General features: G+C 71.7%; 46 protein-coding genes, 1 pseudogene and 1 riboswitch (1 of these 48 running past the window's edge). Of the genes and pseudogenes, 27 read left to right on the top strand and 20 right to left on the bottom strand.

The window, feature by feature from the left end:
* Positions 1-925, bottom strand: partial view of a tellurite resistance/C4-dicarboxylate transporter family protein gene (locus TN53_RS28590; protein ID WP_095046786.1) — the 5' portion only. It extends 77 nt beyond the left edge of the window; the window shows 925 of its 1,002 coding nt (coding positions 1-925); its start codon is at positions 923-925; its stop codon lies off the left edge, out of view.
* Between the two features lie 511 nt (positions 926-1,436).
* Here TN53_RS28590 and TN53_RS28585 point away from each other — a divergent pair.
* On the top strand, positions 1,437-1,808 hold the full coding sequence (locus TN53_RS28585) for a hypothetical protein (protein WP_046261578.1): 372 nt from the start codon (positions 1,437-1,439) through the stop codon (positions 1,806-1,808).
* Between the two features lie 20 nt (positions 1,809-1,828).
* On the opposite strand, the gene TN53_RS28580 is transcribed toward TN53_RS28585, so the two are convergent.
* A complete protein-coding gene (locus TN53_RS28580) occupies positions 1,829-2,983 on the bottom strand; it encodes a C40 family peptidase (protein ID WP_046261577.1) in 1,155 nt (384 codons plus the stop codon).
* Between the two features lie 8 nt (positions 2,984-2,991).
* A riboswitch (cyclic di-AMP (ydaO/yuaA leader) is annotated at positions 2,992-3,159 on the bottom strand.
* 343 nt (positions 3,160-3,502) lie between these two features.
* Between TN53_RS28580 and pcrA the strand changes: the two genes are divergently transcribed.
* A complete protein-coding gene (pcrA, locus tag TN53_RS28575; RefSeq protein WP_046261576.1) occupies positions 3,503-6,004 on the top strand; it encodes a DNA helicase PcrA in 2,502 nt (833 codons plus the stop codon).
* A gap of 60 nt (positions 6,005-6,064) precedes the next feature.
* Here pcrA and TN53_RS28570 read toward each other — a convergent pair whose 3' ends face one another.
* The gene (locus TN53_RS28570) at positions 6,065-7,510 is read right to left on the bottom strand and encodes a M23 family metallopeptidase (protein WP_046261591.1); all 1,446 of its coding nucleotides are present in this window, start codon (positions 7,508-7,510) and stop codon (positions 6,065-6,067) included.
* 225 nt (positions 7,511-7,735) lie between these two features.
* Positions 7,736-8,602 (bottom strand): lipase family alpha/beta hydrolase, encoded by an 867-nt coding sequence (locus TN53_RS28565; RefSeq protein WP_046261575.1) that lies wholly within the window; start codon positions 8,600-8,602, stop codon positions 7,736-7,738.
* 581 nt (positions 8,603-9,183) lie between these two features.
* Between TN53_RS28565 and TN53_RS28555 the strand changes: the two genes are divergently transcribed.
* Positions 9,184-9,600, top strand: coding sequence for a cobalamin B12-binding domain-containing protein (locus tag TN53_RS28555; RefSeq protein ID WP_046261573.1), 417 nt, complete (start codon positions 9,184-9,186; stop codon positions 9,598-9,600).
* Positions 9,601-9,647: 47 nt separating this feature from the next.
* Here the strand turns inward: TN53_RS28555 and TN53_RS28550 are convergent, their stop codons facing one another.
* The 3 genes from TN53_RS28550 to TN53_RS28540 are packed head-to-tail and all read right to left on the bottom strand — an operon-like array spanning position 9,648 to position 13,083.
* On the bottom strand, positions 9,648-11,270 hold the full coding sequence (locus TN53_RS28550) for a DUF5691 domain-containing protein (RefSeq protein WP_046261572.1): 1,623 nt from the start codon (positions 11,268-11,270) through the stop codon (positions 9,648-9,650).
* Complete coding sequence (locus tag TN53_RS47480) at positions 11,267-11,692, bottom strand: hypothetical protein (RefSeq protein ID WP_046261571.1); 426 nt, start codon at positions 11,690-11,692, stop codon at positions 11,267-11,269. The genes TN53_RS28550 and TN53_RS47480 overlap by 4 nt, the downstream gene beginning before the upstream one ends.
* Positions 11,693-11,733: 41 nt before the next feature.
* A complete protein-coding gene (locus TN53_RS28540) occupies positions 11,734-13,083 on the bottom strand; it encodes an SWIM zinc finger family protein (protein ID WP_046261570.1) in 1,350 nt (449 codons plus the stop codon).
* A 146-nt stretch (positions 13,084-13,229) separates the two neighbouring features.
* Between TN53_RS28540 and TN53_RS28535 the strand changes: the two genes are divergently transcribed.
* The 7 genes from TN53_RS28535 to sucD all read left to right on the top strand — a co-directional run bounded on the left by TN53_RS28535 (position 13,230) and on the right by sucD (position 24,473).
* Positions 13,230-14,369 carry an ATP-binding protein gene (locus TN53_RS28535; protein ID WP_046261569.1) on the top strand — a complete coding sequence of 380 codons (1,140 nt, stop codon included), beginning with the start codon at positions 13,230-13,232 and terminating at the stop codon, positions 14,367-14,369.
* Positions 14,370-14,712: 343 nt separating this feature from the next.
* On the top strand, positions 14,713-17,208 hold the full coding sequence (locus TN53_RS28530) for a DUF5682 family protein (protein ID WP_046261590.1): 2,496 nt from the start codon (positions 14,713-14,715) through the stop codon (positions 17,206-17,208).
* Positions 17,205-18,371, top strand: a complete 1,167-nt coding sequence (locus TN53_RS28525) for a VWA domain-containing protein (protein ID WP_046261568.1) — start codon at positions 17,205-17,207, stop codon at positions 18,369-18,371. Before TN53_RS28530 ends, TN53_RS28525 begins: the two co-directional genes overlap by 4 nt.
* 259 nt (positions 18,372-18,630) lie before the next feature.
* The gene (locus TN53_RS28520; protein ID WP_046261567.1) at positions 18,631-19,563 is read left to right on the top strand and encodes a hypothetical protein; all 933 of its coding nucleotides are present in this window, start codon (positions 18,631-18,633) and stop codon (positions 19,561-19,563) included.
* Positions 19,564-19,922: 359 nt separating this feature from the next.
* Positions 19,923-21,923: a hypothetical protein gene (locus tag TN53_RS28515; protein ID WP_046261566.1), complete on the top strand. Its 2,001-nt coding sequence runs from the start codon at positions 19,923-19,925 to the stop codon at positions 21,921-21,923.
* A 468-nt stretch (positions 21,924-22,391) separates the two neighbouring features.
* Positions 22,392-23,570 (top strand): ADP-forming succinate--CoA ligase subunit beta, encoded by a 1,179-nt coding sequence (gene sucC / locus TN53_RS28510; protein ID WP_046261565.1) that lies wholly within the window; start codon positions 22,392-22,394, stop codon positions 23,568-23,570.
* Positions 23,571-23,588: 18 nt separating this feature from the next.
* A complete protein-coding gene (sucD, locus tag TN53_RS28505) occupies positions 23,589-24,473 on the top strand; it encodes a succinate--CoA ligase subunit alpha (protein ID WP_046261564.1) in 885 nt (294 codons plus the stop codon).
* A gap of 214 nt (positions 24,474-24,687) precedes the next feature.
* On the opposite strand, the gene TN53_RS28500 is transcribed toward sucD, so the two are convergent.
* The gene (locus TN53_RS28500; RefSeq protein WP_046261563.1) at positions 24,688-25,743 is read right to left on the bottom strand and encodes a helix-turn-helix domain-containing protein; all 1,056 of its coding nucleotides are present in this window, start codon (positions 25,741-25,743) and stop codon (positions 24,688-24,690) included.
* A gap of 105 nt (positions 25,744-25,848) precedes the next feature.
* Between TN53_RS28500 and TN53_RS48515 the strand changes: the two genes are divergently transcribed.
* The gene (locus TN53_RS48515) at positions 25,849-28,050 is read left to right on the top strand and encodes a DUF6350 family protein (RefSeq protein ID WP_420719133.1); all 2,202 of its coding nucleotides are present in this window, start codon (positions 25,849-25,851) and stop codon (positions 28,048-28,050) included.
* Between the two features lie 140 nt (positions 28,051-28,190).
* Here TN53_RS48515 and TN53_RS28490 read toward each other — a convergent pair whose 3' ends face one another.
* Positions 28,191-28,955, bottom strand: a complete 765-nt coding sequence (locus TN53_RS28490) for a hypothetical protein (RefSeq protein ID WP_046261561.1) — start codon at positions 28,953-28,955, stop codon at positions 28,191-28,193.
* Positions 28,956-29,238: 283 nt separating this feature from the next.
* Between TN53_RS28490 and purN the strand changes: the two genes are divergently transcribed.
* The 3 genes from purN (at position 29,239) to TN53_RS28475 (ending at position 32,290) form a co-directional block, all read left to right on the top strand.
* The gene (gene purN / locus TN53_RS28485) at positions 29,239-29,868 is read left to right on the top strand and encodes a phosphoribosylglycinamide formyltransferase (RefSeq protein ID WP_046261560.1); all 630 of its coding nucleotides are present in this window, start codon (positions 29,239-29,241) and stop codon (positions 29,866-29,868) included.
* The gene (gene purH, locus TN53_RS28480; RefSeq protein WP_046261559.1) at positions 29,865-31,430 is read left to right on the top strand and encodes a bifunctional phosphoribosylaminoimidazolecarboxamide formyltransferase/IMP cyclohydrolase; all 1,566 of its coding nucleotides are present in this window, start codon (positions 29,865-29,867) and stop codon (positions 31,428-31,430) included. The genes purN and purH overlap by 4 nt, the downstream gene beginning before the upstream one ends.
* Before the next feature lie 83 nt (positions 31,431-31,513).
* Positions 31,514-32,290, top strand: coding sequence for an AAA family ATPase (locus TN53_RS28475; protein ID WP_046261558.1), 777 nt, complete (start codon positions 31,514-31,516; stop codon positions 32,288-32,290).
* On the opposite strand, the gene TN53_RS28470 is transcribed toward TN53_RS28475, so the two are convergent.
* From TN53_RS28470 to TN53_RS28445, 6 genes and pseudogenes are all read right to left on the bottom strand, one after another.
* Positions 32,287-34,098: a serine/threonine-protein kinase gene (locus TN53_RS28470; RefSeq protein ID WP_046261557.1), complete on the bottom strand. Its 1,812-nt coding sequence runs from the start codon at positions 34,096-34,098 to the stop codon at positions 32,287-32,289. The two genes, TN53_RS28475 and TN53_RS28470, sit on opposite strands and share 4 nt — an antisense overlap.
* Positions 34,099-34,347: 249 nt before the next feature.
* Positions 34,348-34,968 (bottom strand): annotated as a pseudogene (locus TN53_RS28465) (FHA domain-containing protein); the annotation flags it as partial.
* Between the two features lie 132 nt (positions 34,969-35,100).
* Positions 35,101-35,592 carry a hypothetical protein gene (locus TN53_RS28460; RefSeq protein ID WP_046261556.1) on the bottom strand — a complete coding sequence of 164 codons (492 nt, stop codon included), beginning with the start codon at positions 35,590-35,592 and terminating at the stop codon, positions 35,101-35,103.
* Positions 35,593-35,682: 90 nt separating this feature from the next.
* On the bottom strand, positions 35,683-37,185 hold the full coding sequence (locus TN53_RS28455) for a protein kinase domain-containing protein (protein WP_046261555.1): 1,503 nt from the start codon (positions 37,183-37,185) through the stop codon (positions 35,683-35,685).
* Positions 37,182-37,928 carry an FHA domain-containing protein gene (locus TN53_RS28450; RefSeq protein ID WP_046261554.1) on the bottom strand — a complete coding sequence of 249 codons (747 nt, stop codon included), beginning with the start codon at positions 37,926-37,928 and terminating at the stop codon, positions 37,182-37,184. Before TN53_RS28450 ends, TN53_RS28455 begins: the two co-directional genes overlap by 4 nt.
* 134 nt (positions 37,929-38,062) lie before the next feature.
* Positions 38,063-38,719 carry a hypothetical protein gene (locus tag TN53_RS28445; RefSeq protein ID WP_046261553.1) on the bottom strand — a complete coding sequence of 219 codons (657 nt, stop codon included), beginning with the start codon at positions 38,717-38,719 and terminating at the stop codon, positions 38,063-38,065.
* A gap of 239 nt (positions 38,720-38,958) precedes the next feature.
* Here TN53_RS28445 and TN53_RS28440 point away from each other — a divergent pair, with 239 nt between their 5' ends.
* The 6 genes from TN53_RS28440 to TN53_RS28415 all read left to right on the top strand — a co-directional run bounded on the left by TN53_RS28440 (position 38,959) and on the right by TN53_RS28415 (position 44,898).
* Complete coding sequence (locus tag TN53_RS28440; protein ID WP_046261552.1) at positions 38,959-39,813, top strand: bifunctional methylenetetrahydrofolate dehydrogenase/methenyltetrahydrofolate cyclohydrolase; 855 nt, start codon at positions 38,959-38,961, stop codon at positions 39,811-39,813.
* Positions 39,803-40,297 carry a DUF3017 domain-containing protein gene (locus TN53_RS28435; protein ID WP_046261551.1) on the top strand — a complete coding sequence of 165 codons (495 nt, stop codon included), beginning with the start codon at positions 39,803-39,805 and terminating at the stop codon, positions 40,295-40,297. The genes TN53_RS28440 and TN53_RS28435 overlap by 11 nt, the downstream gene beginning before the upstream one ends.
* 214 nt (positions 40,298-40,511) lie before the next feature.
* Positions 40,512-40,985: a helix-turn-helix domain-containing protein gene (locus TN53_RS28430; protein WP_046261589.1), complete on the top strand. Its 474-nt coding sequence runs from the start codon at positions 40,512-40,514 to the stop codon at positions 40,983-40,985.
* 341 nt (positions 40,986-41,326) lie between these two features.
* Complete coding sequence (locus TN53_RS28425; protein WP_095046785.1) at positions 41,327-42,481, top strand: helix-turn-helix domain-containing protein; 1,155 nt, start codon at positions 41,327-41,329, stop codon at positions 42,479-42,481.
* Positions 42,482-42,817: 336 nt separating this feature from the next.
* Positions 42,818-43,807, top strand: a complete 990-nt coding sequence (locus tag TN53_RS28420; protein ID WP_046261549.1) for a malate dehydrogenase — start codon at positions 42,818-42,820, stop codon at positions 43,805-43,807.
* A gap of 143 nt (positions 43,808-43,950) precedes the next feature.
* On the top strand, positions 43,951-44,898 hold the full coding sequence (locus tag TN53_RS28415; RefSeq protein WP_046261548.1) for a hypothetical protein: 948 nt from the start codon (positions 43,951-43,953) through the stop codon (positions 44,896-44,898).
* A gap of 5 nt (positions 44,899-44,903) precedes the next feature.
* Here the strand turns inward: TN53_RS28415 and TN53_RS28410 are convergent, their stop codons facing one another.
* Complete coding sequence (locus TN53_RS28410) at positions 44,904-45,812, bottom strand: bifunctional helix-turn-helix transcriptional regulator/GNAT family N-acetyltransferase (RefSeq protein WP_046261547.1); 909 nt, start codon at positions 45,810-45,812, stop codon at positions 44,904-44,906.
* Between the two features lie 44 nt (positions 45,813-45,856).
* Entirely contained in the window at positions 45,857-46,606 is a 750-nt protein-coding gene (locus tag TN53_RS28405) for an LppX_LprAFG lipoprotein (RefSeq protein ID WP_046261546.1), read from the bottom strand.
* A 189-nt stretch (positions 46,607-46,795) separates the two neighbouring features.
* Here TN53_RS28405 and TN53_RS28400 point away from each other — a divergent pair, with 189 nt between their 5' ends.
* The 6 genes from TN53_RS28400 (at position 46,796) to TN53_RS28375 (ending at position 54,275) form a co-directional block, all read left to right on the top strand.
* Positions 46,796-48,304, top strand: coding sequence for an aldehyde dehydrogenase family protein (locus TN53_RS28400; RefSeq protein ID WP_046261545.1), 1,509 nt, complete (start codon positions 46,796-46,798; stop codon positions 48,302-48,304).
* 37 nt (positions 48,305-48,341) lie between these two features.
* Complete coding sequence (locus TN53_RS28395; RefSeq protein WP_046261544.1) at positions 48,342-49,865, top strand: GMC family oxidoreductase; 1,524 nt, start codon at positions 48,342-48,344, stop codon at positions 49,863-49,865.
* Positions 49,865-50,920, top strand: coding sequence for a quaternary amine ABC transporter ATP-binding protein (locus tag TN53_RS28390; RefSeq protein ID WP_046261543.1), 1,056 nt, complete (start codon positions 49,865-49,867; stop codon positions 50,918-50,920). The genes TN53_RS28395 and TN53_RS28390 overlap by 1 nt, the downstream gene beginning before the upstream one ends.
* On the top strand, positions 50,920-52,854 hold the full coding sequence (locus TN53_RS28385; RefSeq protein WP_046261542.1) for an ABC transporter permease: 1,935 nt from the start codon (positions 50,920-50,922) through the stop codon (positions 52,852-52,854). The genes TN53_RS28390 and TN53_RS28385 overlap by 1 nt, the downstream gene beginning before the upstream one ends.
* A 1-nt stretch (position 52,855) precedes the next feature.
* Positions 52,856-53,812 carry an ABC transporter substrate-binding protein gene (locus TN53_RS28380; protein WP_046261541.1) on the top strand — a complete coding sequence of 319 codons (957 nt, stop codon included), beginning with the start codon at positions 52,856-52,858 and terminating at the stop codon, positions 53,810-53,812.
* Positions 53,813-53,900: 88 nt separating this feature from the next.
* On the top strand, positions 53,901-54,275 hold the full coding sequence (locus TN53_RS28375) for a hypothetical protein (RefSeq protein ID WP_046261540.1): 375 nt from the start codon (positions 53,901-53,903) through the stop codon (positions 54,273-54,275).
* A 50-nt stretch (positions 54,276-54,325) separates the two neighbouring features.
* Here the strand turns inward: TN53_RS28375 and TN53_RS28370 are convergent, their stop codons facing one another.
* Genes TN53_RS28370 through TN53_RS28360 form a run of 3 tightly spaced genes read right to left on the bottom strand, consistent with a single transcriptional unit; the run spans position 54,326 to position 56,021 of the window.
* Complete coding sequence (locus TN53_RS28370) at positions 54,326-55,042, bottom strand: isocitrate lyase/PEP mutase family protein (protein ID WP_046261539.1); 717 nt, start codon at positions 55,040-55,042, stop codon at positions 54,326-54,328.
* Complete coding sequence (locus tag TN53_RS28365) at positions 55,039-55,515, bottom strand: carboxymuconolactone decarboxylase family protein (RefSeq protein WP_046261538.1); 477 nt, start codon at positions 55,513-55,515, stop codon at positions 55,039-55,041. Before TN53_RS28365 ends, TN53_RS28370 begins: the two co-directional genes overlap by 4 nt.
* Positions 55,512-56,021, bottom strand: a complete 510-nt coding sequence (locus TN53_RS28360) for a carboxymuconolactone decarboxylase family protein (protein WP_046261537.1) — start codon at positions 56,019-56,021, stop codon at positions 55,512-55,514. The genes TN53_RS28365 and TN53_RS28360 overlap by 4 nt, the downstream gene beginning before the upstream one ends.
* Before the next feature lie 47 nt (positions 56,022-56,068).
* On the opposite strand from TN53_RS28360, the gene TN53_RS28355 reads away from it, so the two are divergent.
* Positions 56,069-57,454, top strand: a complete 1,386-nt coding sequence (locus TN53_RS28355) for a PLP-dependent aminotransferase family protein (RefSeq protein WP_046261536.1) — start codon at positions 56,069-56,071, stop codon at positions 57,452-57,454.
* Positions 57,455-57,671: the final 217 nt, after the last annotated feature.

Genomic DNA, 57,671 nt, shown 5'->3' with positions numbered 1-57,671 from the left:
ATGCCGCCACCGCGATCCACAGCAGCACCTGACCGGGTGTCCTGAGCCAGGACACGTCGAGGGCGGCGGCGACGGACAGCGTCGCCGCCGATGTCATGCCCATCGGGAACACGGTCGCCCAGCGGCGCACGTCGTAGCGCGGCCGGGGCTTCAGCGCCTCCGCGACGAGCAGTACGACGTACCAGGCCAGGTCGAGGACGAGCAGCGCGACCGTCACGGCCCGCAGGACGCCGTTGTCGTCGTCGTTCCACAGGTACAGCGGCGCGTTGTCGGCCGCGACGAGCTTCGACCCGGCGAGCGCCGAGATGGCGAGCGCCCCGCCGGCCACCCAGTGGTCCCCGGCGCCGGCGGTCACCTGCCGCAGGTCGAAGCGGGCCAGGGCGATGCCGTAGAGCACGAGGCCGAGCCAGAACAGCACGAGCGCCGCGTGGGCGAGCCACGCCGTCGACTCGGCCGAGGCGAGCGTGGCGCCGAGCACCGCGAGACCCTGCGTGGCGACGCAGGCCAGGAACACCGCCCCGGGCATCCGACGCGTCCAGTGCGTCACGACCAGCGCGATCAGCGCCGGCCACAACAGCGCGGCGATCGCGAGCAGCGCCTCGGCGAGCTGCTGCCGGCCGAGGGCCGAGACACGGGTACCGAGCACGGCCGTAGCCGCTACGGCGGTGAGCGCGCCCGGCGTCTCGGCCTCCGCCACCCACCTCGCCCGGTCCCACAGCAGCCGTATGGCGAAGTCGGCGGCCAACGCGACCCACGCGACGCCGGCCAGGGCGAGGGCGATCCGCGACAGGGTCTCGTGCCCCGCCAGATGCAGACCGACGGACACGATGCCGGTCGCCATCACGGCGGCCCCGGCGGCGGGCGGCCGCTGAGCCCACCAGGCGCGGAGGGGGGAGTGAGGGGAGCGGGGGGAGGCGCCGGACATGGGGCGATGCTAAGGAGCGCGGCCCGGGTCGAGGGCGGGGCGCGCGAGCGGGCGCGGCCAAATGCGCGCGGCCGCAGGCACGGGTGGGTGCGCGGCTCGGTGGGTGGGTGCGCTGAGTGATGGGCAGATTTGTCCCACCCGGGATCATGTCGGAACCCGCCCACCTGGGCGTTTACCACGCGATGCCGGGACACATCTGCCAGCCGTCTGAGTAGTTCCGCTCATGACAGGCGACCGTCCGGGGCGCCAGACTCTCGGCATGTTTCTCAGACGATCAGTCGTCCTCGTCGGCGCCGCCCTCATGGCGGGCAGCCTTACCGCGTGCGGGAGTCAGAAAAGTGGGGCGGCCGATGGGGGCGGGGCCGCGCGGTCGGGCACTCCGACCTACTCCTATCCGCCTCCGCCCAAGTGCGCGCAGTCCACAGCTACGCCCACCGCCCTGCCTTCCTCCCCCTCGCCCTCCTCCTCGCCCTCCGCCTCGAACGCGGCCGGAGGGCAGCAGGACGGGCCCGTGGACGCTCCCCCCAACTACGCCGACAACCACGCGTACCGCATGCAGGCGTCCTTGAGTGCGGAGCAGCAGGCCAGTGGGCGGGCGTCGGCCGAGCTGATCCTCGCGGAGCTGGCGAAGGTGCGGGAAGAGGGCGGGTCGGGGGAGTTCGGTCGCTTCAGTGACGAGCGGGTCGAGGCGGCGTTGCGGCGGGTCGGGTGCGGTGAGAAGCACGGGGTCTCTGTCGGGAACGGGTACTACGCCGTCTACACGGGCGTCGTGTGCGTCTCCGGACGGGTGACGAAGGACGAGCTGACCGGCGAGGTGCACGGCGTCTACGCCGAGCCCCAGCCCGGCGAGGGGCCCTGCGTCGAGAACCGGGGAGGTCACTGACGCCAGGGCCCTGCCGCGCGTCAGGCCGGCCGCACCACGCTGTGGATCGCCGACTCACCGTCGTAGTAGATGGACTCCTCGCGCACGTACGCCCCCGGCTTCGGCGCGTGGATCATCTTGCCGTTGCCGATGTAGATGCCGACGTGGGTGACATCGTCGTAGAAGAAGACGAGGTCGCCGGGCCGGGCGTTGGCGAGGGTGACCGTGGTGCCGGCGTTCACCTGGTCGTAGGTGGTGCGGGGCAGGGAGATGCCGGCGGCGTTCCAGGCGGCCTGGGTGAGGCCGGAGCAGTCGTAGGAGTCGGGGCCGGTGGCGCCCCAGACGTACGGCTTGCCGACCTGTGAGCGGGCGAAGGCGAGGGTCTTCTCGGCCTTCGTGGCGTACGAGGAGTCCGAGGCCTCCGAGGACGACGACGAGCTGCTCGCCGACTCCTCGGCCGCGGCCGCTTCCTCTGCCGCCTTCTGCTCGGCCGCCTGCTGCTTCGCCAGCTCGGCGGCCTTGCGGGCGGCCTCCTCCTGCTTCTTCTTCTCGATCGCCGCGAGGCGCGCCTTCTCCTCGGCCGTCAGCTGCGACAGCAGCTCGCGCGCGTCGGACAGCTTGCGCTGGACGGTCGCCTTGGCGGTCTTCAGGTCGCTCTGCGACTCGGAGAGCGTCTCGAGGCTGTCGGTGGCCTCCTGGCGCTTCTTCATCGTCGCGGACTGCTCGGTGACGTAGTCGTCGACCGCGTCCTTCTGACGGGACGTCATACGGCCCATCAGCTGCGTCTGGTCGAAGTAGTCCTGCGGGGAGTCCGCGAGCAGGAAGGTCGCGGTGTCGGGCGCGGAGGCGCCGGTGCGGTACTGGGCCGCGGCGAAGGAACCCAGCTCCTCGCGGGCCTCGTTGAGCTTCTGGGTGCGCTGGGCGACGTCGTCGAGGAGGGTGTCGACCTGCTCGCGCTGCTTGGAGGTCTTCTCCTTGGCCGAGTTGTACTTCTCGGTCGCCGACTCCGCCTGGCGGTAGAGGTCGTCGACCTTCTTCTCGACTTCCTCGATGCTCGGCTTGTCATCGGTCGAGGGCGCGGCGGTGGCCGTCTGGGAGAGCAGGGCCACGGAGGTGAGGGCGGCCGTGGCGAGAGCGGGTGTGCGTATGCCGGCTACGCGCGTACCCGGGGGAGGCGACTTGCGGTGCGACGCCAAGGTCGGCGACTCCTTCCATGCTCCGCCTACCGAGTTAGCTGTCGGGTTCGGGCGGGTGGTTCGGAAGGGTTGCCCTACGGCCGTTCCCGGTACGGGAGTTGGCCGATTCACCCCAAGTTCGGTGGGTCCCCGGTTCCGGGTGCGCGGCGACGCTCCGGATTCGGCGGAGGCCGCGCGGCCCGGCGACGTTCGCCGGTGGGGGTCGTACGGCCTTCCGGCACGGTAGCCAACGGGTGTGGCCCCTGTGAAGGTTGATGTCCGATAGGCCCGATACATTTTCGTGACCTTAGGTCAGGGCGTTGCTCGTGGTGGGGGATGCGGAGTGATCTGACACGACTCGTGCGTATTTTGTGCGGAGTGACGACGTCCGCCCGATTCTCGTCGACCCGTGCGACGGCAAGGTATGCGTCTTCGCCTTGGTTGCGGAACGTTACCGCGTGATAACGGAGGGCGAGAAGGGGGCCCATGTTCTCGGGGCGGCGGCGGGGTGTCAGTGGGGAGCCCTAGACTCGGAGAGCGATGAGCAGCCTCTTTGACGACAGCTTCCTGGCGGACCTCCAGGCCCCTAAGGGCCGCGAGGAAGAGCCCCCGCCACCGCCCGAGGACGAGCACGTACCGGAACCCGTTCCGGACGACCTGTTCGGCGGCAGGTTCGACGTGCCGCCGGACCGGGACGCGTACTACCGCGACGGCGCCCCGCGCCCGGTCCTGGACGCGGCCGCGCTCATCGACGGGCTCAACGAGAACCAGCGCGCGGCCGTCGTCCACTCCGACACCCCGCTGCTCATCGTGGCCGGCGCCGGCTCCGGCAAGACGCGGGTGCTCACCCACCGCATCGCCTACCTGCTGGCCGAGCGGAACGTCCACCCGGGCCAGATCCTCGCGATCACCTTCACCAACAAGGCCGCGGGCGAGATGAAGGAGCGCGTCGAGCAGCTCGTCGGCCCGCGCGCGAACGCGATGTGGGTGATGACGTTCCACAGCGCGTGCGTGCGGATCCTGCGGAGGGAATCCAAGAAGCTCGGCTTCACGTCGTCGTTCTCGATCTACGACGCGGCCGACTCCAAGCGTCTGATGGCCCTGGTCTGCCGTGACCTCGACCTCGACCCCAAGCGCTTCCCGCCCAAGTCCTTCAGCGCCAAGATCAGCAACCTCAAGAACGAGCTGATCGACGAGGAGGACTTCGCCGCCCAGGCCACCGACGGCTTCGAGAAGACCCTCGCCCAGGCCTACGCGATGTACCAGTCGCGGTTGCGGGAAGCCAACGCGCTCGACTTCGACGACCTGATCATGACCACGGTCAATCTGCTGCGCGCCTTCCCGGACGTCGCCGAGCACTACCACCGCCGCTTCCGGCATGTCCTCGTCGACGAGTACCAGGACACCAACCACGCCCAGTACGCACTGGTCCGCGAGCTGGTGGGGACGAACGAGCACCCCGTCGACGTCCCCCCGGCCGAGTTCGACCTCCCGCCCGCCGAACTGTGTGTCGTGGGTGACGCCGACCAGTCGATCTACGCCTTCCGCGGCGCGACGATCCGCAACATCCTCCAGTTCGAGGAGGACTACCCGAACGCGACGACGATCCTGCTGGAGCAGAACTACCGCTCCACACAGACGATCCTGTCCGCCGCCAACGCGGTCATCGAGCGCAACGAGTCCCGCCGCCCCAAGAACCTGTGGACCAACGCGGGCGCGGGCGCGCGCATCACCGGCTATGTCGCCGACACCGAGCACGACGAGGCGCAGTTCGTCGCCGAGGAGATAGACCGACTGACGGACTCGGGCGACGCCAAGGCCGGCGACGTCGCCGTCTTCTACCGGACCAACGCCCAGTCCCGGGTCTTCGAAGAGATCTTCATCCGCGTCGGCCTGCCCTACAAGGTCGTCGGCGGCGTCCGCTTCTACGAGCGCAAGGAGGTCCGGGACGTCCTGGCCTACCTGCGTGTCCTCGCCAATCCCGAGGACTCGGTCCCCCTGCGTCGCATCCTCAACGTCCCCAAGCGCGGCATCGGTGAGCGCGCCGAGGCGATGATCGACGCCCTGTCCCAGCGCGAGAAGATCAGCTTCCCGCAGGCGCTGAAGCGGGTCGACGAAGCGTACGGCATGGCCGCGCGGTCGACGAACGCCGTGAAGCGGTTCAACGTGCTGATGGAGGAGCTCCGTACGATCGTCGAGTCCGGCGCGGGCCCGGCGACCGTCCTGGAGGCGGTGCTCGAACGCACCGGCTATCTGGCCGAGTTGCAGGCCTCCACCGACCCGCAGGACGAGACCCGGATCGAGAACCTGCAGGAACTCGCCGCCGTGGCCCTGGAGTTCGAGCAGGAGTCCGGGGAAGCTACGGAAGGTGAGGCGGCGGCTCCGGTCGGTCTCGCCGCGTTCCTCGAGCGGGTCGCGCTCGTCGCCGACTCCGACCAGATCCCCGACGAGGACGAGGACGGCTCCGGCGTCATCACCCTGATGACCCTGCACACCGCCAAGGGACTTGAGTTCCCGGTCGTCTTCCTGACCGGCATGGAGGACGGCGTCTTCCCGCACATGCGCTCCCTCGGCCAGACCAAGGAGCTGGAGGAGGAGCGGCGCCTGGCGTACGTCGGCATCACGCGCGCGCGTGAACGGCTGTATCTGACGCGGTCGGCGCTGCGCAGCGCGTGGGGGCAGCCGTCCTACAACCCGCCCTCGCGCTTCCTGTCGGAGATCCCGGAGCAGCACGTGGACTGGAAGCGGACGGGTGCCACCGCGCCGGTCTCCTCCGGCCCCGCGTCGGGAGTGGCCGCCTCCCTGTCCTCGTCCCGCTCCCGCTCCTCGGCGAGGGGCGCGTCCGGCTTCGCCACGAACCGCGCCTCCGACAAGCCGGTCGTCTCGCTGGCCGTCGGCGATCGCGTCACGCACGACCAGTTCGGGCTCGGCACGGTGACATCGGTGAAGGGCACGGGCGCGAACACCGAGGCGACGGTCGACTTCGGTGACACCAAGCCGAAGCGGCTGCTGCTGCGCTACGCGCCGGTGGAGAAGCTGTAAGAGCGGTTCCATGAGTGAGCCCCCGCTGTGAAGTGCGGGGGCTCTCAGGGAAGTTGTCGCTTACGTCGGGTCCAGCCCGTGGCTGCGCAGCCACGGAAGCGGGTCGATCGCCGAGCCGCCGGCCGGGCGTACCTCGAAGTGCAGGTGCGGTCCTGTGGAGTTGCCGGAGTTGCCGGAGTACGCGATCGGGTCGCCGGCCTTGACGGTCGTACCGGAGGCGACTCGGTAGCTGGAGAGGTGGCAGTACCACGTCTCCGTACCGTCCATCGCGGTCACGATCATCATGTTGCCGTAGGCGCTGTTCCACTGCGTCCGCACGGTGCCGTCGGTCGCGGCCATCACCGTCGTGCCGTAGGAGACCGGGAAGTCGATGCCGGTGTGCACGGACATCCAGTTGACGCCGGCCTGGCCGTAGTAGGCGCTGAGGCCGTGCCGCGCAACCGGGAGCGCGAACTTGGGGCGCAGCCGCTCCTTGCGGGCCGCCTCCTCCGCCGCCTTCTTCTTCTCGGCCACCTGCTGGGCCTTGAGGTCGATGCGCTCCTGCGTACGGCTGGCCCGGTCGGCGAAGTCGTCGGCGCCCGCGGAGAGGCTCGCGAGCTGGGTGTCCAGCTTGTTGTTCGCGGCGGACGGCTTGACGGACTTGGTCGTCGCGTCGGACGCGGTCGTCGAGGTGTTCTTGTCGTCGCTCAGGCCACCGACGGAGGCAGCGGCGATCCCGGTGACGCCCATGACGCATGCGGAGGGCACGGCGATCTTCATCAGCGCGGAGCGCTTGGGGGGCGTACGGCGGCGCGAACGGCCCGCGTTACGGGCGGCCATGCGGGAGCCCGGGGCCGGGGCGGGGTCTTCCTCATCGTCGAGAAGCGGGGCGACGTCGTCCTCGGAGAGGGCGGGCAGCTCGCCGGTGGCGCTCAACTCGGCGTCGTGCGCGGCCGGTTCTTCGTACGCGACCTGCTCGAACATCGCTGTCGACTGGTGGTCGACGGGCTCCTCGTGGGCCGGCGTGGTGCCGTCGGAGTTCCACTGCGTGGCGTCGTACGCGCCGGTGTCGAAGGCCTGCGTGCCCCATTCCCAGTGCTGGGTCTGGTCGGCGGTGCCCCCCGACTGGTCGGGCTGGAGCCAGGAGTTGGCGTCCCTCTCCCAGAGGGGGGACCCCCAGCCGCTCGCGTCGGGCGCGCCGGCCTGCGGGGGGATCACGGAGAGCTGCTGGTGTTCGCCGGTCCAGGCCGTCGTGTCGTACGCGCCGGTGTCGTAGGCGGCGTGGTGCTGGGCCGCGTACGCGTCGTAGTTCAGGGTCTGGTGACTGTCCGTGGCCCACTGATTGGCGTCGTACGACCCGGTGTTCTCACCGGGGAGACTGCCGAACAGGGGGTCTGCGTCGAAGTGCGCGGTGGTGTGGGCACCCGTGTCGTGACCGTAAGCGGCGTAGTCACCGTACTGAGCTTCCTGCGTGCCGTACGACGCGTAGTGCGCCGGGACATCGGAAGCGGGAGTCGGGGTGGTCATGGTCCCCGACGGGTACGGATCGTTCACCAACTTCTCTTTCGCCTCGACAACAGGGGCTGCCAGAGCAGTGCGGTGACTGTACCCGCCGGTATGCGGGCGCGACAATCTTCAACGGGTTTCGCGCCTTCAGGAAACGGGCATTCGGCCGTGTTTCGGGGGACTGCGGACGCGAGTTTGGCCTTGTGTTCGAAGATTGTTCGATGTTGGACGGCTGTCCTGTGGCTGTCACGCCACTGTGAGACCGCCGGTATCGGCTGCGGCCGTGGCTCCTGTCGGCGGGGCGTCGAGGGCCTGTCGTATCCCGGTCGCGACGGCCGGGTGCACAGGGAGGGCGAGGTGCCCGACCCCGCTCACCTGGACGTTCTGCGCCATCAGGTCGGGATGGTCGATGCAGGCGGTCTCCAGCGGGTCCATCAGATGGTCGAGGTCGCTCCAGAAGCTCACGAAGTGCGTACGGCAGCCGGGCGCGGGCCGGGTCAGCTCCTCGACGACGTCCGAGCCGGGGCGCATCTGCCGCACGATCGGGTGCGCGTCCGCCAGCGGCACCACCCGGGTCCCGGAATGCGGGGTACCGAGTGTGACCAGGGTGCGTACCCGCAGGTCACCGCCGAGGCACTGTACGTAATACCGCGCTATCAGCCCGCCCAGGCTGTGCCCGACGACATCGACCTGCCTGCTGCCCGTGCGCTCGCAGATCTCCGCTATGTGCCGGCCGAGCAGCTCGGCCGCGGTGCGGATGTCGCACGTCAGCGGGGAGTAGTTGAGCGACTCGACCTGACGGTGGCCGTGCTGGAGGAGGCTGCGGCGCAGCAGGACGAAGACCGAGCGGTTGTCGATGAAGCCGTGCAGCAGGACGACCGGCGGTTTGGCCTCCGTCGGCAGGTGGGCGGGGCCGTCCGGGGAAGGGAGCGGGACGGCCGGCGCCCGGCGCTCCTGCAGGACACCGGAGGGATAGAGCAGGAGGTGTCCGGCGAGGATCGCGATCTCCAGGGCGGTCGCCTTCAGGAGAGCCACGGACAGGCCCGCGAGTCTGCTCGGGAGCAGCCGCTGGCAGAGCGGAAGAAAGGGCGCCGCTGCCCTGGTGACCTTCATGGCCGACCTCCTGTCGGCACACGTGAAGACAGCTCCGTCCCCCGTGTGCCCTCGTGGGAGGCCGCGTCGGAGGCGACCGAGGAGGCACGAGGAGGGCGCGTGGGGTGAGCTCGGCGAGCGGCGCGAGTGGAGCGTGGTGCGCCGATGACCTGACGAGGCTCCCTGCCGGTGTGGCGACGAGGCTCCCCGCTGTCGTGCCTTACCTGCCCTACGTGCCCTTCGTGCCACCGTCGGCACGCCGCACCGCCACGGCGCGCGGCCCGCGGCGCGGTGGCGCGGCGACCTCGTTGCGGCTCCCGTTGCGCTTGCTCCCGCTGCGGTACGAGGGTCGCGTACCGCTGCGGCCCGTGTGCCGCAGAGACTCGGAACGGTGCGCGGCGAACGTGTCCCACCGTGTGATTTCCCCCTCGGTCCGCACCGCGAAACTGCCGGTTACGGGATGGTGGAGATAACGTTCGTTCACTTCCTCGCACAAGGTGGTGTGAGGACGTCCGTGCCGTATCGGCGCCGTCGCGGTGGCATACATGGCATGTTCGGTACTTGTCGGTACGGATGGATGTAGTCGCTTCATGGAGGCAGTGATGGGTGTGGCAGCCGGTCCGATCCGCGTCGTGGTGGCCAAGCCGGGGCTCGACGGCCACGATCGCGGGGCCAAGGTGATCGCGCGGGCGCTGCGCGACGCCGGTATGGAGGTCATCTACACCGGGCTCCACCAGACGCCCGAGCAGATCGTCGACACCGCGATCCAGGAGGACGCCGACGCGATCGGCCTCTCCATCCTCTCCGGCGCCCACAACACGCTGTTCGCCGCCGTCATCGACCTGCTCAAGGAGCGGGACGCGGCGGACATCCTCGTCTTCGGCGGAGGGATCATTCCCGAGGCGGACATCGCCCCGCTGAAGGAGAAGGGGGTCGCGGAGATCTTCACCCCCGGGGCGACCACACAGGCGATCGTGGACTGGGTCCGGGCCAACGTGCAGCAGCCGGCGGGGGCATAGGCCGCTCCGAGACGGCGGGCCGGCTCGGCCGACGCCGGCCGGCTCCGTCAGACCGCCCCCAACTCCTGCGCCATCGCCGCCCGCAACCGCAACGTCGTCACCAGCCGCTGGAACGCCTCCGCCCAGTACCCACCGGCCCCGGGGCTCGCGTCCTCCGACTCGTCCGGCACCGCCAGCAGCCCGTCGAGCCGCCCCGCCTCGGACGGATCGAGACACCGCTCCGCCAGCCCCATCACTCCACTGAAACTCCATGGGTAACTCCCCGCGTCCCGCGCGATGTTGAGCGCGTCCACCACAGCCCGCCCGAGCGGCCCCGCCCACGGCACCGCACACCCCCCGAGCAGCTGAAACGCCTCCGACAGTCCGTGCGCCGAGATGAACCCGGCCACCCAGTCGGCCCGCTCGGCGGAACCCAGCGTGCCGAGCAGCTTGGCGCGCTCGGCCAGGGACACCGCCCCGGGGCCTCCGGCCTCGGGCGCCCCCGGTGCTCCCAGCAGCGCACGCGCCCAGGCCGCGTCCCGCTGCCGTACGGCCGCCCGGCACCACGCCGCGTGCAGCTCGGACCGCCAGTCGTCCGTCACCGGCAGCGCCACGATCTCCTGCGGCGAACGCCCACCGAGCCGCGCCGCCCACGTCCCCAGCGGTGCCGCCTCCACCAACTGGCCGAACCACCAGGACCGTTCACCCCGTCCCGCCGGAGCCTTGAGCACCACACCGTCCCGCTCCATGCTCGCGTCGCACTCGAACGGTGCCTCGACGGCGATCGTCGGTGTCTCCCGCGTACGGTCCAGGGCCACGCACGCCGTCGCCCTGACCGCCATCCGCGCGGCGAGCGCGGAGTCCGGCAGGGCGGACAGCAACTCGGCGGCGGTCGCCCGGACGTTACGGCTCCGGTCGGCCAGTGCCTGCTCCAGGAAGGGCTCGTCGTCGGCGCCGAGACCCGTCCGCAGCGAGTCCAGGAACATGAGGCGGTCCTCGGCCCGCTCCGTCGCCCACGTCTTCGCCAGCAGCTCGCGCGCGGCGGCGGGCTCACGGGCGCGTATCGCGGCGAGCAGCGCGACCCGCTCCGCGAACAGGCCCTCCTGCCACAGCTGCCGGACCCGGTCCGTGTCCCGCGGGTGCGGCAGCGCCGGGTCCCCGCCCGGTGCCGCGCGCAGGGCGAACCGCCAGTCCGGGTTCAGCCGGGCCAGCCACACGGCACGCGGCCCCGCGAACGCCAGCGCCGCCGGCCGCAGGTCCGTACGTCCCCGGGCCGCGTCCAGCAGCGCCGGCAGCACCTCGGGGGGTGCCGCGAAGCCGCGGGCGTTCGCCGTCGCGAGCCACTGGGGCAGCAGTTCCATGAGGTCCGGGGCCGTGCCGCGACGGCCTCCGCCGCCCGTGCCCGGACGGTCGGCCAGCAGCATCGAGAGCCTGCGGGCCGCGGCGACGGGCAGGGCGGGACGGGGATCCGCGGGCGCCGCTACCGGCCGCGCCGCCGCCGTGGCGGGCCGCAGCCCGGCCCGCCGCCGTACGGTCTGCGCCGCCGCCGCGTCCAGCAGGGCCACGGGTGCCGCCCGGCCGGGCGCCGCGCCCGGTGGGGTGCGCCGATCGGTCCCGAGCAGGGCGGTGGTGACGAGTTCCTCCCAGACGTCCTGCGCGGGTGAATCCACAGGTGTGGACGTGCTGTTCATGCGGGTCCTTTCCGTGGAGTGCCGTGGCGTGTGGGGGAGGTGGGGCGGTGGGTGTGCCTGGTGGTGCGGGAGTGAGATCGGGAGGGGACGCCGGCGCTGGTGCGGGCCCTGGTGACGGTGCCGGTGCGGGCCCTGGTGACGGTGCCGGTGCGGGCCGTGCGATGGCCGCGGGTGACGTGGGTGTTGTCGTCCGAGTCCGTGTGTGCCGTGCGGCTGGCGCGCGTGGCGTGGACGTTGGTGTCCGTATGTCCTCCGAGGTCGGTGCGGATGGAATCGGCGTCGGTGTGCGCCGGGCCGGTGCCGGTGGTGCTGTGCTTGTGGTGTCGGTGATCGCGTACGTCTGTCGCGTCGCGTCGGCGCGGGTGCGCCACGCGGCTCGGTGCGGGCGCCTCGGGGGCCGCCGCACGCTCGGCCTGGGGCACATGGGCGCCTGTGCGGCAGCGCGCCCCATGCTCCGGCCGGCTCAGTACAGCGCCACCCCCTCGCCCGCCCCCTCGGGCCAGGCCGTCAGCGGGGTGAAGCCGCCGTGGCCGCACTCGCCGAAGACCTTGAGCGGGGCGCCGCCCGAGAGGGCGACCAGGCGCCACAGCCCTGGGCGGGAGCGGGCGGTGGGGGTGAGCGGCAGAGCCGTGTCTCCGTCGGCGTCCGCCAGTTGCCATGTGTCGCCGTCCGGGGTCGGGACGACCCGGTCCAGCGTCACCGGGACCGAGTCCAGCCACGGGTCGTCGCGCAGCGCCTCGCCGTAACGGGCTGCCGCCTGGGCCGTGGTCGTCCCCGGCGGGCGTATCGCCGCGGGCACCGGCGGTGCGAACTGTTCGCCCAGCGCCGCCCGCACCTGCCCGGCACCCGGGTACGCGGAGACCTCCGCCTCCAGGACCAGGCCCACCGGCAGGGCCAGTTCGGGGGCGCGGCCGGCGGCGCCGAAGGACAGGAGCAGGGCCATGCGCCCGGACTCGGCGCCGTGCAGCCAGATCCGGCGGGTCGTCAGCCGGGCGTCCGCCGTGTCGTACTGGGCGAGCACCAGCCAGCGGTCCCGCACCGCCGGCCCGTCCGCCGAGGCGGGGAGACCGACACGGGAACGGACCGTCGCCGCCAGACCCTCGGGCAGCCGCTCGCGGCGCAGCCAGCCCTGGTCCAGAAGGTGGAGGAGCGCGCACTCCTCCAGCAGCCGCACCGGCCAGCCCGGACCGGACGCCGGAATCGCCCCCAACTCCCGGACCCGGGAAGCGAGTCCGGGCGCCTGGGCGTCGACCATGCGGGCCGCGGTCTCCTCCCACATCCCGTACCCCGCCTGCTCCGCACCGGCCAGCCCGCCGCGCAGCAGATCCGCGAGACGCTGCTCCAGCTCCGTCGCCCCCGCGGTGACCAGCGTGGCCCGGCGCTCCGCCCTGCGCCTGGCCGCCTCCGGATCACCACCGCCGCCGGGGGACGCCGCCGCGTCCTTCTTCTCCTCAGCCCGCTTCCTTCTCCCCTCCAGCCACTGCTCCGCCCAGTCCGGCGCCTGCCCCCGAGGCACCGCGCCGTCCTCGCCCGCCCAGAGCAGCAGCAGCCCGAGGGCGTGTTTGCACGGGAACTTGCGGCTCGGACAACTGCACTTGTACGCCGGCCCGGACACGTCCGCGATGTCGACGACCGTCTGATACGGCTTGCTGCCACTGCCCTTGCACTGCCCCCACACCCTCCCCTCGTCGGAACTCCCCGCACCCGACCACGGCCCCGCCGCCCCGAGTTTGCTTCCCGCTTTGCGTGATGCGGCGTCAGGCGCCAGTGCCAGCACCTGGTCCGCGCTCCAGCGCACCCCCTGCTGAGTCATGTCATCGAAGGTAGATCCCACCACTGACAATCGGTCCGGCGAGCACGCTCGCCGGCACGTTCCCGCAGGTCAGATCGTGTTGTCAGTGGCGTGGTGCAACGTGGGTGTCAGATCCGAACCGGCCGAGCTGGAGGGGGCTCTCAGCCATGTCTGTGTCCGTGGACGCGATGTCCGTCGAAGCATCCGCATCACCTGAGAACGAGCCGACCGAGGAGTTGCGTCCGCACGCCGAGGACGCCTTCGCCGCCGAACTCGCCGCGCTGGCAGCCCAGGACGACCGCCCGCGCCCGGCCCGCTGGAAGCTGTCCCCGTGGGCGGTGGCGACGTACCTGCTCGGCGGCACGCTTCCCGACGGCATGGTGATCACACCGAAGTATGTGGGTCCGCGCCGCCTCGTCGAGGTCGCCGTCACCACACTCGCCACCGACCGCGCCCTGCTTCTGCTCGGCGTGCCCGGCACCGCGAAGACCTGGGTGTCCGAGCACCTGGCCGCGGCGGTCAGCGGCGACTCGACCCTGCTGGTGCAGGGCACGGCCGGCACACCGGAGGAGGCGATCCGGTACGGCTGGAACTACGCGCAGCTGCTCGCCAACGGCCCCAGCCGTGACGCGCTGGTGCCCAGCCCGGTGATGCGGGCCATGGCGGAGGGGATGACGGCGCGGGTGGAGGAGCTGACGCGCATCCCCGCCGACGTGCAGGACACGCTCATCACGATCCTCTCCGAGAAGACGCTGCCGATACCGGAGTTGGGACAGGAGGTGCAGGCCGTCCGCGGCTTCAACCTCATCGCCACGGCCAACGACCGGGACCGCGGGGTCAACGACCTCTCCAGCGCCCTGCGCCGCCGTTTCAACACGGTCGTGCTGCCGTTGCCGGACAGCGTCGAGGCCGAGGTCGACATCGTCTCGCGGCGCGTCGACCAGATCGGCCGCTCCCTCGACCTGCCGGCCGTGCCCGAGGGGGTCGACGAGATCCGCCGGGTGGTGACCGTCTTCCGCGAACTGCGTGACGGGATCACGTCCGACGGCCGTACGAAGGTCAAGTCGCCCAGCGGCACGCTGTCGACGGCGGAGGCGATCTCCGTCGTCACCAACGGGCTTGCCCTCGCCGCCCACTTCGGCGACGGAGTACTCCGGGCCGGCGACGTCGCCGCGGGCATCCTCGGCGCCGTGGTCCGCGATCCGGCGGCCGACCGTGTCATCTGGCAGGAGTACCTGGAGGCGGTCGTCCGGGAACGCGACGACTGGAAGGACTTCTACCGCGCCTGTCGGGAGGTGAGCGCGTGAGCGGGGACGACCTGGGGTGGGGCCGCCCCGGCGGAGGCCAGGGGGCGGGCGGCTCCGGGGGATCGGGAGGCTCGGGCGGGAGCCAGGGGCGGGTGGCCCGCTGTTTATGGCGTGCGGGGGCGTCGGGGGGGGGGGGCGGGGGGCCAGGACCAGGGCCTGGTGGCCGGTGATCGGTGATCGGTGATCGGTGACCGGTGGTTCCGGAGGGGAGGGGGACAGTGTGACAGAACGTGAGAGGGACGGGAGTGGGGCGGCCGTGAGCGACGGCAGTGAGCGGGCCGCAGGCGATGGGAGCGGGGCAGTCGCGGGTGAGGGGGGCGGGGCAGCCGTTGACAGGGAGCCGCTGCTGCTCGGCGTACGGCATCACGGACCCGGTTCCGCGCGGGCCGTGCGGGCGGCGCTGGAGGCGGCCGGGCCGCGGGTCGTCCTGATCGAGGGCCCGCCCGAGGCCGACGCCCTGATCCCGCTGGCCGCCGAGGAGGACATGCGGCCACCGGTCGCTCTCCTCGCCCACGCCGTCGACGAGCCGGGACGCTCGGCGTTCTGGCCGCTCGCCGAGTTCTCCCCGGAGTGGGTGGCGATCCGCTGGGCCCTGGAGCACGACATCCCGGCGAGGTTCATCGACTTGCCGGCGACGCACTCGTTGGCGTGGAAGGAGGGTCGGGCCGACGAGGCAGTGGGGGAGACAGCCGACCCTCCCGACTCCGGAACGGCCCCAGACTCCGGAACGGCTCCCGATTCCGGAACGGCTCCCCACTCCCGTACGGAAGCGGGTGATGGCGCCCCCGATCCGGTCGCCCACACCGACCTCCGGATCGACCCCCTCGCCGTGCTGGCCGAAACCGCCGGTTACGACGACCCCGAGCGGTGGTGGGAGGACGTCGTCGAGCACCGGGGGGCCGGAGCCGGGGACGTGTTCGCGCCGTTCGTCGTGGTCGAGGAGGCCATGGGCGCGCTGCGGGAGGTGTACGGGAGCGGGGGGCATGAGCGGGATCTCGTGCGGGAGGCGTATATGCGGCTCCAAGTGCGGGCGGCTCAGCGGGAGTTCGGGGGCGGGGTGGCCGTGGTGTGCGGGGCGTGGCATGTGCCCGCGCTGCGGGAGAGGACGGCCGTCGCCGCCGACCGGGCACTGTTGAAGGGGCTGCCCAAGGTCAAGGCGGACATGACGTGGGTGCCGTGGACGTATCGGCGGCTGGCCCGGGTCAGTGGATACGGGGCCGGTATCGACTCGCCGGGTTGGTACGGGCATCTGTTCGGTGCGGCGGACCGTCCGGTGGAGCGGTGGATGACCAGGGTGGCGGGGCTGCTGCGGGAGGAGGACCGGATTGTCTCGTCGGCCCATGTCATCGAGGCGGTGCGGCTCGCGCAGACGCTCGCGGCGATGCGCGGCCGCCCGCTGGCGGGGTTGAGCGAGACGACCGACGCGGTGCGGGCGGTGATGTGCGAGGGCTCGGACGTGCCGTTGTCGCTGGTGCACGATCGGCTGGTCGTGGGGGACGTGCTGGGGGAGGTGCCGCGGTCGGCGCCCGCGGTGCCGTTGCAGCGGGATCTCGACCGGACGCAGCGTCGGCTGCGGCTCAAGCCGGAGGCGCTGGAGCGGGAGTTGGAGCTCGACCTGCGCAAGGAGACCGACGCGGGGCGCAGCAGGCTGCTGCACCGGCTGCGGCTGCTCGGCGTCGGGTGGGGCGAGCCGGTGGTGTCGCGGGGGAGTACGGGGACGTTCCGGGAGACGTGGCGGCTGCGGTGGGAGCCCGAGCTGTCCGTGCGGGTCGCGGAGGCCGGCGTGTGGGGGACGACCGTGCTCGCCGCGGCGACCGCCAGGGCGCAGGCGGACGCCGTCACCGCGCAGAGCCTCGCCGATGTCACCGCACTCGCCGAGCGCTGCCTCCTGGCCGAACTGCCGGAAGCGCTCCCGGTGGTGATGCAGGTCCTCGCCGACCGCGCCGCGCTCGACGCGGACGTCGGCCATCTTGCCCAGGCTCTGCCCGCCCTGGTCCGCTCCCTGCGCTACGGCGATGTGCGCGGCACGGACACCCACGCCCTGACAGAGGTCGCCGCGGGCCTCGCGGAACGGGTCTTCGTCGGTCTCCCCCCGGCTTGCGCCGCGCTCGACGCGGACGCGGCCGAGGAGATGCGGCGGCATGTGGACGCGGTGCACGGGGCGGTCGGGCTGCTGGGGGATGTGCTGGCGGCGGCGGGGACACCCGACGACAGTGCGCCCGCACCTGCCGCCGTGCCGCCCGTGGACAACCCCCTGCGCGGAGCCCCCGACTCACCCCACCGCGACCTCCGCCCCCGCTGGCGGTCCGTGCTGCGAGTGCTCTCGGGCCGGGACACCGTCCCCGGAGTCATCCGGGGACGGGCCGTGCGGTTGCTGCTGGACGACGGGGAGTTGGGGCAGGACGAGGCGGCCCGGCTCATGGGGCTCGTGCTGTCGCCGGGGACGCCGCCGGCGGACGCGGCCGCGTGGATCGAGGGATTCGTCGGCGGCGGTGCCGGGGGCGGAATGCTGCTCGTGCACGACGAGCGGTTGCTCGGGCTGGTCGACGCCTGGCTGACCGGGGTGCCGGCGGAGGCGTTCACGGATGTGCTGCCGCTGCTGCGGCGGACCTTCTCGGCGTACGAGCCGGGGGTGCGGCGGACGCTCGGCGAGCTGGTCCGGCGGGGGCCGGGCGAGCGGGGGAGAGTGGCGGGCGGCGGCGCCGGCATACCCGGTTTCGCGGCTGATCTCGATACGGCGCGTGCGGACGCGGTGCTGCCGGTGGTGCGGCTGCTGCTGGGGCTGGACAGTGACCTCGTGGGCGCCGACGGCAACGACCTTGTGGGGGTGGGGCGATGACGACCGATGTGGTGGACCCGGCGCAGGAGCGGCTGCGGCGTTGGCGGCTGGTGCTCGGGGGCGATGCCGCCGACGGGACCGGGTGTGCGCTCGGTGGACGGGATGCCGCGATGGACGGGGCGCTCGCCGCGCTGTACGGGAAGGGGGACAGGCAGGGGCAGCCGGGGCGGGAGCGTTCCGCGGGGCTGGGCGCTTCGGCGCCGTCCGTGGCGCGGTGGCTCGGGGACATCCGGACGTACTTCCCGTCCTCCGTCGTGCAGGTGATGCAGCGTGACGCGATCGAGCGGCTCGGTCTCGCCACCCTGCTGCTCGAGCCGGAGATGCTGGAGGCGGTGGAGGCCGATGTACATCTCGTCGGCACGTTGCTCTCGCTCAACAAGGCGATGCCGGAGACGACGAAGGAGACGGCACGGGCCGTGGTCCGCAAGGTCGTCGAGGATCTCGAGAAGAGGCTCGCCACGCGTACTCGGGCGACCCTGACCGGCGCCCTCGACCGCAGCGCCCGTGTCAGCCGGCCCCGCCACCACGACATCGACTGGAACCGCACGATCGCGGCCAATCTCAAGCACTACCTGCCGGAGTACCGGACGATCGTGCCGGAGCGGCTCATCGGGTACGGGCGGGCGTCGCAGTCGGTGAAGAAGGAGGTCATCCTCTGTATCGACCAGTCGGGGTCGATGGCGGCGTCGGTCGTCTACGCATCCGTGTTCGGGGCGGTGCTCGCCTCCATGCGGTCCATCAACACCCGGCTCGTGGTCTTCGACACCGCGGTGGTCGACCTCACCGACCAGCTCGACGATCCGGTCGACGTCCTGTTCGGCACCCAGCTCGGCGGCGGCACGGACATCAACCGGGCACTGGCGTACTGCCAGTCGCAGATCACCCGGCCCGCCGAGACGGTGGTCGTACTGATCAGCGACCTGTACGAGGGCGGCATACGGAACGAGATGCTGAAGCGGGTGGCGGCGATGAAGGCGTCGGGGGTGCAGTTCGTGACGCTGCTCGCGCTGTCCGACGAAGGGGCCCCCGCGTACGACAGGGAGCACGCGGCCGCGCTCGCCGCGCTGGGCGCACCGGCCTTCGCCTGCACCCCCGACCTGTTCCCGGAGGTGATGGCGGCGGCGATCGAGAAGCGGCCGATCCCCATCCCGGACACGGCATGACGGGGAACGGGCCGGGGTCGGAAGGGAGAGGAACGACGGCGAACCGGTGGTGATTTGTCGACCCAGCGACATCCGAATTGAGCCAGCAAAACGGACATGAGTCGCATCGGTAACGGGGGGCTTGCGTAACCTCCGCACTGCCGTGCGAGTATCGGTGCCTCGTCAGCGGTGCGTCGCGCACCGCTCGTCCGTACCGCGTCGCACCGACTTCGTTGCTCGTCACGCGTGATTCGTTCCGCCGCACGGGAGGACCACCCTCTTGACCTGGCCGGCCACACTGCCCGGTGCCGCTCTGCGCAGCCTGCGCACGGCGGCCGGGCGGCGCGCGCTGCAAGTGGCGCTGCTGGTGGGCGGGTTGTTCGCGCTCGGGTTCCTCTGCGGGGGACAGGCGAACGCGGCGGAGGGCATACCGACGACGACGGCGACATCCGGGGCCGTTCCGGCGGATCCGGTGGACGGCGTCCGGTCGTTGGCGAGCGGCGCGGTGGGGCGGTTGGCGAAGCCGCAGGCCGAACCCGAGGTCCATCACACGGCACCTCAGACGGACGTCCTCCCGCCGTCGGTCGACGACAAGGTCCTCCGCCCGGTGACCGAGCATGTCGTCGGTGTCGTGGACGGCAAGGTCCTTCAGCCGGTCGGCGACCTGGTGGACACGGTGACCGGGCAACTGGCGGAGGCGCAGGCGCAGATGCCGCCGCTGCCGAGCCTGCCGCCCCTGCCCGTGACCGAGCAGCCCGGCCTTCCGGAGCTGCCGGACCTGCCCGCGCTCCCGGGCCAGACGCTCCCGGACCGGGCACCGCCGGCGACGACACCCCAGCCGAAGTCCCCGGTGGCCGACTCGCCCCAGGGCGACGCCTTCGGAGGGCGCTCCGGCAAGACAGCGGCCACGGCCGTCTTCTACGGTCCGCCGTCCGTCGCCGGTTCGCCCACGACGGGTGCGACGGCGAAGACCGACGGGCACCGTGCCGTCCAGGGCGCCCACGCCCCCGTACCGCAGACGCCCGGCGATGACCAGAGTGGTGCGCTTGGCAACCGGCCGACGGCGGACAGTGGTTCGTCGCGGCACGGGGACGCGCACGCCGTGTCCCTGAACCACCGGGCAGCGGTGCGGCTCGTGGCCGGTGCCGCTGTGCGTGCCGACGCGTTCGAGACCCGGGACCGGCACCGGGACATTCCGGTTTCTCCGGCATAGGGCAGGACCCCCCGCCGTAGACCTGCCGCGCGGGGGCGGAACAGGTCTGCCCGTAGTCCGGACCTCCTTTGGAACACCGGACGGAAACCGTCGAAGCCGCATCCGACATCGCAGAACCCCGCCCCCCGGGGCATCGCGGTCGGAACCGGCACCGGAAGTGTCCCCAGCCATCCGAAGCACCGGAGTTCCGCCACGGACCTCCTCCTGAAAGCCCGCCGGACCCGGTTCCGCGGCTCGCCCGGACCCCTCGTCCCCGAGCGCGGCCGGACGTCGTCCCCACTCGCGGCGCTCAGGAGCCCGTCCGTCCCAGGCCTCCCGGGAGCTTCGGACCTCCCAGGATCTAAGGATCTGACGCACGTATGAACAAGAACATCCGCCGCTCCATCGTCATAGCCGCCGGCGTCACCGGCGCGTGGGCGCTCGGCTCCTCCGTGGCCAGCGCCGACGAACTGCCCGCCTCCTCGCTGTCCGTGTCCGACACGACGACCGACGTCACGGACGCCCTGACCGGCACGGTCGACGGCGCCGTCACCGAGGTGCAGGAGACCGTCTCCGGCGTGACCTCGACGGTCGAGAACACCGCCGCGACGACCACACCCCAGGCGACCGACACGGTCTCCCACACGGCAGGCACCGCCACCGCCACCACCGACCAGGCCCGCCGGTACGTGGACGCGAAGGTCACCGTCCCGCAGACCACCGCGACCTCGGACAAGGCCTCGAAGATCAAGGGTGCCGCGGCCATCCAGGGTGCCAAGGCCGCCCGTGCCGCGCAGGCGAAGGCCAAGGCCACAGCAGACGAGACCGTCACCACCGCCCGGGCCACCGTCTCCGACGCGACCGCCCCGCGGGACGAGGTCGACTACCTCTTCGGCCCCCTCGCCGCTTTCGCCCCTGAGCTCGAGCGGGCCCTCGCCGGAGCCCAGACCAGGCTCCAGGGTGTCCAGTCGGCGGCCCGTACCCAGGCCCAGGGCGTCGACGGCGTCGTACGGACCAAGGTGCGGCAGACCGTCGCGGGCGCGGGCCGCACCGCCACCGGCGTGAGCGGCGCCGCGCAGGCCACGGTCACCGGGGCCGAGGGCCGCGCCACCGACGCGCTCGCCGTCGCCCGGGGCGAGGCCGGAACCGTGACGACGGCCGCCGGGGCCACCGTCTCCTCCGTCCCGAGCCACATCACGGGCACCGTGGGCGGGGTCCGGCATCAGGCGGTCGGGACGGTGGCCGCCGTTCCCGGCACCGTCGCCCCGGTCGTCGACGAGACGGTCGCGGCGGCCGTGCCCCCGCTGGCCACCGCCGCCGTGGACGGAGTGGTCCCGGTCGCCGGTCAGACGGTCGCCGGTGTCGTCCCGACCGCCGAGCACGCCGTCGCCGGGGTCGTCCCGGTCGCCACCGGCACGCTGGAGGGGGTGAGCCCGGTCGCCCACGGCGTGGTCAACGGCGTCACCCCGGTCGTCGTCCACACGGTCGGCGAGGTCGCCCCGGTCGTCGGCGGCACGGTCGCCGGTGTCGCGCGGACCGCCCGCCACACCGTCGATGCCGCGACCGCACTCGCCCACGGCGTCGTGGCCGACGTCCAGCCGGTCGCCGCCGGCGCCGTCCAGGGCGTGGGGCAGACCGCCGGGACCGCCGTCCACGGCGTCCAGCCCGTGGCCACCGCCACCGTCGGCGACGTCCACCACCTCACCGGCGACGCCGTTCACGGCGTCGCGCCCGTCGCCACCGGCGCGGTCGCCGACCTCCATCCCGTCGTGGACGGCGTCGTCACCGGCGCGGTCGCCGACCTCCATCCCGTCGTGGACGGCGTCGTCACCGGCGTACCCGCCTACGCCACCGGTCTCGTCGGTCAGGTCGCCGTCGATGCCACCGGTGCCGTGCTGCCACCGGTCGCGAATGCCGCCGTGCACGGCGTGGTCCCGGTCGCGGGGCAGGCCGTCGCGGACGTGGACGGGCTGGCGTACGGCGTGGTCGGCGACGTCCGGCCCGTCGTGGGCGGCGTCGCGCCGCTCGCGTACGGCGTGGCCGGGCACACCGCCGATCTGGCGTACGGCGTGACCGCGGAGGCCCAGTCCTTCGCGCACGGGGTCGCGCGGCCCGTCGTCGGCCTCGTCCAGCCCGTCGTGCAGGGCGTCACGGGCAGCGCGGGGAACCTCGCGTACGGCGTCACGGGTGACGTCGCCCCCTTCGCGTACGGCGTCGTCGGTGACGTGGCGCCCGTCGTCGGCGGTGCCGCACCCGTCATCGGTCACACGGTCGACGGCGTGACCCCGCCGGCCGCGAACGCCGTCGCCGGTGTCCAGGGCGTCGCCGAGTCGATCACGCCGGGATACGCGCAGCAGCACGGCATCACGTACAACGCCTGACCGTCCCCCCACCACCGCCGCCCAGCGCGGCGGACCGACCGACTCCGTGAGGGTGCGGGACCCGGACGGCCGAAAGCCGTCGGTCTGTCCGGCCGACACCTCACGGGCGGGGCGGAGCGGTCCCCATTGGGGTGGGGATCGACTGCCCCGTGCCCCTCAGGGGCTGCTCAGAGGGCCTCACCGGGTCAACCCCAGCCCGGTGAGGCCCTTCCCCATGACCCCCTCGACCCCTCACATCTGGCACAGCGTGCCAGTGAGGGCGGCATCATGTGACAGGTATCACCGCTCAGGTGTGACCCTCGATTTAGGGGCCCCCCGCAAGCAGCGATAACCTGCGAGACGGACATGCCGCGCGCTCGGACACCGTGTGCGCCTCCCTTGTGACAGACACGGTCGGACGTCACGTTGCCCTCGCGGCACGCCCACGCAGACAACGAACCGCGAGATCACTGATAGGGACGGAAGCGCGTGGACCTGTTCGAGTACCAGGCGAGGGACCTCTTCGCCAAGCACGATGTACCGGTGCTGGCCGGTGAAGTCATCGACACGCCTGAGGCGGCCCGCGCAGCCACCGAGCGTCTCGGTGGCAAGTCCGTCGTCAAGGCCCAGGTGAAGGTCGGTGGCCGCGGCAAGGCCGGCGGCGTGAAGCTGGCCTCGACCACCGACGAGGCGGTCGAGCACGCGACCAACATCCTCGGCATGGACATCAAGGGCCACACGGTCCACAAGGTGATGATCGCCGAGACGGCCCCGGAGATCCTGGAGGAGTACTACGTCTCCTTCCTCCTGGACCGCGCCAACCGCACCTTCCTCTCCATCGCGTCCGTCGAGGGCGGCATGGAGATCGAGGAGGTGGCGGAGACCCGCCCCGAGGCCGTCGCCAAGACGCCGATCGACGCCAACGTGGGTGTGACCCCCGAGGTCGCCCGCCAGATCGTCGAGGCCGCGAACTTCCCGGCCGAGGTCGCCGACAAGGTCGAGAACGTCCTTGTCACCCTGTGGAAGACCTTCATCGAGGAGGACGCCCTCCTCGTCGAGGTCAACCCGCTGGCCAAGGTCGCCTCCGGTGACGTCATCGCCCTGGACGGCAAGGTCTCCCTCGACGAGAACGCCGAGTTCCGTCAGCCGGGACACGAGGCTCTCCAGGACAAGGACGCGGCCAACCCGCTCGAGGCCGCCGCCAAGGAGAAGAACCTCAACTACGTCAAGCTCGACGGCGAGGTCGGCATCATCGGCAACGGCGCGGGTCTCGTCATGAGCACCCTGGACGTCGTCGCGTACGCCGGTGAGAACCACGGCGGCGTGAAGCCGGCCAACTTCCTCGACATCGGCGGTGGCGCCTCCGCCGCCGTCATGGCGAACGGCCTGGAGATCATCCTCGGCGACCCGGACGTCAAGTCCGTGTTCGTCAACGTCTTCGGTGGCATCACCGCCTGTGACGAGGTCGCCAACGGCATCGTCCAGGCGCTGCAGCTGCTCGCCGACAAGGGCGAGGAAGTCACCAAGCCGCTGGTCGTCCGACTGGACGGCAACAACGCCGAGCTGGGTCGCAAGATCCTCTCCGACGCCAACCACCCGCTGGTCCAGCGCGTGGACACCATGGACGGCGCGGCCGACAAGGCCGCCGAGCTCGCGGCTGCGAAGTAAGGACGAGGGAAAACAGCCATGGCTATCTTCCTCAACAAGGACAGCAAGGTCATCGTCCAGGGCATGACCGGTGCCACGGGCATGAAGCACACCAAGCTCATGCTGGCCGACGGCACGAACATCGTCGGTGGCGTGAACCCCCGCAAGGCGGGCACGTCGGTCGACATCGACGGCAACGAGATCCCGGTCTTCGGCACGGTCGCCGAGGCGATCGAGAAGACGGGCGCGAACGTATCCGTCCTCTTCGTACCGCCGGCCTTCGCCAAGGCCGCCGTGGTCGAGGCGATCGACGCCGAGATCCCGCTCGCGGTCGTCATCACCGAGGGCATCGCGGTCCACGACTCGGCCGCGTTCTACGCGTACGCCGTGTCGCAGGGCAACAAGACCCGGATCATCGGCCCGAACTGCCCCGGTCTCATCACGCCGGGCCAGTCGAACGCCGGCATCATCCCGGGCGACATCACCAAGCCGGGCCGCATCGGTCTGGTCTCGAAGTCCGGCACGCTGACGTACCAGATGATGTACGAGCTGCGTGACATCGGCTTCTCCTCCGCCGTCGGCATCGGTGGCGACCCGATCATCGGTACGACCCACATCGACGCGCTCGCCGCGTTCGAGGCCGACCCCGACACCGACCTGATCGTCATGATCGGTGAGATCGGTGGCGACGCCGAGGAGCGTGCGGCCGCGTTCATCGCGGAGAACGTGAAGAAGCCGGTCGTCGGCTACGTCGCGGGCTTCACCGCGCCCGAGGGCAAGACCATGGGCCACGCCGGCGCCATCGTCTCCGGCTCCTCCGGCACGGCCGCCGCGAAGAAGGAGGCCCTTGAGGCCGCGGGCGTCAAGGTCGGCAAGACGCCGACCGAGACGGCGAAGCTGGCGCGGGAGATCCTCGCCGGCTGAGCAGGTACCCAGCTGAACGTCTGATGGGCTCGCTCCGAGGGTTGGAGCGGGCCCATCGACGCGTAACGGGGTGCCGGGGCGGGTTGTGCGGCGGCTGCGGGTGCGATGTGGCTGGTCGCGCGGTTCCCCGCGCCCCTTGAAGGCAGGCCGGCTCGAACCCGCCCATCTTTTAGGGGCGCGGGGAACTGCGCGACCAGCCCCCACCGGCCCGCGGTCAACGACTGAGCGGGAACAGTCTCTCCGGCCCACTCGTCATCCCGCCCCGCAGCTTCTCCCGCAACTCCACCTCCGCCTCCGACAACGCGCCCTGCGCGACCCGCGGCGGCACCCCCTGGATCTCCGCCCCCGGCGCGATCGGCGGCTCGTAGTGCGTCGGAGCGGTCCGTACGGTCAACGCCGTCGTACCGATCAGCGCCACCGTGAACGCGATGGCCGCCCGCGTCCAAAACCGCGCCCTGCGCTCGCTCCCCGTCCGCACCGTGGGCGGCCTCGCGGCCCGCAGACGTTCCGTCGAGGCGAGTTCGGTGAGCCGCCGGTGCAGCTCAGCGGGGTCGGCCAGCGCAGGCAACTTCGTGCCGACCGCCTCGCGCGCGTGCAGCAGCCGGTTCGCCGCCGCCGGCGTGCTCGCCTCGGTCTCCGCCGCGGTCTCGGGCAGGTCGAGGCCCACACCGTCGTACAACAGCAACGTGCGGCGGTACGGCGGTGGGAGCTTGAGGAGTACGTCCATCAGGGCGCGGTCCGACGCGTCGGCGGGCGGTGGCTCCGGGTAGCGGAATCGGGGGCGGAAGCGGTGCCAGGGGGAGAGGGCGTACTCGTACGCCGTGGCCCGTACCCAGCCCGCGGGGTCGCGGTCGACGGCCACCTCGGGCCAGCGCTGCCAGGCGAGTTGAAACGCCCGCTCGACCGATTCGCGGGCGAGCTCACGGCGCCCGGTGAGCAGATAGGACTGCCGTACGAGGGCCGGGGCGCAGAACGCGTACAGCGCGTCGAAGGCCTGAGCGGGGGTCAGGGGGACGGCGGGTTCCTCGGGTTCGGGAGCCGGTGCCTCTTGAGGGACCGTCACCTCGACCTCCGCCAAGGAGTCCAGCAGCTTCGCGTACGCCTCCCGCTTCCGGCCCCGCGGGTTCGTACGGCCGGACTCCCACGCGCGGACCGTCTCGCGGGTGGCCCCCACCCGTTCGGCGACCTGAGCCTGCGTCAAGGACCCGGCCTCGCGCAGGCGTCGGCGTTCCTTGGGCGGGGGGAGCGGGGTCGCAGGGCTCTGTGTCACAGGGCGCCCCTTCGTACGAAAAAGTACATAGTCGTATATTGAGCGACACTTCGGGGGTTCGCCTGTTACGACGAGAAAGCGCGTGTCGTTGGGAGCATGGCGATCGTGATGCAGATGACCGTTCGCCGAGCACCCCAGTCGTCCCTGCTCGCCCGGTTGCGGGACCGATCGCCCGGACTGGCCGCGAGCCTTCTGGCCGGCGTGCTCGCGGCGGGGCTCGGGCTCGGTTCGCTGGCCGTACTGGTGATGGTGCTGTGGATCAGTTCGCCGTATCCGGACAGCGGGCCGGGCGGTGCGCTGCATGTCGCCGCGGCGCTGTGGCTGTTGGCGCACGGGGCGGAACTGGTGCGTACGGACACGCTGTCCGGGGTTCCGGCGCCGGTGGAGGTGACGCCGTTGCTGCTGGTCGTGCTGCCGGTGTGGCTGGTGCATCGGGCGGCGCGGGACGCGGTGGACGACTCCATGGAGGCTTCGGGACGGACGGCGTTCGCGGGGGTGGTCCTCGGCTATCTCGCCGTCGGGACGGGAGCCGCGCTGTACGCGGCGGGCGGTGATCTGCGGCCGGCGTGGGTGTGGGTGGGGGTGTGCGTGCCGGTGGTCGTGATGCTGGCGGCGGGTGCGGGGGTATGGACGGCGTACGGCCGCCCGCGCGAACCGGTGGACGGCGCGCTGCTGTTGCTTCCCGCGGGGGTACGGCGTCTGCTCCTCGGCCCCGAGGCCCGCCGCCGTCTCGGCACGTCGGCGCGGGCCGCGGGCGCGGGGGTGGCGGTGCTGGTGGGCGGTGGTGCGCTGCTCCTGGGAACGTCCCTGGTGTGGCACGGCGACGCGACGCGGCTCTCCTTCCTCCAGCTGACGGAGGGCTGGTCGGGCCGGTTCGCGGTGCTGTTGCTGTGCGTGGCGCTGGTACCGAACGCGGCGGTCTGGTCGGCGTCGTATGCGCTGGGGCCCGGCTTCGTCCTGGGGACGGGGCATGTGGTGGGCCCCCTGTCCTCCGCCCCCGCACCCCTCCTGCCACCGTTCCCGCTGCTGGCGGCGGTGCCGGGGCCTGGGACGGGGACATGGGTGAACTGGGCGGCCGCGGGGGTGCCGGTGGTGGCCGGGGCGACGGTGGGGTGGTTCGTGGGGCGGGCGGGGAGTCGGAGAGTGGATGAGGGAGGGCGGGGTGGGGGTGCCGCCGGAGCGACGGCCGGGGCGTCTGTCGTGGCGCCGGGCAAGGGTGTCGGCGCACAGCCGAAGGGCGCGGACGGGGGAACCTCGGCGAGGGGTGATGGGCAGCTGAAGGGCGCGGACGGCGGAGCCGTGGCGAGGGGTGCCGGGCAGGCGGGCGAGGGGTCGGGGCACGGGCCCGCCACACCCTGGTCACGCGGCCGGACGGCCGGTACCGCCGGGCTCGCGGCCCTCCTGTGCGCGGCCGCCGTCGCGATGCTCGCCGCGCTCGCGGGCGGACCGCTCGGAGTCGCCGCACTCGCCTGGTTCGGTCCGGTGTGGTGGCTGACGGGAGCGGCGGCGCTGGCGTGGACCTCGGTGGTGGCGATCCCCACGGCCCTGGGGCTACGGGCGTGGCGGTGCCGGGCGCGGCGGGTGCGGAAGCCGAAGAGCGGGAAGCCACGGGCGCGCGGGACGGTCACGGACGTACCCGAGCGCGGGCACGCCGGGGCGCGTCCGGGTACGGGCGGGTCGCGGGTGGCAGGGCTGGGACCGCTGTGGACGGAGGCGCGGGAGCCCGGGGCCGGTGGAGCGGGAAGGGAGGCGGCGGCGCGCTCAGCGGAGACCGGTGGGGGACGCGAACCCGGGGCCGGTGGAGCGGGAAGGGAGGCGGCGGCGCGCTCAGCGGAGACCGGCGGGGGACACGAACCCGGGGCCGGTGAGCCCCAGGCGTCCGGAGGCCGGGCGCGCGGCCGGCTCTGGCGGAAGAAGGACGCCGGTCAGGCCGTTCCGAAGTCCTCGGCGGCGGACGGGACCCCGGAGGCCCCCTCGGACGACCGGCCGCCCTCCCCGGGCCACGGGGCCGGCCCATCCGCCGTAAAGCCCTCGCCGCGCCGCTGGTTCTCCCGCGGAAAGCCCGCCGATCAACCGACCCCGACGCCCGCCACGTCCTACGGTCCCGGCGACGACGACCCCACCTTCGAGCCGTACGACTTCCTGCCCGCCGACCCCTACCCGGCCCCGGCGGCCCTCCCCCACCCTCCGGGCGGGGAGACCCCCACCTCGCTTCGCCCGCCCTGGCACGGCGACGCCTCCCGCGAGACCCGCTGGGCGGCGCTCAAGGAGGCGTCGACGCCGCTGGATCCGCCGGAGGCACCATGATCGCGGCGGGACGGCGATCCCGGCGTCCCGCGCAGCCCTTCGGCGCTGGCCGTATGTCGATGTCGCAGGATCTGCCGGACCTACGTCATTACCGGACCTACGTCATCGACCGCCGCACTCCGCCGGCGCCGCTCCCCGCGTCAGCCGGGGGCCAGGATGTCCCGGAGTTTCTCCGGTACCAGCTGGCTGCAGGACTGCTTGGCCTCGTTGGTGAGGGCGTCGCTCGTGCAGGTGTAGTAGTCGCTGTAGACCAGGTGCAGGACGAACGTCGCCGTCACCACCGCGATCGCCAGGGACGAGGTGACCAGGCCGCTGATGGCAGCCGTCCGCTGGGGGCGGCCACCCGATTCGGGCGCCGGGGTGTCCGGGTCGGGGGTGCGCGGCTTGGCGCGCAGCGCGCTGATGCCCCAGTACAGGGCGAGCGAGCCGAGCAGCAGGGCGACGTACGGCCAGCTGAACAGGGCGAAGAAGAACGCCCACATACCGCTCAGGAGCGAGTAGCGCGCACGGCGCTGGCCCGGGTCGGTCGGATCCCACCGCATGCCTGTGCCGGGGCCGGGACCGCCCTGGCTCTCGGGTCCGGGACCACCGCCGGGGCGCTCACCGAATCCGCCGGAGGAGCGGCCCGGCTGACGGTCGCTCCACTGGCCGCCCCAGGGGGAGCGGGCGCTGTCGTCGTCGGAGGAGGAGTCGTCCGCCGGGCGCCGCGGCTGCCACGGACGGTCCGGGGTGCCCTCCGGCGGCGGCGCGAAGGGGTTGTCCTCCTCCTCCGCCTTCCTGTCCGGCTTGTCGGAGGGCGCGTCGGGCGGAGAGGCGGGGCGCTCCCGCAGCAGCACGCCGCGGTGCTCCCCTCCCTGCACCGACTGCGGGGGGAGCGTGAGCAGTCGCAGGCTGCGGTCCGGCATCAAGTGAGCGTCTTCCCCTAGGTGATACGGCGTCTTACGGCGGTCTGGCGTGAACCTTCACTTCGGAAACGCACCGCACGACGACCACGTTCCCGACTCGGGCCCTCCCAGACGCTACCTTCCGGCCACGCCCCCGTCCCGTGGGGGCCGCCCGGAGTGCCGGTATCGTTGCTGGCGTTCGGCCGCTTCGTAGACTTCCCCGTATCCCGGGGCGCGAAGCATTCGTACGAACGTACATACGGTCGACCGTACGGAAAACGCTCCCCCGAGAAAGGGCCCCACCGTGGCCGCCAAGCCCGTGGCCAAGCGCCTCGTCGTGCTGGTCTCCGGATCCGGCACCAACCTCCAGGCGCTCCTCGACACCATCGGCCAGGCAGGCTCGGAGGCCTACGGCGCCGAGATCGTGGCCGTAGGAGCCGACCGCGACGGCATCGAGGGGCTCGCCCGTGCCGAGCGCGCCGGGATCCCCACCTTCGTGTGCAAGGTCAGGGACTACGGGACCCGCGAGGAGTGGGACACCGCGCTCGCCGAGGCGACCGCCGCGTACGAGCCCGACCTGGTGGTGTCCGCCGGGTTCATGAAGATCGTGGGCAAGGAGTTCCTCGCCCGCTACGGCGGGCGGTTCGTGAACACCCACCCCGCGCTGCTGCCCAGTTTTCCCGGCGCCCACGGCGTCCGTGACGCGCTCGCGTACGGCGCCCGGGTCACCGGCTGCACCGTCCACTTCGTCGACGACGGCGTCGACACCGGACCGATCATCGCGCAGGGCGTGGTGGAGGTCCGGGACGAGGACGACGAGAGCGCTCTGCACGAGCGCATCAAGGAAGTCGAGCGAAGACTGCTCGTCGATGTCGTGGGGCGGCTAGCCCGCAACGGCTATCGCATTGAGGGACGAAAGGTAGTTATCCAGTGACCGCCGAGAGCAACAAGCGGGCCATCCGACGGGCGCTCGTCAGCGTCTACGACAAGACGGGTCTGGAAGACCTCGCGCGCGGCCTGCACGAGGCGGGCGTGGAGCTCGTCTCCACCGGGTCCACCGCGGGCCGGATCGCCGCCGCCGGCGTCCCCGTCACCAAGGTCGAGGAGCTCACCGGCTTCCCCGAGTGCCTGGACGGCCGCGTCAAGACGCTGCACCCGCGCGTGCACGCCGGCATCCTCGCCGACCTGCGCCTGGAGGACCACCAGCGGCAGCTGGCCGAGCTGGGCGTCGAGCCGTTCGACCTGGTCGTCGTCAACCTCTACCCGTTCCGCGAGACCGTCGCCTCCGGTGCCTCGCCCGACGAGTGCGTGGAGCAGATCGACATCGGCGGTCCGTCGATGGTCCGCGCCGCCGCCAAGAACCACCCCTCGGTGGCCGTGGTCACCAGCCCCGCGCGGTACGCCGACGTCCTGAGCGCCGTCCAGGACGGCGGCTTCGACCTCGCCACCCGCAAGCGGCTCGCGGCCGAGGCTTTCCAGCACACCGCGTCCTACGACGTGGCAGTCGCCTCCTGGTTCGCGTCCTCCTACGCGCCCGTGGACGAGTCGCGGTTCCCCGACTTCCTGGGCGCCACCTGGGAGCGCAACAACACCCTCCGCTACGGCGAGAACCCGCACCAGCCGGCCGCGCTCTACGTCGACGGCAGCGGTGGCGGTCTCGCCGAGGCCGAGCAGCTGCACGGCAAGGAGATGTCGTACAACAACTACACGGACACGGACGCCGCCCGCCGTGCCGCGTACGACCACGACGAGCCTGCCGTCGCGATCATCAAGCACGCCAACCCCTGCGGTATCGCGGTCGGCGCGGACGTCGCCGAGGCGCACCGCAAGGCACACGCGTGTGACCCGCTGTCGGCGTTCGGCGGCGTGATCGCGGTCAACCGGCCGGTGTCGAAGGAGATGGCCGAGCAGGTCGCCGAGATCTTCACCGAGGTCATCGTCGCGCCGGACTACGAGGAGGGGGCCCTGGAGGCCCTCGCCAAGAAGAAGAACATCCGCGTCCTGAAGGCCCCGGCCGCCCCCGCGAACCCGGTCGAGCTCAAGCTCGTCGACGGCGGCGCGCTGCTCCAGGTCACCGACCGCCTCCAGGCGGACGGCGACGACCCGGCGAACTGGACGCTGGCCACGGGCGAGGCGCTGAGCGCGTCCGAGCTCGCCGAGCTGTCCTTCGCGTGGAAGGCCTGCCGCGCGGTGAAGTCCAACGCGATCCTGCTCGCCAAGGACGGCGCCTCGGTCGGCGTCGGCATGGGCCAGGTCAACCGCGTCGACTCCGCGAAGCTGGCCGTGGAGCGGGCCGGCGCCGAGCGCGCGCAGGGTTCCTACGCCGCCTCCGACGCCTTCTTCCCCTTCCCCGACGGTCTGGAGATCCTCGTCGCGGCCGGCGTGAAGGCGGTCGTCCAGCCCGGCGGTTCGGTCCGTGACGAGCTGGTCGTCGAGGCCGCGAAGAAGGCGGGCGTGACGATGTACTTCACGGGGACGCGGCACTTCTTCCACTGAGTCGCGGGCGGTTCACGGGCGGTGGCGGGGTCCCACCCCGCCGCCGCCCTGCCGTTGTCAGTGCCGGATGAGAGCCTGGCGGCATGATCGTGGAACGCGCGTACGCCCATGCGGCCGAGGACGAGCTGGGGCCCGGCGGCGGCCCGGTGTGGCCGTGGTCGGTGCCGTGCGTACGGCAGTTGCTCGACGACGGACTGCGGTTCACCGCGCCGGTCACCTTCCTGGTCGGGGAGAACGGCTCGGGCAAGTCGACCCTCGTCGAGGCGCTGGCGGAGGCCTTCGGCCTCGACCCCTGGGGCGGGTCGGCGGGCCATCGCTACGCCGGTCCGCGGGAGCCGTCGGTGCTCGGCGGCCGGATGCGGTTCGAGGCGACCGTGGCCGGGCGCCGGATGCTGCGGGGCCCCCACACCCGCCGCCGGGGTTTCTTCCTGCGGGCCGAGACCGCGCTCGACGCCCTCGGCCGCGAACGGCACACGGGCCGCCTGTCCGGCACCCCGGACGAGATGAGCCACGGCGAGGGCTTTCTGATGGCGTTCCGCGAGCGCTTCCTCGATCCCGGCCTGTACGTCCTGGACGAGCCGGAGTCCGCGCTGTCCTTCGCCTCCTGCCTCGAACTCGTGGGTGTGCTCGACGACCTCGCCCGGACCGGCGCCCAGATCATCCGCGCCACGCACTCACCTCTGCTCACCGCACTGCCCGGCGCCGAGATCATCGAGGTCGGCGAGCACGGGATGCGCTCCGTCGAGTGGCACGAACTGGAGCTGGTCGAGCACTGGCGGCGCTATCTGAAGGACCCGCGGGCGTATCTGCGCCACATAGTCGGCCAGCCGGCGGCTGGACGGCGGCCAGATGGCGGCTAGGTCGAACTCCGCAGGGCCGCCCATGTCTGGGGACCCACCTTCCCGTCGACCTCCAGCCCCTTCGCGCCCTGGAACTGCTTGACCGCGGCCAGGGTGGCGTTGCCGAACCGGCCGTCCACGCCCGCGTCTCCGACGCTGTAGCCGCGTTTGGTGAGCATGCACTGGACCTGGACGACGCGTTGGCCCTTGTCGCCGTGTTTGGTGAGCTCGGTGCCGGAGTAGTAGGTGCAGTCGGAGATCCAGGCCGGGTCGGTGGGGGCGGTCGCGGTCTCGGTGACGGTGGCGGTCGGAATCGGGGCGCCGCCGCCCGAGGTGCCGCTGCCCGAGGTGCCGCCGGTTCCGCCCGGGGTGGCCGTAGCGGAGGGCGTGCCCGCGGTGCCGTCGTCGGATCCGGAGGTGTCGCCGTCCGGCTCCGTCCGTTTCTCTTCCTCCCCCATCGCCTGCTCCCTCTTCTCCTCCGCTGTGCTCGGGGAAGGGGAGGCGGAGGTGCCGGGCAGGGCCGAGGCCGCTTCGGCGTCCCAGGCGGGGCCGGTGCCGGTGCTCGCGGTCGGGGCGGGCGAGGCCGTCTCGCCGTGGGACGGGCCGGTGAGGAAGAACGCGCCCGCGGCCACGGCGACCACGGCGAGGCCGGCCGCGAGAGCGAGAGCGGGCTTCTTCCGGTTGCGTCGGGCCTCGTTCTCACCGGGGGCGTACTGGCCGGGCGGTGTGGCGGCTCCGTACGCCCCGGGCGGTGTGGCGGCTCCGTACGCCCCGGGCGGTGTCGCGGGGCCGAAACCCGGGCCGGGGGCGGGAGTTGCCGCCGGAGTCGTCGGTGCGCGGAGGTGGACGGTCTGCTCGGCCGGGGCCGCTTCGAGTAAGTCGCAGCCTTCCTGGCGGTCGAGCAGGCGGCCGGCCAGGGGTTCCTGCCAGGCGGGGGCCTCGCCCTTCAGCGCGGTCGCGGCGGCGGCGATCAGTTGCTGCGGGGTGGGGCGGCCGACCGGGTCCTTGGCGAGGCAGGCGGTCAGCAGGGTGGTCAACGAGCCGTCCACGGGACCGAGTTCGGACATCACCTCCGCCTTCGGCTCCTCGAAGGCCACCCGATGCATGACATCGACCCCGGTCCCGTCGCCGAACGGGGCGTGCCCGGTGGCGGCGTAGATCAGCGTGCCCGCGAGGGAGAAGACGTCGGAGGCGCCGTCGCAGCGGCCCTCCCGCAGATACTCGGGGGACATGAACGCGGGCGTGCCGACCCGGCTGCCGGTGCCGGTGATCGCGCTGCTGTCGACGGCCTGCGAGATGCCGAAGTCGATGACGTGCACGCCCCGCGTGGACAGCAGCACGTTGGACGGCTTGAGATCCCGGTGTACGACCCCGGCGGCGGCCAGCGCCGAAAGGGCCTGCCCGAGCTCCGCCACCAGCCGCCACACACCGGTCGGCTCCAGCCTGCCGCCATGGCGCACGGCGTCGGCGAGGTTGATGCCGGGGACGTACTGGGTGGCCATCCAGAGCAGTTCGTGCTCGAACCCGGTGCCGAGCAGTCGCGGCGCGTGCGGGGTGTCGACCCGCCCGTGCACGGCGGCCTCCCGCTCGAACCGCCGCCGGAACTCCGGGTCCTCGGCGTACTCGGGCCGGATCACCTTCACCGCGGCGAGCCCCGCGGTGTCGTCGGCGGGCCGCGCCAGAAAGACCCGCCCCATCCCGCCGCTGCCGAGCCGCCCGAGCGGCACGTACGGTCCGATCCGGGCGGGGTCGGCGGGCTGCAGTGGATCGGCGCCCGCCTGTATGAGCGCGGTGCGGTACGGCGGCGTGGGGTGCCGCTGGTCCGTCATTTGTCCCCCGAGTGCTGTTCTGCCTCAACGTGCTCAGGCGTCACGCCAGTTGATGTGAGGCTAGCGTGCCGGGGCTGGCGAGTCGGGGGGATCGGGCGTATGTGCGAGAAGGCTACTCGCAGGCGCAGGGTCCTGCCCGCCGCGGTGCTGCCGCTGACCTGCTTCAGCTCGAAGTCCGTGGCGTCCACGGGCGCCGATGCCTGGGGCGGGGCCGCGTACACCGGGGCCCCGTCGTGCGAGGTGGCGGCGTTCCGCCGTGTCCGGGCCGGGCCGCAGCCGCAGTTTCAGGGCGAGGTAGTCGATGTTCCAGTAGACGGCCGAGCGGCTGGCCGAGGGCCACACCGGGCGCAGCCGCTCCACGAGTTGCTCGACCGCCGGCAGCGAGGCGTGCGGTTCGCCGCGCAGCCGGGGTTCGCACAGGGCGGCCAGGACCGCGAAGTACCGCTTGGTGCGGTCGAGGGTGAACGCCGGTGCGGTGAGGGCTCCGGAGAGCCCGTGCCGGGCGGCACTGCGGAAGACGTGCCGTGGCGCTCAGACGTCGAAGGTGAGCAGGTCGCCCGCGGCGGGCAGGACGATCCGCGAGAACTCGAAGGACACCGGCGCGTCCACGCGCCCCGGGCCGACCTTGATGTGCTCCCCGGCCCCTTCCGGGTTCTCCACCACGTAGGTCTGGTGCTCGCTGCGGTTGCTCAGCAGCCAGAAGGTGCCCTGTGCGGAGATCTCCCCGGCGATCCGGGGCACTCCCTCGTGCGCGATGGTGAGGCCGTCGCCTCCCTCGGCCCTCCCGAAGGTGAGCCGCTCACCTGTGGCGATCCTGATCCGGTCGTCCGGCCGCGCGCATGCCGGAGGTACGACGATGACGCTGTACATGGATTCGTCCCCTCGCCCGATTCCATGAGGGCCACCCTCCCCCAGTCCAACGAAGGGGAGGGTAGGGGACGTTCCTCGAAGAGTCCGAAGCTTCTCCGTGATACGGCGTGTCAGGTGGACATTTCGGAGAGATCAGCAGGGACGCAGCGAGTAGATCGGGTCCCAGGTCGCCGTGCCGGCCTGGTACGCCGTCGAGGACCAGCGCTCGCTGCCGTTCTTGTTGTAGAACCTGGCGACCGTGCCGGGCGTCTGGTTGTTGGTGAACGGGCCGTCACCGGTCCAGTTGGAGACGGTCCACGTCTGGCACTTGTAGAAGTCGAACTTGGTGCCCTTGACGATCATGCACAGGTGGCCGTAGTCACAGGCCAGGTCCTGGGCGCCGGAGGTGCCCTTCGGGGCCTTGGTGACGTCGAGGCCGTCGTAGGCGACCTTGTCGGCGGAGACGGACAGCGCCTTCTGTTCCTTGCCGAGCACCTCGTCGGCGGTCTGCTGGAGGCCGGTCACCCGGGTGCCGTCGGGGTGGTAGCCGCCGGTCGGTCCGGCCGCGGCGGTGGCCGCGACCGTGGAGCCGGCGAGCAGGGCGGTGGCCGCGACGAGCAGTGCGGCGGGCTTGACGATGTTCATGATGGTTCCCCCATGAATGAACGTGGTCGGTGTTTCCGTGGACCACCGTTCCAGGGGGCGCTGCGGGCAGGTACCTCAGAACTCTCAGGGTCACTGCCCGCCGGGCGGCGTGTACTCCTTGAGCCAGTGAGCGACGCGGGCGGCGTAGGCACGCTGGTTCGGGGGAACGCCGCCCGCGGCGTTCACCTTCTTGTACGAGGTCCGGTAGGAGGCCGCGAGCAGCACCCGGCGGTCACCGGGCAGCGAGGTCTTCAGGCGCGGTTCGATGAAGCAGAGGTAGCGGCTCATCGCCGGAATCGACTGCGCGGGGGTCAGAGGCGGCGCGGGGGTCTCCTTCGCCGGTACGCCGTCCGCCCGGATCCACCAGCGCAGGACGCTCGGGGTCCAGCGGGCGATGCCGTACTCGTTGTTGGCGGGATCCGACAGCTCCGGGTCGAAGTCGCTCTCCGTCTTGAGCATCGCGGCGAGCAACGCCGGCGTGATCTCCGCCTGTTGGCAGTCGTGCGCGGAGTCGACGATGAGACGCCGGTAGGTCACGGGAACGCCTTCGCCGGTACGCAGCTCGGCGGCGCCGTAGGAGGCGGCGGTGTCAGCGGTGTTCCTGGCGTCGGAACCGTCGTCCCGCGCCGCCCAGATGCCGAACCCCAGGGCGCCGACGGCAACGGCGGCCAGTGCGGCGGCGGTCGTACGACGGGAGCGGCGCCGTCGCAGTCGGGGCGAGCGGTCCGTGCCCGCCGCGGCCTCCACCCGCCGTAGCAGCGCCTGGGTGCCGATGCGCTCGGCGTGCGTCCGGGCCAGACACTCCCGCACGATCTCCCGCCAGGCGTCCGGCAGTTCGGGCGACAGCCGCAGCTCGTCGGTGCCCCGTGCGTACGCGGCGGCCGCGTCCCGGCGGGCCGAGGGGGTGCCGCCGGGCAGCGGGAAGGAACCGGTGAGCAGCAGATGGGCCAGGACACCGAACGCCCAGACGTCGGCGGAGGGGCGGATACGGCGGCCGCGTTCGCCGATCTCCGACCACAGCAGTTCTGGCGGTGTGTAGTCGGGCGTGGAGAAGGCGGGCGTGTACGCGTGCGTGCCCTCCAGCTCCGCCGCCATGTTGAAGTCGGACAGTCGCGCCGAACCGTCCGCCATCAGCAGCACATTGGCCGGTTTCAGGTCCCCGTGCACCCACCCGGCATGGTGCAACTGGGCCAGGCCCTCGCAGATCTGCGCGAGAAGGGGGCCGGGCGCCGGGAGCCGTACGGCGTTCAGGGAGCCTTCCGCCCTCTCCAGTACGAGGACGGTGGCGCCGTCGAGCTCGGGGCGCTCCGGGTCGTCGACGACGAGCGTCTCGTACATCCGGATCAGCCGCGGCTGCTTCAGCCGGCGGTACAACTCGACCTCACGCTCGACGAGTTCGCGCAGATGGGCCAGTTGCCGGGGCGTGCCGGTGCCGGTCGGCAGGAACTTCAGTGCGGCCGTGCGCGGGTCGCCGTCGCCGGTGCGGCGGCCCTCGTACACGCTGCCGAAGGCGCCCGTGGCGAGGGGCTCGCGCACCTCCCAGCCACCCACCCGGTACCCCTTCGGCACCGGGACGGCGTAGGGCTCGGTCACCGGGCCACCCGGCCGGACGGCTCCGTCAGGACGACCAGGTCGTCCTCCCGTACGAGATCGAAGCGGAGCGCCAGGGAGACCAGCGACTCCTTCTTGCCGTTGAGGCGTGGGCCGGTGTCGGCCTCGTCCGGGCCGGGCTTGAGGCGGAGCTTCACGGCGAGGTAGTCGATGTTCCACTGCACCGAAGTGCGGGACGCGGCGGGCCAGTTGGGGCGCAGCCGGTCCACGACCTGGTCGACGGTGGGCAGCGGGGCGTGCGGTGCGCCGCGCAGCCGGGGCTCGCACAGGGCGGCGAGGACCGCGAAGTAGCGCTTGGAGGCGTCCAGTGAGAAAGCGGCGGCCGTGGTGTCACCGTCCCGCTCGCTCTCGCCGTCCCGGTAGTCGTGGCGCGGCGCCCACACCTCGACGGGCAGCAGATCACCGGCCGCGGGCAGCACGATCCGCGAGAACTCGAAGGGGACGGGGGCGTCCAGGCGCCCCGGGCCGACCTTGATGTGCTCGCCGGCGCCCTCCGGGTTCTCGACGACGTACGTCTGTCCCCGGCTGAGGTTGCTGAGGATCCAGAAGGCGCCCTGCGCGGTGATCTCACCGGCTCTGCGGGACACCCCGTCATGGGCGATCCGCAGGTCGTTCTCCCGGGCGGACCGGCCGAAGGTGAGGCGCTCGCCGGGGGCGAGCCTGATCTGGGTGCGGTTTCGCTCGTCCTCCGTGGTCGGCGGAGGTACCACGATGATGCTGTACAAGGTGCGTCTCCCCGTGCCTGACGGCTACCCGGCTCAGCCTAGGGCGACGCACCAGGGCCGTGTCTCCCCTCTTACGGGTGAGACACGGCCCTTGGACAGGAATGGCGCGAACTGTTCAGTCGCGAACGGCCCGTTCAGTAGCGCGGGCGCGCGAACCAGGCCGTACCGCTGGACACCACCGGAGCGGCGGTGATGATCGCGCCGAACACGACCCACAGCAGCGGGAAGATGACGGCCGAGGCCATGCCGCTGTCGAGGCCGATGAAGAGGCCCAGCAGACCGACGATGGTGCCGAGCGCGCCGTAGATGACCGTGGTGATACGGACACCCTGGCCGCCCCGGCCGAACTTGACGGCCAGCGTGATGGAGAGCGCCGCGAGCCCCAGCAGGAAGATCGCGATGCCTCCGATGATTCCGGCGGCGGCGTCACCGATGTCGCTGAGACCGTCGAACGGGTCGTCCGAGGAGGAACTGAAGGAGTCCGCCGAGTCCGACACATCGTTCACGAACGCGGCGATGTACAGGTAGACCAGACCGCCCAGGATCTGCACGGCCGAGATGATGTACAGGAAGACACGGGCCGTCACCAGCAGGCCGGGCATCGACTGCGGGATCATGTTGCCGACCGGGTAGCCGGGGTATGCCGGCTGCTGCGGGTAACCGGGGTAGGCCTGGTGCTGCGGCGGGATGCCGGGCGGCGGCGGGGCCTGCTGCGGGTAGCCGTAACCGGGAGCGGGCGGCGGCTGCTGGGGCGGGGGCCCGTAAGGGTTGTTCGGATCGCCGAAACTCATGGCGGTGTTTCCTCCGTATACCGAATGTGCGGGGACGACGAGCGGCACGGTTCGGAGGAATGTTCAACAGATGCGGTTCGTCCCCCCGGTACAGCCCGCGGCACTGTGGCCACAATCGTTCTTCAGTGGCCGGTTCGTTGTCCAGCCGCAATCCGCATGTGTTGTGCAAGTGCAACCTCGTTGATCTTTGAAACGGCCCTGATTGGAACCGGGGCCCGGTCATCCGCGAGGATGGGGTCATGACCGCCCAGATTCTCGATGGCAAGGCCACCGCAGCCGCGATCAAGTCCGACCTGACCGCCCGCGTGGCGGCGCTGAAGGAGAAGGGCATCACGCCCGGCCTCGGCACGATCCTCGTCGGCACGGACCCCGGCAGCCAGAAGTACGTCGCCGGCAAGCACCGCGACTGCGCCCAGGTCGGCATCGCCTCCATCCAGCGCGAGTTGCCGGAGACCGCGACGCAGGAGGAGATCGAGGCGGCGGTGCGGGAGTTGAACGAGGACCCCGCCTGCACGGGCTACATCGTCCAGCTGCCCCTGCCCAAGGGCATCGACGAGAACCGCATCCTGGAGCTGATGGACCCGGACAAGGACGCCGACGGCCTCCACCCGATGAACCTGGGCCGCCTGGTCCTGGGCGAGCCGGCCCCGCTGCCCTGCACCCCCAACGGCGTCCTCACCCTGCTCCGTCAGTACGGCGTGGAGATCAAGGGCGCCGAGGTCGTGGTCGTCGGCCGCGGTGTCACCATCGGCCGCCCGATGCCACTGCTGCTCACCCGCCGCAGCGAGAACGCGACCGTGACCCAGTGCCACACCGGCACCCGCGACCTGTCCTCGCATCTCAAGCGCGCGGACATCATCGTCGCCGCCGCGGGCTCCGCCCATCTGATCCGCCCCGAGGACGTGAAGCCGGGCGCCGCCGTTCTCGACGTCGGCGTTTCGCGCAGTGCCGAGGGCAAGATCGTGGGCGATGTCCACCCCGGCGTCGCCGAGGTCGCCGGCTGGATCTCCCCGAACCCCGGCGGTGTCGGCCCGATGACCCGGGCCCAGCTGCTGGTCAACGTGGTCGAGGCGGCGGAGCGCAGTGCAGGCTGACACGACTCCCCCAGAGGGGCAGGGCGCGGGGGAAGGCGCGGAGATCGAGGTGCGGGACGCGATCAGCGCCCCCGACGCCGAGGGCAGGCCGCGTCGCACCACCCGCCGTTTCCCGCTGTTCACCAGGGACACCGCACGCCCCGAGGGTGGCGGCCGGGCGGCGCCCAGTGACGCCCCCGCGCCCGCACGGCAGTGGCCGATCCTCCTCGTGCTCGGCGCGGTCGCGGTCGGCCTGCTGATGACCGCGCTCGACGTCTTCCGCTACGGCACGATGCTGATCGGCGCCGCGCTGGTGGCCGGAGCCGTGCTGCGCTGGCTGGTGCGGGACGTCGGCATGCTCGCGGTGCGCTCCCGCTTCACGGACATCGTCACCTACGGTCTGCTGGGCGCGGTGATCGTCCTGCTGTCGATGATGGCCCAGCCGGACCCCTGGCTGGAGATCCCGTTCCTGAAGGACACCCTGCACTTCACGGTCGACAGCTAGGTGTACCCCGCGTACGACGACGGCGGCCCGTCCTCTCCCCCGAGTAAGGACGGGCCGCTGTCTGCGTCCACCTTCTTGCACGGTGAACGCCCTGTTCAACGGCTGTCAGTGCGCTGTGGCACGGAAGTGACCGTTCCGCTACGGTGTCCGGTCCCTGCCACAAGAGGAACCGATCGCCTCCCTGACGTCGTCCGACACCGTGGAGGTGAGCTGGATGGGTGCCTGGCAGTCGCTGCCGGATGATCTGCCGCCGGAGGTGCGGCACTTCGTGGAGCAGCTGCGGCGGCTCAAGGACCGCACGGGCCTCAGCCTGGCCTCGCTCGGTGCGCGCACCGCGTACAGCAAGTCCTCCTGGCATCGCTATCTCAACGCCACGCAGCCGCCGCCCCGGCAGGCGGTGACCGCCCTGTGCCGGATCGTCGGTCTCACCGACACGGACGTCGAGCGCGTCAAGGTCCGCTGGGAGCTCGCCGTCCAGGCCTGGCCCCGCACGGCGACCGTCCCGGCCCGGCCGCAGGGGGCCGAGCGGGCGGAGGAGTACGAGGACGACCCCACGCTGCCGTGGTGGGACGCGCCACCGGAAGAGAAGGCGGAGAAACGGGACGGCGGCCGTCTCCTCCTGTACGCGGGACTGCTGCTGCTCCTGCTGCTTGTCGTCGCGGTCGGCGGCATAGTGGCTTTTGGGTGAGTTTTATACCGAAGTGGCAAGTGTGACAAACTGTGTGCGTTCTGTGTGTCGATGTATTGACAAGTTCGCGGATGTGCGACGAAGTCGTTCAACGTCCGAGTTAGCGTGGCCAATCGGGACGGTCCGGGACGTCCCGCCGCTGGAAGACTGGACCGCGGTGTGGTGGGCGTGCAACGGTGCATGCCCACAGCCCCGATGCACCCGTGCGCCCCCACCCCGGGAACTGAGATCCTTAGCGGGCGCATCCCTGTGGGTAGCCAGACGGGGACTCGGCAGAGGGCACCACGCGCGGGGGAAACGCAGCAACAGCCAGCACGACCGGGGGGAAGAGGGGGGAAGCAATGCCTCGTTGGAGGGCCTTGCCCGATGAACTGGATCCGCAGGTCAGGGAGTTCGCCAGTCAGTTGCGGCGGCTCGTGGACCGCAGCGGACTGAGCGTCGCGGCGCTGGCCGACCGCACGGGCTACAGCAAGACGTCCTGGGAGCGTTATCTCAACGGCCGGCTGCTCGCGCCCAAGGGCGCGATCGTGGCGCTGGCCGAGGTCACCGGCACCAATCCCATTCATCTGACCACGATGTGGGAGCTCGCCGAGCGCGCCTGGAGCCGCTCCGAGATGCGCCACGACATGACCATGGAGGCCATCCGTATCTCCCAGGCGCGTGCCGCGCTGGGCGAGTTCGGAGCGCCTCCGGCGAACGCCAAGGGCAGCAAGACCGCCCGCAAGAGCACCAGCGCCACGGCGACCCCGGGGGTGGCCGGGCCCGCGGGCGTGGCCCCGACGGTGCCGCCGCAGCCGACGTCGCCCGAGGTCAGGGACTCGACGCCGGACGTCCGGGACGGCCCGAACTCCTGGGGGCTGGCCGGATACAACGGACCCTCGCCGTCGGGCGGACGCGCCCCGGAGAGCCCGGCCCGCCCGGTGCCGACGCCGTCCCCGTCCCCGAGTCCGTCGTACGGCGAACCCCCGCAGGGTCCCCGCCGCGCCGCGCCCACCGGTGGCGGAGGCAAGCGGCGGCTGACGATGTTCCTCGCGGGCGTCGTCGGGGTGCTCGTGGTGATAGGTGCCGCGTACTTCCTCACGAACGGCGACGACAAGAAGAAGAACGAGGGCTCGGGCGCCTCGCCCTCCCCGAGCGTCACCACCTCCGTCGACCTCCCGCCCGGCGTCGAGTGCAGCGGTGACTCCTGCACCGGCAAGGACGCGGAGAGCATGGGGTGCAGCGGGGACCTGGTGACCACCGCCCAGACCGCCACCGTCGGCACGACGGTCGTGGAGGTCCGCTACAGCAAGACCTGCGGTGCCGCGTGGGGCCGTATCACGCAGGCCGCGCAGGGCGACAAGGTCGCGGTGACCGTCGGCAAGACCGCGCAGACCGGCTCGATCAGCACGGCCGGGGACACCATCGCGTACACGCCGATGGTCGCGGTGAAGGACGCCGGCGACGCCACCGCCTGCGTGACGCTGGCGGCGGGGGAGAAGGGGTGCACCCAGTAGCCGCCGGGTAGTCGGCGAGGCTGGAAACAATTTCGGGGCCACAGGCATGGCCGGACGAATCGTGGGCACGCGAACGGTACCCCCACGGGAGTCCGGCCACGTCGGTACCCCCATACGGCGGCCGCCTTCGTCCCCCCTCTCCCGGACGGGCGGCCGCCTCTTTTTGTCACCGGGGCCGTTCTGTGGGGTGGGCCACAGGGACCCGGCGGTACGGGATCCCGGATGCGCGATAGCCTGACCGGTGGATCTCTTGATACCAAGAGATCGATCATTTGTACGTCCCACCCGGGCCCGGGGCAGTGCCGCCCCACCGCCAGCTGTCATACGGAGAACGCCATGACCCGCACTCCCGTGAACGTCACCGTCACCGGCGCGGCCGGCCAGATCGGTTACGCCCTGCTCTTCCGCATCGCCTCCGGCCAGCTGCTCGGCGCGGACGTGCCGGTCAAGCTGCGCCTCCTGGAGATCACCCCGGCGCTCAAGGCCGCCGAGGGCACCGCCATGGAGCTGGACGACTGCGCCTTCCCGCTGCTCCAGGGCATCGACATCACGGACGACCCGAACGTCGCCTTCGACGGCGCCAACGTAGCCCTCCTCGTAGGCGCCCGCCCGCGCACCAAGGGCATGGAGCGCGGCGACCTGCTCTCCGCCAACGGCGGCATCTTCAAGCCGCAGGGCAAGGCCATCAACGACAACGCCGCGGACGACATCAAGGTCCTCGTCGTCGGCAACCCGGCCAACACCAACGCCCTGATCGCCCAGGCCGCCGCGCCGGACGTGCCGGCCGAGCGCTTCACCGCGATGACCCGCCTCGACCACAACCGCGCGCTGACCCAGCTCGCGAAGAAGACGGGCACCACGGTCGCCGACATCAAGCGCCTGACCATCTGGGGCAACCACTCCGCCACCCAGTACCCGGACATCTTCCACGCGGAGATCGCCGGCAAGAACGCCGCCGAGGTCGTGAACGACGAGGCGTGGCTGGCCGACACCTTCATCCCGACCGTCGCCAAGCGCGGCGCCGCGATCATCGAGGCCCGTGGCGCGTCCTCCGCCGCGTCGGCCGCCAACGCCGCCATCGACCACGTCCACACCTGGGTCAACGGCACCGCGGACGGCGACTGGACCTCCATGGGCATCCCGTCGGACGGCTCCTACGGCGTCCCGGAGGGCCTGATCTCCTCCTTCCCGGTCACCACCAAGGACGGCAAGTACGAGATCGTCCAGGGTCTGGACATCAACGAGTTCTCCCGCGCCCGGATCGATGCCTCCGTCGCCGAGCTCGCGGAGGAGCGCGAGGCGGTCCGCGCCCTCGGCCTCATCTGAGCCGAACGTTCCGCGGAGGCCACCCGGCTTCTGTCACGAGCCTGCACGGGCCCTGTTCCGGTTTCTTCCGGAGCGGGGCCCGCGCCCGTTTTCACCGCTACCGTCAAGAACGTTACCCGCCAAGGTGATTCGGGGGGTTCGCGATGAGCGGATGGAACGGCTACAGCTCAGGCTCCGACGAGCATGAGCCGAGCGAGGACCGCGGCCAGGCGGCCTGGGGTGCGCAGGGGCAGGGCTCCTCGCCGCCATGGGCGTCGGCGGAGACGCAGACGTCACACGCCCCGCCGCCCTGGGCCTCGGCGCAGGCGCGGCCGGAGATGACCCCGCCGTGGGCCGCGCCCCCGCCGCAGACCGGCGGAACGCCGTATCCGCCGCCGCCCCCGACATATGTGCCGCTGCCTCCTCCGCCCGGCCCCCGCCGGCTGCTGGTGATCCTCACCGCGATGGCCGTGCTGGGTTCGGGCATCGGAGCGGGTGTCTGGTTCCTGACCCGTGACGGCTCGACGAGCCCCGGGGCCACCCCGGGAACGAGCGTCGCCGTCACGACCTCGCCCCCTTCGACCCCACCGGCGGAGATCACCACCCCTGCGTCCACGCCCCCGGTCTCGCCCCTGGAGTCCCCGCCGCCGACGCCCGCCACCGGCTACCGCAGCGTCGAGGACCCCGTCGGCTACACGCTCTTCGTCCCGGAGGACTGGATCCGCAGACAGAAGGAGGGCGAGAAGGCCCCGGTGGTCTACTACGACGCCCCCGCCGACGGCCGTCAGCTCCAGATCTTCCGGCTCTCCGAGGACAGCCCCGCCGACTCCCTGCGCCTGGCCGAGAACGACCCCGGCTACGGCTTCGCCCGCCAGCGCGGATACCAGGCGCTCGAACGCGACGAGGGCGAGACCTGGTCCGAGCTGACCTACCGCTACGACGACGAGGACAAGGGCGCGCGCCGGGTCGTCGACCACCGCTTCGAGGCGGCCGACGGAGAGTTCTACGCGATCCGGGCGAGCGGCCCCGAGACCACGTCCGCGGCACAGATCCGCGAACCGTTGACGGCGGCCCTGGGCTCGTTCTGCCCGGCGACGGGAACGTGCCTGTGAGCGGGTCAGGGGGCGGCGGGTAGGCGTTTCTCGAACCAGTGGCTGGCGTAGACGTGGTCGACGTACGCCGGGATCTCCGTGTATCCGCACGCCCGGTACATCGCCTGCGCCTCGGTGAGCGTGGCGTGCGTGTCGAGGCGTACGACACTCAACTCCCGCACCGACGCCGCCTGTTCGAGTGCCGCGAGGATGCGTCGGGCGAGTCCGAGCCGGCGGGCCTCCGGGTGCACCCACACATGGCGGACCTCCCCGACACCGGGCTCCAGGCGGCGCAGAGCCCCGCAGCCGACCGGCCGGCCCTCCTCGTAGGCGACGAAGAACGCCCCGGTGTCCCCGGAGACCTCCTCAGGCCGTACGAGGTCGGACTTGTCGAAGCCCTCCGGGAAGCGTGCGTCGATGTCGGCGGCGTAGGCGTCGAGGCAGGCGCGGGTGTCCGGGGCGTGGCCGTCGACGAGGTCGATTGTGATGGCGGCGAGGCGCAGCAGGCGGCGGGTGGTGGCCAGGGCGTCGGTCAGGTCGGCACGCTGGTCGGCGGTGAGGCCGGACAGCAGGCCCGCCGCGAGGGCGTCGGCCCGGCGGTTCTGCTCCTTGACCTCGGTGCGGCCGGCCGGGGTCGGCTCGATCCTGCGCAGCCGGTTGTCCTCGGGGTGCACGCTGATCCGGACCATGCCCTGGGCCTCCAGGGACTTCGCCATCCGGCTCAGATACCCGGCGTCCAGCCCGAGACGGCTTCTGAGCTCGCGCAGGGACGCGCCCTCGCCGATCTCGAACAGCAGCCGTGCCGCGCCGAGCGGGCGGTCCTGGCCGAGGTAGTGGTCGTCGAGCGCTCCGATGCGACGCGTGAAGTAGCGGTTGAACCGGCGCAGGGCCGCCACGTCGTCCGTCGGCACAGGCTCGGTGTGTCCTGGGTTCATATTCTTTGACTTTAGTCAAAGGTTTCCGTCGGGTCCATGGGTTCTCAGATGTTCTGCAGCTCCTCCTGCAGCTTGCCCACGTCGACCGACTCGTCCGCCGAGGGTGTCGTGGTCGGCACCGGCTTGTCGTAGTCCGTGAAGGTCAGCGTCGTGTTGGTGCCGTCGCCCCGCTGGACCGCCCTGACCAGCTGGTGCGGGGAGTCCGAAGTGACGTAGAGGACCGCCTTCTTGCCGTCCTCCGTGCCCGTCAGCGGGATCACCTTCGTGCCGTCGACGGTGGTCTCCTTCCCCTTCGTCAACGGGGTCTCCCCGGAACCGTCGTCGCCCTCGACGTCCTGCTGGAAGGAGGTCAGATCGCAGGTGTCGGCCAAGCCCTTGAGCATGGCGTCGTTCGTGGAGCCGTGGATGTAGCGGTTCTCGAAGAGCTCGGCCACCGCCTCGCCCTGGCTGCCCGGCACCTGGGCCTTCCAGAAGGTCCGGTCCGGTTTCATCCACACCTCGTCGCCCTGTTTGACGATCTCGACGCTGCCGCCGCCCGAGCCCATCCGCATCGACCCCACGCAGTTGCCGTCCTGGTCGAGGGTGAGATCCATCGACGTCGGCTGTGTCCTGCTGGTCGTCGCGCTCGCACCGCGGTCCGTCAGCCTCAAATGGACGGACTCGGCGTCGAGGAGATTGTCCTTCGCCTGGTCGGCCAGTTGCCGGGCGGTCAGATCGTCGCCGTCGTCCGCGGCGATCAGGACCGGTGAGAGCAGCAGCGCCGCCGTTGCGCAGATCAACGCTTTCCCTGCCATGCGTCACCTCCGTGAACCACTACTCAGCGTACGATTCACCCCTATTTGTCCGCATGTTCAGTGATGCGGCGCACTTTCAGGCATCGATTGCGCATGCAATGCCAGGGCGAGGGCAGGCGGTGACGGTCCCCGTGAGTGACACCCGTGTGACTCAGGGGAACTGAACAGGAACGGAAGGCAACAGCGATCATGGCCGGACAGCACGCGCGACAGGCGCGGCAGACGATCCACGCGGGCGGCGAGTGGCGCGAAGCCGCCTCCGGGGCGACCCGCGACATCCTCGACCCCGCGGACGCGCAGCCGTTCGCCGTCGTCGCCGAGGGTGACGAGAAGGACACCGACGTGGCCGTCGCCGCCGCACGGCAGGCCTTCGACCGCGGCGACTGGCCGCGCACCCCCGTCTCCGAGCGCGCCGCGCTGCTGTACCGCGTCGCCGATCTGCTGGTTCGCGATCGCGAGCGGCTCGGGCTGCTGGAGAGCCGGGACGCGGGCAAGACCCTCGAAGAGGGCCGCGTCGACATCGACTGTGTCGCCGACGCCTTCCGCTACTTCGCCGGCCTCGTCGCCGCCGAGTCCTCAGGCCGGGTCGTCGACGCGGGCTCGCCCGACATCCACAGTGTCGTGGTGCACGAGCCCATCGGCGTCTGCGCGCTGATCACGCCCTGGAACTACCCCCTGCTCCAGGCCAGTTGGAAGATCGCCCCCGCGCTCGCGGCCGGCAACACCTTCGTCGTCAAGCCGAGCGAGATCACCCCGCTGACGACGATCGCGCTGATCGAGCTGCTCGTCGAGGCGGGTCTCCCGGCCGGCGCCGCCAACATCGTCACCGGGCCCGGCCACTCGGTCGGCGCCCGGCTCGCCGAGCACCCCGACGTCGACCTCGTCTCCTTCACCGGAGGGCTGGCCAGCGGCACCAAGGTGGCACAGGCCGCGGCGCCGTCGGTCAAGAAGGTCGCCCTCGAACTCGGCGGCAAGAACCCCAACGTGGTCTTCGCCGACGCCTGCGCCTCGGAGGAGGGCTTCGACACCGCCGTCGACCAGGCCCTGAACGCCGCGTTCATCCACAGCGGCCAGGTCTGCTCGGCGGGCGGACGGCTCATCATCGAGGAGTCCGTCCGGGAGCGCTTCGTCGCCGAACTCGCCCTGCGGGCCGGGCGGATCCGGCTCGGGCGCGGCACGGACGACGGTGTCGAGTGCGGGCCGCTCGTCTCCGACCAGCAGCGCGCCAAGGTCGACGGGTATGTGGCCTCGGCGCTGGCGGAGGGCGCGGTGCTGCGGACCGGCGGAAAGCGGCCGGAGGGCCTGGGCGACGGCTACTTCTACGAACCGACCGTCCTGGACGCCTGCCACCGCGAGATGAAGGTCGTCCGCGAAGAGGTCTTCGGTCCGGTCCTCACCGTCGAGACCTTCCGCACCGAGGACGAGGCGGTCGCGCTCGCCAACGACACCGAGTACGGCCTCGCCGGCGCCGTCTGGACCACCGACGCCGGACGCGCCCGCAGGGTCGCGGGCCGGCTGCGCCACGGCACCGTCTGGATCAACGACTTCCACCCCTACCTCCCCCAGGCGGAGTGGGGCGGCTTCGGCAAGAGCGGAACGGGCCGCGAGCTGGGCCCGGCCGGGCTCGCCGAGTACCGCGAGACCAAGCACATCTACCAGAACCTCGCGCCGCGGCCCGTCCGCTGGTTCGCCGGCTGAAGCACCCGCTCACCGCACGTCCTTGGAGTAACCCCCCATGCACCAAAGCGAATACGACTATGTGATCGTCGGCGGTGGTACCGCCGGCTCCGTCATAGCCTCCCGCCTCACCGAGAACCCCGACGTCACCGTCGCCGTCATCGAGGGCGGCCCCAGCGACGTGGGCCGCGACGACGTCCTCACCCTGCGCCGCTGGATGGGCCTGCTCGGCGGCGACCTGGACTACGACTACCCGACGGTGAAGCAGCCACGCGGCAACTCCCACATCCGGCACAGCCGGGCCCGCGTCCTCGGCGGCTGCTCCTCCCACAACACGCTGATCGCCTTCAAGCCGCTGCCGTCCGACTTCGACGAGTGGGAGGCGAACGGCGCCAAGGGCTGGGGCGCGGTGCCCATGGAGGCGTACTACGCGCGCCTCCTCAACAACATCGTCCCGGTCGACGAGAAGGACCGGAACGCCATCGCCCGCGACTTCGTCGACGCGGCTCAGGCGGCCACGGGTGTCCCGCGCGTCGAGGGCTTCAACCGCAAGCCCTTCGACGACGGCGTCGGCTTCTTCGACCTCGCCTACCACCCCGAGAACAACAAGCGGTCCTCGGCGTCCGTGGCGTATCTGCACCCGGTGATGGACGAGCGCCCCAACCTGACGATCCTGCTGGAGACCTGGGCGTACAAGCTGGACCTGGACGGCACGCGCGCACAGGGCGTGCACGTGCGGGCCGCGGACGGCGAGGAGTCCGTCGTCCGGGCCCGTCGCGAGGTCGTGCTGTGCGCGGGCGCCGTCGACTCGCCGCGCCTGCTGCTGCACTCCGGCATCGGCCCCCGCGAGGACCTCGAAGCGCTCGGCATCCCCGTCGTCCAGGACCTGCCCGGCGTCGGCGAGAACCTGCTCGACCACCCCGAGTCGGTGATCGTCTGGGAGACCCACGGGCCCATCCCGGAGAACTCCGCGATGGACTCCGACGCGGGCCTGTTCGTCCGCCGCGACCCCGACCACGCGGGCCCGGACCTGATGTTCCACTTCTACCAGGTCCCCTTCACGGACAACCCGGAGCGACTGGGCTACGAACGGCCCTCGTACGGCGTCTCGATGACCCCGAACATCCCCAAGCCCAAGAGCCGCGGACGCCTGTACCTGACCAGCGCCGACCCCTCCGAGAAGCCCGCCCTCGACTTCCGCTACTTCACCGACGAGGACGACTACGACGGCCGCACGCTGGTCGACGGCATCCGCATCGCCCGTGAGATCGCCCGGACCGAGCCGCTGGCGGGCTGGCTCAAGCGCGAGGTGTGCCCGGGCCCGTCCGTCACCGGTGACGAGGAGCTCAGCGAGTACGCCCGCAAGGTCGCCCACACCGTGTACCACCCGGCGGGAACGTGCCGAATGGGCGCCGCCGACGACGAACTGGCCGTGGTGGACCCGGAGTTGAGGATCCGCGGCCTGGACGGCATCCGGATCGCGGATGCCTCGGTCTTCCCGACGATGACCGCCGTGAACCCGATGATCGGAGTGCTGATGGTCGGCGAGCGGGCCGTGGACCTGATCGGAGGTGGTGCGTGATGAGTACGAGTACCGCTGAGGCGAACCCGGTGTTCTCCGTCGACGGCCTGTGGAAGGTCTTCGGCCCCAAGGCGGACCGGATCCCCGCGGACCCGGAGCTCCTGGGGCTGGCCCCCGCCGAACTCCGCGCCCGCACCGGCTGCACGGCCGCCGTCCAGGACGTCTCCTTCGACGTCCGCAAGGGCGAGGTCTTCGTGGTGATGGGGCTTTCGGGTTCCGGCAAGTCCACGCTGGTCCGCTGTCTGACCCGCCTCATCGAACCGACGGCCGGCACGATCGCCATCGACGGCGAGGACGTCCGCGCCATGGACAAGGCCCGCCTGCGCGAACTGCGCCGCCACCGCGCCGCGATGGTCTTCCAGCACTTCGGCCTGCTCCCGCACCGCACGGTCCTCGACAACGTGGCGTACGGCCTGGAGATCCAGGGCGTCGGCAAGGCGGAGCGCCGGGCGCGGGCGGCGGAGGTCGTGGCCAAGGTCGGCCTGGAGGGAATGGAACAGCGCAGGCCGAGCCAGCTCTCGGGCGGCCAGCAGCAACGCGTCGGGCTGGCCCGCGCTCTCGCCGCCGACCCCGAGGTCCTGCTGTTCGACGAGCCGTTCAGCGCCCTCGACCCCCTGATCCGCCGGGACATGCAGGAGGAGGTCGTCCGCCTCCACCGCGAGGAGGGGCGCACGATGGTCTTCATCACGCACGACCTGAACGAGGCGCTGAAGCTGGGCGACCGCATCGCGTTGATGCGCGACGGCCGCGTCGTCCAGCTCGGCACCCCGGAGGAGATCGTGGGTTCACCGGCCGACGACTACGTCCGCGAGTTCGTCCGTGACGTGCCGCGCGAGCAGGTGATGACGGTCCGTACGGCGATGAGGGCCGCATCGGCCGCGGAGCAGGGCAACGGCCCGGCCGTCGCGCCGGACGCCACGGTCTCGGAGGCCATCGAGGCGGTCGCCCGGGCAGGGGCTCCGGCCCGGGTGGTCGACGAGGGCCGGTGTGTCGGGGTGGTGGACTCGGACGCACTGCTCGGGGTGGTGGCCGGGACCGCCAAGGAGGCGGTCTGATGGCCACGGTCACCGCTCCCGTCCCCCGTACGATCCCCGCCGTCTTCCGGCACCGTGCCGTCCACAAGCTCGTGCTGATCGCCGCGGTCGCCGCGATCCTCGTCCCGCTGGCGAACGCCCGCTGGGCGAGCGGCACCTGGCCCGACGCCCTCACCATCGACCTCTCCGACCCGCTGACCAGGGCCAGCGACTGGATCGTCGACAACCGGGACAGCCACCCCCTGTTCCTCTACTTCTTCGGCCACGTCAGCAACGCGGTCGTCCTCGGCGTCCGTGCCGTCTACCTGGTGCTGCTGGCAGCGGGCTGGGCCGGCGTCACAGCGATCGGCGCCCTCGTCGCCTGGCGGGTCGCCGGCATCAGGCTCGCCCTCGGTAGCGCCGCCGCGTTCCTCGCCTGCGGTCTGCTCGGCATGTGGGTGCCGACGATGCAGACCCTCGCCCTGATGGTCGTGGCCGTCCTCGCGTCGGTCGTCGTCGGCGCGTTCCTCGGACTCGCCGCCGGCCTCTCCGACCGCATGGACCGCGCCCTGCGCCCGGTCCTGGACACCATGCAGGTGCTCCCTGCGTACGCCTATCTCCTTCCCGTCGTCATGGTCTTCGGCATGGGCGTCCCCGCGGCCGTCCTCGCCACCGTCGTCTACGCCGCCCCGCCCATGGCCCGCCTCACCGCCCTCGGCCTGCGCGGCGCCGACAAGGAGGTCCTGGAAGCGGTCGACTCGCTCGGCGCCACCGCACGGCAACGCCTGCTGACCGCCCGTATCCCGCTGGCCCGCAGGGAACTCCTCCTCGGCCTCAACCAGACGATCATGATGGCCCTGTCGATGGCGGTCATCGCGTCGGTCATCGGCGCCGGCGGCCTCGGTGACCGCGTCTACCAGGCGCTCGCGTCGGTCGACGTCGGTGCGGCGCTGGCGGCGGGCATCCCGATCGTGCTCCTCGCCGTCGTACTGGACCGGGTGACAGCCGCTGCCGGAGACGGGACCGAGAGCTCCGGCCGCAGGGGATGGGCGTACGCCTTCGTCGCCGCCCTCGCCGTAGCCGTGGCCGGACGTCTTATGGGCCGCCTCGACTGGCCCGACGCCTGGGTCGTCCAGATCGCCCAGCCCGTCAACCGCGCCGTCGACTGGATGACCGCCCACCTCTACTCCGGTGTCCCCGTAGTCGGCGGCACCGCCGACTGGGCCGCCCACTTCACCACCTGGGTCCTGAACCCGCTCCGGGACGGTCTGCAGTGGCTGCCCTGGTGGTCGGTGCTGCTCGTGGTCGCCACCCTGGCCTGGCTGATCGGCACCTGGCGCACCGCGCTCACCGCGGTCCTCGCCATGGCCGCGATCGGCGTGCTGGGCGTGTGGGAGCCGTCCCTGGACACCCTCTCCCAGGTCCTCGCCGCCGTCGCCGTCACGCTCGTCATCGGCTTCGCGACCGGCATCGCGGCTGCACGCAGCGACCGCGTCGAACGGCTGCTCCGGCCCGTCCTGGACGTCTTCCAGACGATGCCGCAGTTCGTGTACCTGATCCCGGTGGTGGCCCTCTTCGGCGTGGGCCGCGCACCCGCGGTCGCCGCGGCCGTCGTCTACGCGCTGCCCGCCGTCGTCCGCATCACCACGCAGGGGCTGCGGCAGGTCGACCCGGCCGCGCTGGAGTCCTCGAGCTCGCTCGGCGCGACCGCCTGGCAGCAACTCCGCCAGGTCCAACTCCCGCTCGCCCGCCCGGCGTTGCTGCTCGCCGTCAACCAGGGCGTGGTCCTGGTCCTCGCCGTCGTCATCATCGGCGGCCTGGTCGGTGGCGGAGCGCTCGGCTACGACGCCGTCTTCGGCCTCGCCCAGGGCGATCTGGCGACCGGACTGGTGGCCGGCGCGGCCATCGTCTGCCTCGGCCTGATGCTCGACCGGGTGACCCAGCCGACGGAACGCCGCACGAAGAAGGGAGCGTGACATGCGCGTACATACGACCGCCGTAGTGGCCGGTGCCGCTTCCCTGCTGTTGCTGACCGGCTGCGGTGCCGCCGACATGACCCAGCAGGCCTCGCCCTTCGCCAACGCGCAGGGCGCCAGGACCGTGACCCTGTCCGTGCAGTCCTGGGTGGGCGCGCAGGCCAACGTGGCCGTCGCGCAGTACCTGTTGGAGCACGAGCTCGGCTACCGCGTCGACACCGTGCAGGTCGACGAGGTCCCCGCCTGGGACGCGCTCAGCCAGGGCCGGGTCGACGCGATCATGGAGGACTGGGGCCACCCCGAGCAGGAACAGCGCTACGTCCAGGACAAGAAGACGATCGTCAACGGCGGCGGCCTCGGCGTGACCGGACACATCGGCTGGTACGTCCCGACGTACTTCGCCAAGGCGCACCCGGACGTCACCGACTGGAAGAACCTGAACAAGTACGCCGCGCAGATGCGCACCGCGGAGAGCGGCGGCAAGGGCCAGCTGATGGACGGCTCGCCCTCCTACGTCACCAACGACAAGGCGCTGGTGAACAACCTGAAGCTGGACTACCAGGTCGTGTTCGCCGGTTCCGAGGCCGCGCAGATCACCCAGATCAAACAGTTCGCCAAGGAGAAGAAGCCCTTCCTCACCTACTGGTACTCACCGCAGTGGCTCTTCGAGAAGGTCCCCATGACCGAGGTGAAGCTCCCCGCCTACAAGGAGGGCTGCGACGCCGACCCGGAGAAGGTCACCTGCGCCTATCCGCACACCCCGCTGCAGAAGTACCTCAACTCCGACTTCGCCCGGAGCGGCGGCAAGGCGGCGGCCTTCCTGAAGAAGTTCAAGTGGACGACCGAGGACCAGAACGAGGTCTCCCTGATGATCGCCGACCAGAAACTGACACCCGAGGAGGCGGCGAAGAAGTGGGTGGCCGGCCATGCGTCCACCTGGCGGGAATGGATCGAGTAAGAAGATCCACTGGGAATGGTGGTGAAGCGCCCCCTTACGGGTGAAAGCGACTTTGTCGCTCCCCGCGCCGTCTGGTGGGCTGAGGCGCATGAAGAAGATCACGCATCTCACCCTGGCGGCGCTCACCACCCTCTCCCTCGTCGGACTGGCCGCGCCGTCCGCGGACGCCGCCACCAAGTGGAGCTGCAGCGGCAAGCTGACGGCGCGGTGCATCACCAAGTCGGGTACCAAGGCCAAGGTCAAGTTCTCGAACACGACCTCCAGGTCGGCCAAGGGCATGTTCGGCATCACGTGCTACGGCCCCGACGGCCAGAACGCCAAGGTCTACAAGGACGGCACGATCCCCGGCTACGACACCTTCACCACGCCGTGGCGCCAGTGCCCGAAGGGCCTGCGCACCGGCGCCTACGGCTGGCAGATGAGCAACGGCAAGGTCTACTACACGGAGTCGCTCACCTTCTAGCAGCCGGGCGCGTCAGGGGCGTCGGTCGCGTCGGGGGTGCCCCCACCCGGTCACCTCATCTCCGCCGCCAGCTCCGCGAGGATCTCGGACGACCGCCGCTGCAGGCCCGGCCCGAACGTGACCCGGGTGGCGCCCCGCTCGCCGAGTCCGGCGGGGGAGAGCCCGCTGCCGACCAGCGCGATCACGTTGATCGGTCCGTGGATCCCGGCCCGCAGCAAGGGCAGCACCTTCGCCGGGGCGCCGATCGGATACACGCAGTCGGCACCCGCCGCGGTGTACAACGCCGCCCGCTCGATGGTCGGTTCGGGATCCTCGACCCCGCGCACGAACGTATCGATCCGGGCGTTGACGAACAGCTCGTCCCCGGCCGCGTACCGCACCTCGGCGAGCCACTCGGCGTGCTGGTGCGGGTCCTTGAGGACACCCCCGTTGGAGTCCTCAAGGTTGCAGCCCACCGCACCCGCCTCCAGCAGCCGCTCCACCAGCTCCTTCGGAGCCATCCCGTAACCGCCCTCGACATCAGCGGACACCGGAACGTCCACGGCCCGGGTGATCCGCGCGACCACCGCGAACATCTCGTCGGCCGGCGTCGCCCCGTCCTCGTATCCGAGGGCGGCGGCGACCCCCGCGCTGGGCGTCGCGAGCGCCGGATAGCCGGCTGTGACGAAGACGCGGGCGCTGGCCGCGTCCCAGGGACCCGGCAGGACGAGCGGATCGTCCTGTGCCGGGCGGCGGTGCAGCTTGCGGAAGATCTCGACCTTGCTCATGGTGTGTGGCCTTCCGGCGGGACACGGCGGCTCACCATCACCCGGTTCCAGTTGTTGATGGCGACGATCAGACCTGTGAGATGGGCGAGCCCGCTGTCGTCGAAGTGCTTGGCGGCCCGCTCGTACACCTCGTCCGGCACGAACCCTCCCCCAGAGCCGAAAGCCTGGGAGGTGCCCCCAGTGAGGACGGTCACCGCCTCCGTCAGCGCCAGCGCGGCACGCTCCCGCTCGTCGTAGACGTCCCCGGCCTCCTCCCACGCCGCCAACAGATCCAACTTGCGCTCGCTCACCCCGTGTTCACGAGCGATCCGCAGATGCATGTCGAGACAGAACGCGCAGTGGTTGAGCTGCGAGGCCCGGATCACCACCAGCTCGGCCAGCGCGGGGTCCCCGAGCCCCTTCTTCGCGGCGGCGCTGAGCGCGGACATGGCCTGCCCGACGGCCGGGTCCAACAGCCGTGTACGCCCCGTCACTTGTTCCCCGGCTGGTAGTGCCCCGGAACCAGCCGACAGGTCACCCCGAAACGGTTCCACGCGTTGATGACGGCGATCGCCGCGATCAGCTGCGCCAGCTCGGCCTCCGTGAAGTGCTCGGCGGCCCGCTCGTACACCTCGTCCGGCACGAACCCGTCCGTCAAAACGGTCACCGCCTCCGTCAGCGCCAGCGCGGCGAGCTCCTGCTCGGTGTAGAAGTGCTCCGACTCCTCCCACGCGCTCAGCTGGACGATCCGCTCGACGCTCTCGCCCGCCGCGAACGCCTCCTTGCTGTGCATGTCGACGCAGAGCGCGCAGTGGTTGATCTGGGAGGCGCGGACCTTCACCAGCTCCAGCAGCTTCGGATCCAGACCCTTCCGTGCGGCGGCATCGAGTCGGACCATCGCCTTGAAGACCTCGGGAGCCTGCTCGGCCCAGTTCAGTCGGGGGGTGTGTTGAGGGGCGTACTCCACGGTCGTAGGACTGTCGTCGGTGTGCGTCGTCATAATGTCGACACTAGGTGTGAGGCTGCCCACGGGTATGGTCCATTTCCATGCCGAAAACCTGGGCCACTCTGGGCGTCGACCTTCACCTGGAACCCACCGGTCCCGGCCTGCGCCGCGGCCTGACCGACGCCCTGCGCGAGGCCGTCCGCACCGGCCGTCTCGCTCAGGGCACCCGTCTGCCCTCCTCCCGCTCCCTCGCCGCCGACCTCGGCATCGCCCGCAACACGGTCGCCGACGCCTACACCGACCTGGTCGCCGAAGGCTGGCTCACCTCGAAACAGGGCTCCGGCACCCGGGTGGCGGACCGCGCGGTGATCCCGCCGTCGGGCACGGGACCCGGCCGTCGCGCAGCACAGCGCCCCGCCCACGACTTCCGCCCCGGCACCCCCGACCTCACCGCCTTCCCACGCAACGAGTGGCTCAAGGCCACCCGCCGCGCCTTCCTCGCGGCCCCCCACCACGCCCTCGGCTACGGCGACCCGCGCGGCAGCGTCGAACTGCGCACCGCCCTCGCCGGCTACCTCGCCCGCGTGCGAGGCGTACACACGGACCCCGACCGCATCCTCATCACCGCGGGCTGCGCCCACGGCCTCCGTGTCCTCGGCACGGTCCTGAGGGCACGCGGCGTCCGGTCGGTCGCGGTGGAGTCCTACGGCCTGGACGTGCACTGGAACCAGCTGACGGCGGCGGACCTGCGCGCCGAGGCGCTCCCCTACGACGAACTGGGCACGAACCCGGGCAGGTTGGCCGGTGCCGGTGCCGTCCTCCTCACCCCCGCCCACCAGTTCCCGATGGGCGTACCCCTGCACCGGGACCGGCGGACCGCGGTCGTCGACTGGGCCCGGCGCACCGGGGGCCTGGTCCTGGAGGACGACTACGACGGGGAGTTCCGCTACGACCGCCAGCCGGTCGGCGCACTCCAGGGACTGGACCCGGACCACGTCGTCTACCTCGGCACGGCCAGCAAGTCCCTGGCCCCCGGCCTCCGACTGGCCTGGATGGTCCTCCCACAGGGATGGGTGGAGGCGGCCGCGGAGGCGAAGGGCAAGGTCGACACCTGCGGAGTAATGGACCAGCTGACCCTGGCCGAGTTCATCGCCTCCGGCGCCTACGACCGCCACGTCCGCGCCTCCCGCCTGCGCTACCGACGCCGCCGAGACGCCCTGGTCGCGGCCCTGGCCCTGCACGCCCCCGACGTCCACGTCACCGGCATCGCCGCCGGTCTCCACGCCGTCCTCCGCCTCCCGCCCGGCACCGAACAGTCCGTCGTCCAGTCCGCCGCCTGGCAGGGCGTCGCCCTCCACGGCCTGTCCTACTTCCGCCACCCGGAGGCGGTGGCAGAGCGGCTGGACGCCCTGGTGGTGGGGTACGGGGCACCGTCGGACCGGGCGTGGGCGGGGGCGTTGGAGGCGCTGTGCAGGGTTATGCCATAGCCGCGACCTTCAGCCCTCGACCTTCAGCCCTCGACCTTCAGCCCTCGGTCGTCAGCCCGCCCGGCACGACGGGAGCGAAAATCCGGCCCACCACAACCACGACGAACCGTCACACGCCGACCGGTTCTTCCTCAGCCGGTGCCTCCCCGAACCGCGCCAGTCCCAACGCCCCCACCACGGCCACCAGGAACCCCAACACCGCCAGCCATCCCAACCC

This window comes from Streptomyces sp. WM6386 (assembly GCF_000972385.1).
Taxonomy (GTDB): Bacteria; Actinomycetota; Actinomycetes; order Streptomycetales; family Streptomycetaceae; genus Streptomyces.
This window is presented reverse-complemented; position numbering and strand designations above follow the sequence as displayed.

Coding starts and splice junctions, on each gene's coding strand:
- TN53_RS28490 (WP_046261561.1), bottom strand. CDS start 28,955: ATGCCGGACCGCAGCCTGCGACTGCTCACGCTCCCCCCGCAGTCGGTG.
- TN53_RS28380 (WP_046261541.1), top strand. CDS start 52,856: ATGCGCGTACATACGACCGCCGTAGTGGCCGGTGCCGCTTCCCTGCTG.
- TN53_RS28425 (WP_095046785.1), top strand. CDS start 41,327: ATGCCTCGTTGGAGGGCCTTGCCCGATGAACTGGATCCGCAGGTCAGG.
- TN53_RS28555 (WP_046261573.1), top strand. CDS start 9,184: ATGGGTGTGGCAGCCGGTCCGATCCGCGTCGTGGTGGCCAAGCCGGGG.
- TN53_RS28360 (WP_046261537.1), bottom strand. CDS start 56,021: ATGACGACGCACACCGACGACAGTCCTACGACCGTGGAGTACGCCCCT.
- TN53_RS28535 (WP_046261569.1), top strand. CDS start 13,230: ATGTCTGTGTCCGTGGACGCGATGTCCGTCGAAGCATCCGCATCACCT.
- sucD (WP_046261564.1), top strand. CDS start 23,589: ATGGCTATCTTCCTCAACAAGGACAGCAAGGTCATCGTCCAGGGCATG.
- TN53_RS28370 (WP_046261539.1), bottom strand. CDS start 55,042: ATGAGCAAGGTCGAGATCTTCCGCAAGCTGCACCGCCGCCCGGCACAG.
- TN53_RS28415 (WP_046261548.1), top strand. CDS start 43,951: ATGAGCGGATGGAACGGCTACAGCTCAGGCTCCGACGAGCATGAGCCG.
- TN53_RS28390 (WP_046261543.1), top strand. CDS start 49,865: ATGAGTACGAGTACCGCTGAGGCGAACCCGGTGTTCTCCGTCGACGGC.
- pcrA (WP_046261576.1), top strand. CDS start 3,503: ATGAGCAGCCTCTTTGACGACAGCTTCCTGGCGGACCTCCAGGCCCCT.
- TN53_RS28565 (WP_046261575.1), bottom strand. CDS start 8,602: ATGAAGGTCACCAGGGCAGCGGCGCCCTTTCTTCCGCTCTGCCAGCGG.
- TN53_RS28475 (WP_046261558.1), top strand. CDS start 31,514: ATGATCGTGGAACGCGCGTACGCCCATGCGGCCGAGGACGAGCTGGGG.
- TN53_RS28570 (WP_046261591.1), bottom strand. CDS start 7,510: ATGACCACCCCGACTCCCGCTTCCGATGTCCCGGCGCACTACGCGTCG.
- TN53_RS28440 (WP_046261552.1), top strand. CDS start 38,959: ATGACCGCCCAGATTCTCGATGGCAAGGCCACCGCAGCCGCGATCAAG.
- TN53_RS28410 (WP_046261547.1), bottom strand. CDS start 45,812: ATGAACCCAGGACACACCGAGCCTGTGCCGACGGACGACGTGGCGGCC.
- TN53_RS28420 (WP_046261549.1), top strand. CDS start 42,818: ATGACCCGCACTCCCGTGAACGTCACCGTCACCGGCGCGGCCGGCCAG.
- TN53_RS28375 (WP_046261540.1), top strand. CDS start 53,901: ATGAAGAAGATCACGCATCTCACCCTGGCGGCGCTCACCACCCTCTCC.
- TN53_RS28400 (WP_046261545.1), top strand. CDS start 46,796: ATGGCCGGACAGCACGCGCGACAGGCGCGGCAGACGATCCACGCGGGC.
- TN53_RS28430 (WP_046261589.1), top strand. CDS start 40,512: ATGGGTGCCTGGCAGTCGCTGCCGGATGATCTGCCGCCGGAGGTGCGG.
- TN53_RS28405 (WP_046261546.1), bottom strand. CDS start 46,606: ATGGCAGGGAAAGCGTTGATCTGCGCAACGGCGGCGCTGCTGCTCTCA.
- TN53_RS28515 (WP_046261566.1), top strand. CDS start 19,923: ATGAACAAGAACATCCGCCGCTCCATCGTCATAGCCGCCGGCGTCACC.
- TN53_RS28525 (WP_046261568.1), top strand. CDS start 17,205: ATGACGACCGATGTGGTGGACCCGGCGCAGGAGCGGCTGCGGCGTTGG.
- TN53_RS28470 (WP_046261557.1), bottom strand. CDS start 34,098: ATGACGGACCAGCGGCACCCCACGCCGCCGTACCGCACCGCGCTCATA.
- TN53_RS28355 (WP_046261536.1), top strand. CDS start 56,069: ATGCCGAAAACCTGGGCCACTCTGGGCGTCGACCTTCACCTGGAACCC.
- TN53_RS28540 (WP_046261570.1), bottom strand. CDS start 13,083: ATGACTCAGCAGGGGGTGCGCTGGAGCGCGGACCAGGTGCTGGCACTG.
- TN53_RS28445 (WP_046261553.1), bottom strand. CDS start 38,719: ATGAGTTTCGGCGATCCGAACAACCCTTACGGGCCCCCGCCCCAGCAG.
- TN53_RS28385 (WP_046261542.1), top strand. CDS start 50,920: ATGGCCACGGTCACCGCTCCCGTCCCCCGTACGATCCCCGCCGTCTTC.
- TN53_RS28395 (WP_046261544.1), top strand. CDS start 48,342: ATGCACCAAAGCGAATACGACTATGTGATCGTCGGCGGTGGTACCGCC.
- TN53_RS28550 (WP_046261572.1), bottom strand. CDS start 11,270: ATGAACAGCACGTCCACACCTGTGGATTCACCCGCGCAGGACGTCTGG.
- TN53_RS28460 (WP_046261556.1), bottom strand. CDS start 35,592: ATGAACATCGTCAAGCCCGCCGCACTGCTCGTCGCGGCCACCGCCCTG.